We start from the raw sequence: 57671 nt of genomic DNA, 5'->3' as shown, positions 1-57671 counted from the left end.
AATGTGTAATACGCGCTCTGTTTTAATCGTCGTCTGTTGTTTCATCGACGTTTGGAATTCAACTTCTCCTACGAGTGCAGCATCTTTACAAAGTTTTTGCTGTACAGGAGTCAATGAATCAAATGACTGGGTCAGTGACGATTCAAAAATATCGCGCAATGCAGGAGAAAGCTGTTCGAGTGGAACGGTTGCAACGACGAGTCGTTCGTAAGACGTCCGCATCGCTGCAGGAAGCATCGCCTGTAACGCATCAATCTCATAACAAATCGTATGATGCGCTAAGTGTTGAGCTAGTTCCACGAGCTCTTCCGTAAGTGCTGGACGATAATCGACGACTTCGGAAATCAATTTTAATTTTGCTGAATCCACATCGGTGTCTTCTTTCAAACCGACGACGTATCCGATGACGTCCCGACGACCGAACGGTACTTTCACGCGGCTCCCGATTTCGACATAGGGGGCGTCTTCGTTTAATGCATAGTCAAATGGACGATTTACCGCATAAGTGGATACGTCGACGATGACTTGTGCTATTTTCACGAATGGTCAAACTCCTTCTCGCTAATGTACGTCAATAATTGATGGGCTAGCATGCGCTTATCCAGCGCAGGATACGATTTTTCGCCTTCTCGACTGACGAGTGTGACGACATTCGTATCGTTGCCGAAACCGCCATCCGGGTTCGTCACATCATTGACGATAATGTAGTCGGCGTTTTTACTTTCTAATTTGCCACGACCGTATGTGAGCGCATCGTTCGTCTCCGCTGCGAAACCGATCAACAATTGATGCGTCTTTTGCGCGCCGAGTGTTTTTAAAATATCGGTCGTGCGCTCCAGTTCAATCGCTGCGTCGCCTTCTTGTTTTTTCATTTTTTGATCCGCTGCATGTTTCGGTCGATAATCCGCAACGGCTGCCGACTTAATGACGATATCCGCTTCGTCGTAACGAGAGAGTACAGCCTCTAACATATCGGCTGCACTTTCGACATCGATGCGCTGAATACGAGCTGGTGTATCGAGTGATACAGGACCAGCGACGAGTGTCACGTCCGCTCCTAAATCACGCGCAGCTTCTGCCATCGCGAACCCCATTTTGCCGCTTGAAAAATTCGAAATGTAACGAACCGGATCAATTCGTTCTAATGTCGGACCAGCCGTGACGATCACTCGTTTTCCTTTCAGTGGGAGCGGATTTGCTTCTGTAAAGTAACGGACGACGCGTTCTGTAATCGCTTCTGGTTCTTCCATGCGCCCTTTTCCGACATAACCACATGCTAAATATCCTTCACCCGGCTCAATAAATGTCAAACCGTCTTCGCGCAACACTTGCATATTGCGTTCTACTGCCCGGTTCGCGTACATGTGGACATTCATCGCAGGCGCTATCCAAATCGGCGCTTCCGTTGCGAGTAATGTCGTCGTAATCATGTCGTCTGCAATGCCGTTCGCCAATTTTCCAATGACATTCGCTGTCGCAGGCGCTACGATGATTAAATCTGCCCAATCGGCTAAATCGATATGTGCGATTTTCGCGGAATCTTTTTCATCGAACGTATCGACATACACATCATTTCTTGACATCGCTTGAAAAGATAAAGGGGTCACAAATTGTTGGGCGCTTTCCGTCATCATCACTTTTACGTCAAAATTCGCTTGTACGAGCTTGCTCGTTAAGGCGACCGCTTTATAGACGGCGATGCCTCCCGTTACCGCTAACAACACTTTTTTCTGTTCCATTGAAACTCCTCCTTTAACTAGATGCAATATGAAATAAAAAAAGAGACAGTCCCTTCAGAGAGCGAGATCGTTCTAAAGGGAGGTGTCTCCAAAAGTTTTTATACTTCGTCTTCGTAAATGACTGATTCGTCGCGCTCTGCATTCGTCAATACGCCTGCTACGACTTCTTCTAACGCTTTTCCGACATTTTTATGCGCTTTATATTCTTCTTGGTCAAGCAAATATAAATGGCGCTCCTGCATTTCACGCGCGCGCTTCGATGCGAGTGTTACGAGTGTATATTTTGAATCGATTTTCTCTTTTAATTTATCTACTGATGGATATAACAATGGTTTATTCCCCTCTCAACATTTGTTTGTATAATTCTTCGACACGTTCACGCTTGCAATGTTCCGCTGTCACAATCGCATGAATGCGGTCGCAAGCATTTTGCACGTCGTCATTTTCAACGACATAATCGTATAAATGCATCATCTCTAATTCTTCACGTGCGCGTGCAACACGTGTCGCGATGACGTCCGCATCTTCCGTACCGCGTCCGATGAGACGATTTTCTAATTCGGATAAGCTCGGTGGTGCTAAAAAGATGAACAATCCTTCTGGCATCTTTTCACGCACTTGTTTCGCGCCTTCTACTTCAATCTCTAAAAAGACGTCGCGTCCTGCTTCAATCATCTCTTCAACATATTGCATCGGTGTGCCATAATAATTGCCGACATATTCGGCATGTTCAAGCAAACGCCCTGCGTCGATGAGCGACTCAAATTCTTCTTTCGATTTGAAAAAATAATCGATTCCATCTTGTTCACCTTCGCGTGGCGAACGTGTCGTCATGGAAATCGAATATTCATAGTTCGTATTCGGCTCTTCGAAAAGCGCTTTTCGAACCGTCCCTTTCCCGACACCAGACGGTCCTGATAATACAATAAGCAAGCCCTTTTTCTTATACATGGAATCCCTCTTTACATCATGATTTACTACCCGTCCAAACCGCAAAAGAATAGACGATAATCTGTTCGTATTATACCATAGAAGGATAGAAAAATGCTAAGATGTAAAATAAACGATGATAGAAAGAGGAATGATTATGGCTTTTGATGGACTATTTACACGTGCGATCGTCACCGAATTACAACAACTCGTAGGAGGACGCATTAATCGCGTGCACCAACCGAACGAATATGAAGTTGTTCTCACGATGCGTGCCCAGCGAAAAAATGTGAAACTGTTGCTTTCCGCTCACCCTTCTTACGCGCGCGTTCAACTGACGGAAGAGACGATTACGAATCCACCTGAACCGACGATGTTTTGTACCATTTTACGCCGCCATATTGAATCTGGAATCATCACAGCGATCGAACAAGTCGACAACGACCGCATCATCCATTTCACGATTGCGAGTCATAATGAAATCGGAGACCCGATCACACGCACATTAATTATGGAAGTGATGGGACGCCATAGTAACTTGATGGTTGTCGATCCGATGAATGATAAAATTATCGAAGCGCTCAAACATTTACCTCCTTATATGAACAGCTTTCGTACCGTTCTTCCAGGCGCAACGTACGTCTCACCTCCCGAACAAGAAAAAAAGAACCCGTTCACAATAAGCGAAGAAGAACTGTTCGACATATATCATAAGCTTGAAAAAGGACGAGATTTCATCCAATACTTACAAGGGGTCGCCCCAATTCATGCGACCGAATTGTACGCTCTGTTAAAACAAAATTTACAGTTCCAAACGTATCGTCACTTCATCGAATCGTTTGAAACATTGCCATTTCAACCTGTCGTCATGAAAAAAGACGGACGCGACATCTTCTCCGCTCATCCGTTAACGACCGCTGATGAAGTCATTTATGAAGCAAAATCGCTCGGTGATTTACTCGACCGCGTCTATTTCGAAAAAGCAGACCGTGAACGTGTGCGAGCACAAGCGCAAGATTTGGAAAAATGGTTAGCGAACGAGCGAGCGAAATTAGTGAAAAAAGAAAAAGTGCTTCAAAAAGAATATAAAGACGCGGAAAAATTGGATGATTTCCAATTGTACGGTGAACTGCTCATGGCTCATCATTATCAAATTGAAGCGAATGCGAAAGAAGCGACGGTCGAAAATTACTACGACGGTTCAGAAGTGACGATTCCGCTCGACCCTCGCAAGACGGCGATTGAAAATGCGAACCGCTACTATACGAAATATACGAAAGCGAAAAACGCACTCATTCAATTGAAACAACAGATGCGTTTAACGAAAGAGGAACTCGACTATTTCGAAACGTTACTTCAACAAGTCGAAATGGCGACGCCAGACGATATCGATGAAATTCGGGAAGAATTAATCGAAAATGGCTACATGCGAAAACGTCGCTCGAAGAAAAAAGAGAAGAAAAAGAAAATGGTCATCGAGCGTTACGAATCGTCAACAGGTATTCCGATCGCCGTCGGGAAAAATAATAAACAGAACGATCACGTTACCTTTAAATTAGCGAGCCGTCACCATACGTGGTTGCATACGAAAGATATTCCAGGCTCACACGTCGTCATTTTAAGCGATGACCCAGACGAAACGACATTGCAAGAAGCTGCAGTCATTGCCGCTTACTTCAGTAAAGCGCGCACGTCTTCGAATGTTCCGGTCGACTATACGGAAATTCGTCACGTGAAAAAACCGTCAGGCGCAAAACCGGGATTCGTCAATTATTTCGAACAACAAACAGTATTCGTCACACCGGATGAACAACTCGTCCGCCAATTAAAACAATGAGTAAAGCGCATGAAATCAATGATGGATTTCATGCGCTTTTACTTGTCGTTCTCTTTTATAATGTGCCTTCTTTTAATTGAGCGTGCCACGATAAAAGACCACCGATGTCTTCTTTCGCAATCGCCCCATTTTGCTCCGCTACTTCAACGAGTGCAGCGAAGTTCGTTAAGCTCGCATATTCAAGCCCTGCTTCTTTAAACATGTCGTCCGCTTTGTTTAAACCGTATGTGAAAATCGAAACGACTCCTGCTACATCGTACCCTTCACGTTTCACCGCTTCCGCAGCGTTTAAACTGCTTCCGCCTGTTGAAATGAGATCTTCCACGATGATTGCGCGGTCACCTTCTTGCATTTTCCCTTCGATTTGGCGTCCTTGTCCGTGTCCTTTCGGCGTTGAACGGATGTACACCATCGGCAATTCGAGTTCGTCCGCAATCCAAGCAGCGTGCGGGATACCCGCTGTCGCTGTTCCTGCGACGACATTCGCCTCTGGGAATTGTTCGCGAATAATGTTCGCAAGACCTTTCGCAATCACTTTACGACCGACTGGGTCTGCCATCGTTAGACGGTTATCGCAATAAATCGGTGATTGAATACCTGAAGCCCATGTAAAAGGGTCGTTCGGGCTTAATTCGACAGCCCCTACTTGTAATAAAATTTCTGCTACTTGTTTTTCGATTGTCATGTTACTGCCCCTTCCATAATGCATTCACTTCAGCATGTGCTTTCACCGCATCAGCCGCTTGTGTAATCGCACGGCCGACGACGATATGTGTCGAACCGTTTTCGCGTGCGAATTGTGGTGTCGCGACACGCTTTTGGTCGTGCGTTTCACCGCTTGCCATACGGATGCCTGGCGTCACTTTTAAAAAGTCTTTGCCGCACGCTTCTTCGATCATTTTCGCTTCGAGCACTGAACAGACGACGCCGTCCAATCCTGCTTCTTGCGCTTTTTTCGCATAGTGGACGACCGATTGTTCGAGCGACTGTTCAATGAGTTGATCCGCTCGCATGCTCGCTTCATCCGTCGATGTTAGTTGCGTTACTGCGATAATGCGTGGACGCGTCTTCCCCGCGGGTGTTCCTTCTTCTAACCCTTCGAGAGCCGCTTCCATCATGCGCACACCACCTGCAGCGTGAACGTTGACAAGTTCAACTTCATACTGCGCTAAAATTTTCATCGCAGATTTTACAGTGTTCGGAATATCATGCAATTTTAAATCGAGAAAAATGCCGTATCCTCGCGCTTTTAATTCACGTAAAATTGCGGGTCCTTCTTTATAAAAAAGTTCCATCCCTACTTTGACATTCGCTTTTCCTTCGAACGGTTGTAAAAAGCGTAACGCTTCTTCTCCTGTCGGGAAATCGAGGGCGATAAATGGTGAGTCCGTCATAGTCGGTGGCTCCTTCCAATCAATTCTGAAATGTGGTCGACACCAAGTTCGTCGAGTTTTTCTTCTAAACTGTTAATGATGTTCGGGCAGACGAATGGATCGACGAAGTTCGCTGTTCCGACTGCGACTGCGCTCGCACCGACACTTAAAAAGTCGACGACGTCTTGCGCGTTCGTCACTCCGCCCATTCCGATGATCGGTAAGTTCGTCGCTTGACTCACTTCCGCCACCATGCGGATTGCGACAGGCTTCACCGCTGGACCTGAGAGGCCGCCTGTTCGGTTCGCGATGATGGGACGTCCTGTTTTCGCATCGAGACGCATCCCGATTAACGTGTTGATCATCGTAATCCCATCTGCGCCCCCCGCTTCTACCGCTTTCGCCATGTCGACGATGCTCGTCACGTTCGGCGATAATTTCACATACACAGGAACAGATGATACTGCTTTCACTGCCGCTGTCAATTCACGTGCTGTGTCAGGGTCTGTTCCGAATTGAATGCCTCCGCATTTGACGTTTGGGCATGAAATGTTTAATTCTAATGCGTGAACGTTCGGCGCTGTTGAAATAGCTTTCGCTACTGCTACATAATCCGCTGTTTCGCTTCCTGCTACGTTCGCGATAATCGGCACGTCGTAACGCTCTAACCATGGTAATTCTTCCGCCATCACTTTTTCAAGCCCTGGGTTTTGAAGACCGATCGCGTTCAACATACCGGATGCTGTTTCCGCTACGCGTGGGGTCGGGTTGCCGTAACGCGTTTCTTCCGTCGTCGCTTTAATCATGATCGCGCCGAGCTGAGATAAGTCATACAAGCCTCCGAATTCTTTACCGAAACCGAAACATCCCGATGCTGGCATGATTGGGTTTTTTAATTGTAATCCTGGCAATTCCATCGCTAAACGACTCATATCGATACAACCCCCGCTTCAAATACTGGTCCATCTGAACAAATTTTTACATAGCTTCGTTCGGACTGGTCTTTCGTTTCACATACACATGCGAAACAAGCTCCGATTCCGCAACCCATTCTTTCTTCGAATGAAACGTAACCTTTTTTATCCGCATATGCTTGTTGCACCGCTTTTAACATCGGCATCGGGCCACATGTGTAAAATGTCGCAAAGTCCGTCGGGAGATTGTCCATCACATGTGTGACGAAACCTTTCGTCCCTTCCGTTCCATCGACTGTTGCGATATGCGTATCACCGAGTGATTCGAATTGTTCTTGATAGAAGACGACATCTTCTGATTCAAATCCGAGAATGTGGACGCATTTTACGCCTTTCGCTGTCAATTGACGCGATAGCTCATAAAGCGGTGGCACACCGATTCCGCCTCCGATTAAATAAGCGGTCTCTCCTGCTTCTGTCGCTTCGATTGGGAAGCCGTTTCCGAGTGGTCCGAGAACGTCTACCGTATCGCCAGTGATGCGTTTCGATAATACGCCTGTTCCGTGTCCATCCGCACGGTAAAGCAATGTGATTTCTTGCTTGTCGCGATCTACTTTCGCGATTGAAATCGGGCGGCGAAGCAATGGATCGAGTGAATCTGACACACGAACGTGGACGAATTGTCCAGGGGAAGTAATTTCCCCTGTCAATTTGCCGCGCAATGTCAACTCAAAAATCGCACGTGCGATCTGTTTATGTTCGACAATTTCCATACGATCTTGAATAATCATTACGCTTCCTCCTGTTTTGGCATTGGCTCCGTTTCGAATGTCATCGATTCGATGACGCGCAATGTTGCATCTGCTGTATCGATTGACGTTAAGCAAGGTACGCCGTTTTCAACCGATTCACGACGAATGCGGAAGCCGTCGCGCTCTGGCTGTTTTCCTTTCGTCAATGTGTTAATGACGAGTTGCGCTTCACCGTTTTGAATGACGTCGAGCAATGTGCGTCCTTCTTCGCCAATTTTGTTGACGATTTCTACGTCAATTCCTTCTGCTTTCAACACTTCTGCCGTTCCTGCTGTCGCTAAAATGTGGTAACCGATGTTTTTGAAGCGACGTGCAAGTCCTAACATTTCTTGCTTATCTTTATCTGAAACGGTCATTAAGACTGAACCGTATTCTTTAATTTCCATACCGCTTGCGACGAGCCCTTTGTAAAGAGCTTTTTCGACTGTCGTATCTTTCCCCATGACTTCCCCAGTCGATTTCATTTCAGGGCCGAGTGTAATGTCGACACGGCGAAGTTTTGCGAATGAGAACACTGGGACTTTTACGTATACGCCTGCTGGTGGTGTCGCAAGGCCTGTCGGGTATCCTTGTTCTACAATTGATTCACCGAGAATCGCTTTCGTCGCTACGTTCGCCATCGGAATGTTCGTAATTTTACTTAAGAACGGTACGGTACGGCTTGAACGTGGGTTCACTTCGATGACGTATACTTGTTTTTCGCTAATGACGAACTGAATGTTCAACAAGCCGCGAATTTTTAAACCGAGTGCAAGACGTGTCGTATAGTCTGCGATTGTTTCAATCATCGATGCGGACAAGTTTTGTGGAGGATATACGGCGATCGAGTCACCTGAGTGAACACCCGCACGTTCAATATGTTCCATAACTCCTGGGATTAGGACATTCTCTCCGTCACAAATCGCATCAACTTCAATTTCCGTTCCTGTTAAGTAACGGTCGATCAATACTGGGTGTTCTGGGCTCGCTTTTACAGCGTGTTTCATGTAATGCAATAATTCCGGTTCTTCGTAGACGATTTCCATCGCGCGCCCTCCGAGTACGTATGACGGACGAACGAGTACAGGATAGCCGATTTCGCGTGCGATTTCGACAGCTTCCGGTACACTCATCGCCGTTTTACCGAGCGGTTGTGGGATACCGATTTCGCGAAGGGCTGCTTCGAATTTGTCACGATTTTCTGCACGGTCGATATCTTCAAGGGCTGTCCCGATAATTTTCACGCCGCGCGCTTCCAATTCAGCTGCGAGGTTGATCGCTGTTTGACCACCGAATTGCACGACGACTCCTTCTGGTTGTTCGAGTTCGATAATGTGCATCACGTCTTCTACTGTTAACGGTTCGAAGTATAACTTGTCAGAAATCGAGAAGTCTGTCGATACCGTTTCAGGGTTGTTGTTGACGATGATTGCTTCGTAACCTGCTTGTTGAATCGCCCATACTGAGTGAACTGTCGCATAGTCGAATTCAACCCCTTGTCCGATACGGATTGGACCTGAACCGAGTACGACGATGCTCTTCTTGTCGGATTTGAGCGATTCATTATGTTTTTCATACGTTCCGTAGAAGTATGGTGTTTTTGATTCATATTCTCCCGCACATGTGTCGACCTTTTTGTAAACTGGGAACATGTTGCGTTCTTTACGCCAGTTGTATACTGTGCGCTCGTCTGTATTCCAATATTTCGCGAGTGCAACGTCAGAGTATCCCATACGTTTTGCTTCGTATGCAATTTTTTCATCGAATGGATTGGCTTTTGCCACTTCTTCAAATTTCACGATGTTTTCGAATTTGCGTAAAAAGTGTAAGTCGATCATGCTCCACTCATGAAGTGTTTCAATCGATACGCCGCGGCGCAACGCTTCTCCGATGAAGAAGAGACGCTCATCTCCTGCGCGACGAATACGTTTTTCAATCCACTCATCTGTCATTTCGTCTCCACCTTCAAGTGATAAGTCGAATTGACCTGTTTCGAGTGAACGGACCGCTTTTAAAATCGATTCTTCAAATGTGCGACCGATTGCCATTACTTCGCCCGTCGCTTTCATTTGTGTACCTAAGTTACGTTTCGCTGATTCGAATTTATCGAATGGCCAACGTGGAATTTTTGTCACGACATAGTCGAGTGCTGGTTCGAAACATGCATACGTCGTTCCTGTTACCGGGTTCAACATTTCATCCAATGTTAAGCCGACCGCAATTTTCGCTGCGAGTTTCGCAATCGGGTAACCTGTCGCTTTTGAAGCGAGTGCAGATGAACGTGAAACACGTGGGTTCACTTCGATAATGTAGTAGTCGAAGCTGTTCGGGTCAAGCGCCATTTGGACGTTACATCCACCTTCAATACCGAGTGCGCGAATAATTTTTAACGAGACATTGCGAAGCATTTGATATTCACGGTCTGTCATCGTTTGGCTCGGTGCCGCTACGATCGAGTCTCCTGTATGAATACCAACGGCATCTACGTTTTCCATATTACATACGACAATCGCGTTGTCCGCTGAGTCACGCATCACTTCGTATTCAATCTCTTTAAATCCAGCGATTGATTTTTCAAGTAAACATTGCGTCACAGGGCTATATTTTAATCCACTCGTCACGAATTCTTCCAAATCATCATCGTTGTAACAAATTCCGCCACCTGTTCCACCGAGTGTGAAAGCAGGACGAACGATCACGGGGTAACCGATACGGTCAACGAAATTACGCGCTTCTTCCATATTATGAATAATGTCACTTTCAGGAACTGGTTCGCCTAAGTCATTCATTAATGTCCGGAATAAATCGCGGTCTTCCGCTTGGTGAATCGCGTCTAATTTCGTACCTAAAATTTCGACATTTAACTCTTTTAAAATCCCTGATTCTTCAAGTTCAATCGCCATGTTTAATCCCGTCTGTCCACCGAGTGTTGGGAGAAGCGCATCTGGACGCTCTTTACGAATGATACGGCTGACGAATTCGAGCGTGATTGGCTCGATGTATACTTTGTCAGCAATTTCGGTATCCGTCATAATTGTCGCTGGGTTTGAGTTGATTAAAATGACTTTATATCCTTCTTCTTTCAATGAAACACATGCTTGTGTTCCTGCATAGTCAAACTCTGCTGCTTGACCGATGACGATTGGACCTGATCCGATTACTAAAATAGTTTCAATATCTGTACGTTTAGGCATTGTGAGACCCCTTTCTTCTTACCGCTTTAATTGCTTGTATAAAATCGTCGAACAATTCAACTGCATCGATTGGACCTGGTGATCCTTCTGGGTGGAATTGTACTGAAAACGCATGACGTGATTCATCTGCGATCCCTTGGACCGATTCATCGTTTAATGCCACATGCGTCACTTCCATACCTGTACCTTCGAGTGACTCTCGTACGATTTCGTATCCGTGACATTGTGATGTTAATTCTGTACGATTCGTTTTTAAGTTTTTCACTGGGTGGTTGCTGCCGTAGCGACCGTGTTTCATCTTTTGTACTTTTGCTCCTGTTGCGAGCGCGAGTAATTGATGACCGAGACCGATTCCGAAAATCGGATATTTCCCGAGCAATGATTGAATCGTTTCAATTTGTTGTTGTAAATGTTCTGGATTTCCTGGACCGTTCGATAATAAAATACCGTCTGGGAATAATGATGCGATCGTTTCAACATCTGTGTCATACGGCACAACGATGACGTCGCAGTCGCGTTTATTTAATTCACGTAAAATGCCGTGCTTCATACCGTAGTCGATTAAGACGACACGTTCACCTAAGCCTGGGCTCGGGTATGCTTTTTGTGTCGATACGCTTGCGACTAAGTTCGTCGGCGCTTCGTACTCTTTCAATGTTGCGAGAGCTTTCGCTTCATCGAGTGTCGCACCCGCTTCTGTAATCATGCCGCGCAACGTGCCGTTGTCGCGTAAATGGAGTGTTAAATGACGTGTATCAATTTCGTCGATGCCTGGAATGCCTTTTAATTCGAGCAATTTCCCGAGTGACATGCCACTGCGGAAGTTTGAAGGCTCGTCGCAATATTCGCGAGCGATTAAACCGTTTAATGCCGGTTCGATCGACTCGTAGTCGTCGCGGTTAATGCCGTAGTTTCCGATTGCTGGATACGTCATGACGATCATCTGCCCTGCTGATGATGGGTTTGAAATCGTCTCTTGGTAACCTGTCATTCCTGTCGCAAATACGACGTGACCGACTGACGCTTCGTTTGAACCGAATGCGCGACCTTCAAAAATTGTACCGTCTTCTAAAATTAAATAACGTGTTGTCATATTAGTTCTCCTCCCAAACAACTTCACCTTCGAATACAGTCATCACTGGCCATCCTGCACAGTTCCAACCGTTGAACGGTGTATTTTTCCCTTTTGAAACGAATGTTGTTTTATCGATTGCTCGTTCTTGTTCTAAGTCGATTAATGTTAAGTCTGCAACGCCGCCTACTTCTAAACGTCCGTACGGTAAGTTGAATACGTCTGCTGGCTTTTTCGTCAACCAGTCGACGAGTTGTTGTGTCGTCCAACGTCCTGACTGTACGTGTTTCGTATAAAGTAATGGGAATGCTGTTTCAAATCCTGTAATGCCGAACGGGGCTGTTGCGAATCCGACTGCTTTCTCTTCATCTGTATGCGGCGCATGGTCTGTTGCGATAAAGTCGATCGTACCGTCTTCCAATCCTTCGAGTAACGCTTCTAAGTCTTCTTGTCCGCGAAGTGGTGGGTTCATTTTCCAGTTTGCGTCGTCTCCTGGAATGTCTTCATCGATTAACAGTAAATGGTGTGGTGTCACTTCTGCTGTTACGTGAATGCCCGCTGCTTTCGCTTCGCGAATCGCGCGCACCGATTCTTTCGTGCTGACGTGACAAACGTGATAATGTGCACCTGCTGCTTCTGCGAGTAAGACGTCACGCGCAATTTGCACCGCTTCACAAATCGATGGAATTCCTTTAATGCCCATCTCTTTACTCTTATCGCCTTCGTGCATCGCTCCGCCATAGATGAGGGAGTTATCTTCACAGTGTGCGACAACAGCCATGTCGAGTTCAGCCGCTTGTTGCATCGCCTCATACATCATCCCTGCGGATTGTACGCCGACGCCATCGTCTGTAAATGCGAATGCACCGTGTTCTTTTAAGTCTTTAAAGTTCGTTAATTCTTTTCCTGCTTCACGAATCGTAATCGATGCGTAAGGGAGTACACGAATGCGAGCGTTCTTTTCAATTAATTCATTGACGAGTGTTAAATTTTCTTTCGTGTCTGGCACAGGACGTGTATTTGGCATCGCACATACTGTCGTGAAACCGCCTTTTGCTGCTGCATGCGTTCCTGTTTCAATCGTTTCTTTATGCTCGCCACCTGGTTCGCGTAAGTGAACGTGAATGTCGATAAATCCAGGAGATAGTAATTTTCCTCCACCATCTACTGTGCGGTCTGCTTCGACTCGTAAGTCTTTTCCGATCGCCTCAACGACTCCATTTCCCACGAATACATCCGTTTCAATTAATTCATTGTTTCCATTTAATACGTTGACATTTTGAATAAGTAAGCTCATTATTCGTTCCTCCCTTTAAGTAGTAACTTTATAATAGCAGCGCGTACGTACACGCCGTTTTCCACTTGTGTTAAAATTTTCGACTGCGGACTTTCAATGAGTTCATCTGCAATTTCAACTCCGCGATTGACAGGAGCTGGATGCATAATGATCGCATGCTTTTGCAAACGCTCCGCTCGCTCTAGGGTTAAGCCGAACTGGCGATGATATTCCCATTTTGAAAACGCAAGTCCTTCTCCGTCATGGCGCTCGTGTTGAACGCGTAACAACATGAGAACGTCGCAATTTTCAATTTGAGCATCTAAGTCTGTCGTATAGTCGAATTCTCCCGCCCATTCTTCTGGGCAGACGAATGTGACGTTCGCACCTAGTCGCTTGAGCGATTCGGCATTCGATTTTGCGACGCGACTGTGAGAGATGTCTCCTGCAATTGTAACATTTAATCCTTCAAATTGACCGAAATGTTCGTAGATTGTGAAAATATCGAGTAATGATTGTGTCGGATGTTGACCAGATCCATCTCCCCCGTTAATGAGCGGAATGTCCATGTGGTCGACGAGTTGTTCGTAATATTTATCACGCGGGTGGCGAATGACGACAAGGTCGAGTCCGATCGCTTCAAATGTTTTCACCGTATCGTACAACGATTCTCCCTTCAATGTGCTCGAAGATTCAGGAGCAAATGGAATCACTTCCATTCCTAAGCGACGTTCAGCCATTTCGAAACTCGATTTCGTGCGCGTGCTCGGCTCGAAAAATAAATTGCTCACATAATACGTGCGATCTAATTTGCGAATGCCGTCCGCCTTCATTTCACGTGCGAGTTCGATAATTTTCATCATTTCTTCTGTCGTTAAACTTTTCATATTGACGATATGTTCCATCGTAGTCGTCTCCTTTGTTGTACGATATTTTGAACTATTAGTGAACCTAATATTCTCGGGAACAAAGTACTCACACTTTTTTAACCGAGCGATCCCCGCCGTCCATGCGGTTCATATATGAAAAAAGAACCTTTTCGCTATATCAGGAAAAGGTTCTTTTGCATACGAAACTACACCTACTTCAAATAGGCTATCATGCAAATCCCTTTCTCCGTCTCTCTGAACGAAATTAAAAAGGTTATTCTTCTATTAATTCTTTCGGTCGTCCTGGCAAAATTAAGTTGAGCAATACCCCGACGATTGCCGCGAGTGCCATTCCTCCAAGTTCAAACGGAACGTTTAATACCGGGACGATAAATTTCAATGTTGCGCCACCGATTCCGATGACGAGAATGACGGATGCGATAACTAAGTTACGTTGGCTGTCGAAATCGATTTGATGTTCGACGAGCATGCGTAAACCAGACGCTGCAATCATACCGAAAAGTAAGATTGATACTCCACCGAGGACAGCTGTCGGAATCGTTCCGATCAACGCCATCACTTTTCCTAAAAAGGCGAAGATAATCGCGAATGTCGCCGCTCCTAAAATGACGTACACACTGTACACACGCGTCATCGCGAGCACTCCGATGTTTTCACCGTACGTCGTTTTTGGCGGTCCGCCCATCAAACCACTAATAAGTGTTCCAAGACCATCCCCAAGCAATGATCGATGAAGTCCTGGGTTTTCGATATAGTTGCGATTGACGACGCGCCCTAAGACGAGCTGATGTCCGATATGTTCAGACACTGTAACAAGCACGACCGGAATCATGAGCGATAATGCCATGAGTGAAATGTTCACATCGTAATGAATGACCGGGAAAATAAATTCTGGCATAGCGAATACTTTCGCTTGTAATACTGGGTCGAAATCGACGATGCCAATCGCGAGCGAGTAAATGTACCCGACGACGATACCGACGATGACAGGCATTAAACTAATGAGCCCTTTGAAAAACATGAGGACGATGACCGCTGTTAAAAGTGTAACTCCCGCTGCTGTTAAATGTTTCAAACTGTATTCTGAACCGATTTGATTGCCGAGTTCATCGAATACAGGAATCATGCTCGCCATGTCGATCGCTGTCGGCGCAAGCCCGAGTCCGATAACGACGATGACCGGCCCGACGACAATCGGCGGTAACAGACGCATGATCCAACGGTGCCCCGTCTTCCAAATGATGAGCGAAATGATGGAATAGATAAATGATACAGCGATGATGCCGATCATAATGTCCCCGTCCGTACCGCCACCTTCCCGAATCATAATGATCGGTGCGATAAAGGCGAAGCTTGAACCTAAGTAAGCAGGTACTTGGAAGCGCGTCACGATGACGAAAATGAATGTTGCGATACCGCTCGTAAGCAAAGCCATCGCTGGGCTTAATCCGACGAGTGTCGGCACTAAAATCGTCGCACCGAACATTGCAAACATATGTTGTAAACTGAGCACAATCCAACGTAGTGGATCGGGCTTATCTTGAATGTCTAACACTGCTTTTTCCGCCATAGGGCACCTCACTTATGAATGACGACGCTATTTTCGCCATCTTCTTCTTGTAATTTTACGACGACCCGCTCATCGCTCGACGTCGGAATGTTCTTCCCGATAAAGTCTGGTCGAATCGGCAATTCTCGATGACCTCGGTCGACAAGTACAGCAAGTTGAATGGCGCTCGGCCTGCCGATATCCATGATCGCGTCCATCGCTGCGCGCACTGTACGTCCTGTAAATAACACATCATCGACTAAAATGACGATTTTGTCCTCCACATTTTGTTCGATATTCACTTCGTTGACAGACGGTTCGCCGTCGACTGTTTTTTTCTGAAGATCGTCGCGATATAAGGTGATGTCGAGTTCTCCTATCGCCACTTGTTCTTGTTCAATCGTTTCGATGCGTTCGCTCAAGCGCTTCGCGAGAAATGCACCTCTCGTTTTAATGCCGACGAGAATGCAACGGTCGACCCCTTTATTGCGTTCGATAATTTCATGAGCGATGCGCGTCAACGCACGTTCAATCGCTTGTTCGTCCAAAATGACCGCTTTTTCTGTCATGAAGAACCCTCCTTTTTGTTCCAAAATAAAAGCCCTCTCCAAGAAAAACCTCGGAAAGGGCATAAAAATGCGTAGTGAAATAGAGTAGAGTAATCCCTCTACAGTATGACGTTTACCTTCCCAGCCTCTCTGGACTGTTCTTAAAGGTGCTCTTATTTAATTTGCTTACTCTAGTATAGCGAACTTTCGTTATATGTCAATAACAAATTATGATTCGCGTAACTCTGTCAGCAATTGTTCATAATCTGCTGGAAGTGGTGCTGTCCATTCCATATATTCGCCTGTCATCGGATGCGTTAAACCGAGCGTTTGGGCATGTAACACTTGTCCGCCGAAGTCGATTGTTTTTTTCTGTCCGTATTTTGGATCTCCGACGAGCGGATACCCGATGTACTGCATGTGGACACGAATTTGGTGCGTGCGTCCTGTGACAAGCTCACATTGAACGAGAGTATAATGATTGCCAATATGTTCTAACACGGTGAAATGGGTTGTCGCTTCTTTCCCTGTTCCGATAACCGTCATTTTTTGACGATCGCGCGTGTCACGTCCAATCGGTGCTTCAATCGTTCCTTTCGGATGCGGAATATGTCCGTGAACGAGGGCGACGTATTGACGCTTCACCGTACGTTCGACGAGTTGATTGACGAGGTTGACGTGCGCTTCGTCGTGTTTTGCGACGACGAGCAAACCCGACGTATCTTTATCGAGGCGGTGGACGATTCCTGGACGAAGCACGCCGTTAATGCCTGATAAATCATGAATGGCATACATGAGCCCGTTGACGAGCGTTCCTGAATAATGCCCTGCTGACGGATGAACGACCATGCCACGCGGCTTGTTGACGACCGCAATATGCTCATCTTCGTAGACGATCTCTAAGTTTAAATCTTCTGCGACGACATCGAGTGGAACCGCTTCTGGCTCCGTAATGATGACGACATCGTCTTCACTTACTTTATAATTCGTTTTCACAGCGACATCGTTTACGACGATATGCCCTTCTTTTATCCAATCTTGCACTTGAGTGCGTGACCATTCTGGAAAAAGTGCCGGGATAATTTTATCGAGACGTTGTTTCTTTTGGTCTTCTGTAATGATAATGCGTTCTGTTCTCATGATTTCACCTTACTTTTCAGTTTCTCTTCGAATACCATATGAATGATTAATAAAATAACACCGATCGTCAAAGCGGCATCCGCAATATTAAATATCGGGAAATTGTAATCGATGACGGGAATCCACACACTAATAAAATCGACGACATGTTGGTACAAGACGCGGTCGATAAAGTTTCCAATCGCTCCTCCGACTAACAACATAATCGCTACTGATAATAATGTGTCGTGTTTCGCTTCTTTATAGAAATAATACAGTAATCCGCCAACGACAAAAATGGTGACGACGTAAAAAAATGCCATTTTTCCTTCTAACATGCCCCAAGCTGCACCGCTATTTCGATGCGATAAAATCGAAACGTAACCTGGAATAACTTCGATTCGTTCGCCGATTTCCATCTGTTGTACGACGAGTCGTTTCGACCATTGATCGGCAATGATGACGATTAAAGCAATAACATAATATGCAATTGTGCGCATTTCATACCCTCCGAACGTAACAGTATCGTCAGTTAGTGTACCATAGTTTGAATCAAAAAAGACAAGCTGAAGGAGCTATTCTTCAACTTGTCTTTCAAAATAAAATCGATTAAGCGAGAGTTGAGACAACTTCGGCACAACGTCCACAAATTTCTGGATGCTTAGCATCTGTGCCGACATCTTGACGCACGGACCAACAACGTGCACATTTTTCGCCTTCTGCTGCTGTAATTTGAACTTTCGCTACATCATACGCTTGGTCTAGCGCATCCCATGCGACGAGTTCGAAATCAGAGACGATGAAAAATTGAGCGAAGTCGAGATCTGTCGCTTTGAATAACGGTGCGAGTTCTTCCGGTAAAGCAATCGTCGCTTTCGCTTCGAGTGATTTTCCGATCACTTTCGCATTACGCGCTTCTTCTAACGCTTTTAAGACGTCATCACGCACGTCGAGCAATTGGCTAAAACGTTCGAGTAGTGCTTTACCTGCATCGCCAAAATCTTCTGCTTCTGGCATATCTGTCAATTGAACGCTCACCGCTTTTTTGTTTTCATACGTTAAGTGTGCCCACATTTCGTCTGTCGTATGTGGCAAGATTGGCGCTAATAGTTGAACGAGTGTGACGAGTGTGTCATACATCACTGTCTGCATCGCACGACGTGCTGGGTCGTCTTCACGTTCGATGTAGACGATATCTTTCGCTAAATCTAAATAGAACGAGCTTAAGTCACCTGTACAGAAGTTGTTCACTTCGTGATACACTGTCGCAAATTCATAACGCTCATACGCCGTACGAACCGACTGAATGACTTCGTTTAAACGCACAAGCATATATTGGTCAATCGGGCTCAAGTTTTCATATGCAACGCGATCTGTTTCTGGATTGTAATCCGCAACGTTTCCGTGTAAGAAGCGGAATGTGTTACGGATTTTACGGTACACTTCAGACACTTGTTTAAAGTTTGAATCACTGACGCGCACGTCCGCTGTATAGTCGACAGATGATGTCCATAAACGTAAAATGTCCGCACCCATTTGATTCATTACTTTCACAGGATCAATCGTATTACCGAGTGATTTGCTCATTTTGCGGCCTTCGCCATCAAGTGTAAATCCGTGGCTTAAAATGCCTTTATACGGAGCGATGCCGTTAATCGCAACACTTGTCGTAAGCGATGAGTTAAACCATCCACGATATTGGTCAGAGCCTTCTAAGTAAAGGTCTGCAGGGTATTGAAGATCGTCACGTTCGACGAGCACTCCTTGGTGAGAAGAACCTGAGTCGAACCAAACGTCCATAATGTCCGTCTCTTTCGTGAACTCACCGTTCGGGCTACCTGGATGTGTAAAGCCTTCTGGCAATAAATCTTTCGCTTCACGCTCGAACCAAACATTTGAACCGTGTTCGCGGAACAAGTTCGATACGTGGTCGATCGTTTCTGGCGTGATGATCGCTTCCCCGTTTTCTGCATAGAAAATCGGAAGTGGCACACCCCACGCACGTTGACGTGAAATGACCCAATCTCCACGGTCACGAACCATGTTGTAAAGGCGTGTTTCTCCCCATGCCGGTGTGAATTTCGTGTCGCGAATCGCTTGTAACAATTCGTCACGGAATTTGTCGATTGAAGCGAACCATTGTGGTGTCGCACGGTACATGACCGGCTTTTTCGTACGCCAGTCGTGTGGGTACGAGTGCGTGATGAAGTTCATATGCTCTAAAGCGCCAACTTCTGTTAATTTTTCAGTGACGGCTTTGTTCGCATCTTCGTAAAATAATCCTTCAAACATCGGTGCTTCTTCCGTCATCACACCGCGTCCGTCAACTGGTGACAGAACGTCTAAACCGTAGCTTTGACCGATGTAGTAGTCATCTTCCCCGTGTCCAGGTGCAGTATGAACACAACCTGTACCGCCATCTGCTGTTACGTGGTCTCCGTTCATGATGAGTGAGTCACGTTCATACAATGGATGCGTCGCAACGAGACGATCGAGGTCTGCCCCTTTCATCTCTTGAACGATTTCATACGATTCCCAACCGATTTCTGTCGCAACAGTTTCGACTAAATCTTTTGCGATGACGAATTTTTTGTCATTCGCTTGTACGACTACGTAATCGAAATCAGGATGTACTGAAATTCCGAGGTTCGCTGGAATTGTCCAAGGTGTCGTCGTCCAAATGAGGAAGTTCACATCTGTATCGAGCACACCTTTTCCATCTTTTACTGGGAAGCTAACGTAGATCGATGGTGAGCGCTTATCTTGGTATTCAATTTCCGCTTCAGCGAGCGCGGATTCACTTGAAGGTGACCAGTAAACTGGTTTTAATCCTTTGTAAATATAGCCTTTTTCTGCCATTTTACCGAATACTTTAATTTGATGTGATTCGAATTCTGGCTTTAACGTAATGTATGGGTTTTCCCAATCGCCACGAACGCCGAGACGCTTCGATTGCGTACGTTGTTTATCGATTTGCGTGTAAGCATAATCTTCACACATTTGACGATATTCAACGATCGACATTTCTTTACGTTTTACCCCTTTGTTTGAAAGGACTTGCTCGATTGGTAAACCGTGTGTATCCCATCCGGGAACGAATGGCGCGTTATATCCTGTCATTGATTTATGACGCACGATCATATCTTTCAATACACGGTTCAACGCGTGTCCCATATGGAGGTCACCGTTTGCAAATGGTGGTCCGTCGTGTAAAACGAACATCGGACGATCTTTCGTGCGCTCTTGAACGAGCTGATAAATATTTAATTCTTCCCACTTCGCTTGCATTTCTGGTTCACGATTCGGTAAATTACCACGCATCGGAAACGCTGTTTTTGGCATTAATAACGTATCTTTATATTCCACATTAACTCTCTCCTTTTTTGAAAATAAAAAACTCCGCCCCTTATGGAAGGGACGAAGTGTATCGCGTTACCACCCTAATTGCACGTCGATTAAAAAGACGTACCGCTTCAGTCGCTTTAACGCAGCGTCTACGAAGTAGTCTAATCGATTCGAACTACTTAACTCCAGAGTGATTTTCATTGAATTTTAGTCGTTAAGCTTTCACTATCCTTAACTCGCTAGGCACTAAATCATTCAATTACTCGCTCTATCTTCGCTTTTTATTCATCTATTGAATATCGTCGATTATATCATAAACGATTTCATTTACACAATGATTGTTCGAATTTATTCTTCCACTTCTGACTTTTCTTCAAACGCTTCTAAAATTTCTTCATCAGCGATCGGGTCATCGGTTAAAAGCGCATCCCAATCTTCGGTACGAAGCATTTCAAGTTGCGCTTCTACGAGCAAGCGTAAACGGTTGCGAAACACTTTCGATTGCTTTTGTAAATCGCCAATCTCAATCGTAATTGCACGTGATTTTGCAAGTGCATCATTAATGATACGATCTGCATTTTTTTCTGCTTCTTTCACGATGAGTTTTGCTTCTTGTGTCGCGTTATGACGTACATCTTCTGCCGCCTCTTGCGCTACGATAATCGAGCGTTGTAATGTTTCTTCTAGTGTGCTGAAATGCGACACACGTTCACCTTGATCATTCAATTGTTTTTTCAATTGTTTATTCTCTTCAATAACCGCCTCATAGTCGCGCATCACTTGTTCTAAAAACTCGTTCACTTCATCTTCATCATACCCTCTAAACGCTTTGCTAAATGCCTTATTATGTATGTCTAGTGGAGTTAATGCCATGTTCCTTCACCGCCTCTTATTTTTTGTTCAACCGGTAAGCTTGCCAACGACAAGACGTATATTGTCTTTCTTCGTCGTGCCTTCTAAACGTAAAATATAAAATCTTCCATGCTGCCGAATCGAAATCATATCTTCTAACTGTACCGTTTGAGCATTGCTCGTCGTCACAGTCCAATTCAATTTCACTTTTTCACCCTGAATCAATTTCGAAGCGCGTTGCCTTGAGATATTTGCCACTTCAGAAACAATCGCATCCAATCGCAAAGAAGAAACGAAAATTAATCGTTCTTCCAACGTGCGTTGACTCACGAAATACGGTTTTTCTACCTGTTCCAATAATACTTTAGTGCGACCAACTTCCGTAAAGTTCAATTTGAAAAATGTCTGTAAATCTGATGCGACAGCTAGTTGAACACGCTCTCCTTGAAAGACGATATCGCCGAATCGCGTCGGATCAATCCCGCTATTCATGAGTGCCCCATACACTTCCCGATGAGTTAATTGGACGAATTTCGTAGGATAACGAAGCTCGAAGACGACAATGTCAAAATCTTCGACTGTCGGTTCATGATAGCTCGGATAAATGAGTACTCGTTTATTTTCCGCCCCTTCAAAACCACCTTCACTTGCATAAAGCAAACCGTGTTGCGCAACAATGGTCTTCAAAATATAGCGCTCTCGTGGATTTAAAAAAGACGTTAACTTCGGGATGTACTGCTCATCTACTTCATTCGCCCAATGATGACACTCTTCTACAAATGCCTTTTCACTCTCTCTAAAGTGTTGCAACAACTGTTCCATCGTTTTTCTCCTTTATGCGCTAGAGCATTCCGTTAATCCAATTGAGGACTATATAAATCCCGGATTCAATAAATCTCAGCGCAAATAATGCGATAATCGGCGAAAAATCAATCATTCCGAGTGGAGGGATAATCGAGCGAAACACGCCTAAATACGGCTCGACTAATTTTTCGACTAATTCTCCAAATGATGATTCTCTAAGTCCTGGAATCCAACTCATTAACACGTAAATGATAATGAGGAAAAAATAAATTTGAAAAGCCAAACCTACGATATTGGCTATTGTTTGCATGTTGCCACCTCAATTTACCATTCTAGATAATCTGTAATTTCTCCGCCGACTTCCACATTTTCAGGTGTACATAAGAAAATGTCTGTGCCGACGCGTTGAATGTCTCCGTTCAACGAATATACGGTACCACTTAAAAAATCTACAATGCGTAACGCTTGGTCACGATCGATTTTTTGCAAGTTTACAATGACTGCTTTTTTCTGAAGTAATTGGTCGGCAATCTCTTGCGCTTCCGCATACACACGTGGCTCTGTTAAATACACTTCCGCTGTCTTCTTCGCACTTTCAATGCTGACAAGATTCGGCTTTTGCTGTTTTGACTGTTGATTTTTTTGTGTTGGCTTCGTCACTTTTTGCCTCGCTTGCTCGACTGGACGCTCTTGTACCGCTTGAATATGTTCACGCGCTGTCGGTTGTTTCACTTCTTCATACTCTTCTTCATCTTCTAAATAGAACCATTTCTCAATCTTTTGCTTTAAACTCATAATGATCCCTCGCTTTCTGAACCGACTAATGCTGTACCGATTCGTATGTGAGTTGCTCCTTCTTCTATCGCAATCTCGAAATCATTTGACATTCCCATCGACAAAAAGTGGCAAGGTGCATGTTCAAGTTGTAAAGCTTCAATCTCTCGCTGTAATGTCGCTAATGTACGAAAAGTTTGGCGAATGATCGCTTCATCTTCTGTAAGTGGAGCCATCGTCATTAAACCTACGACACGTAAATGTTCAAAGCTTTGAAGTTGTTCAATAAATGGTCGTACTTCATCCACCGCAAGACCAGATTTTGAATCTTCTTCAGATGCATTCACTTGCACGAAGCAATCGATTACTTGCTCTGCGCGACTTTCGATTTGCTTTGCGACAGATAAGGTTTGCAAAGAGTGAATGACTTGAGCATGTGGAATAATATCTTTCACTCTGCGACTTTGCACATTCCCTATGAAGTGCCAATCGACAGCTCCCTTTAAGAAATGCGCTCCTTTTTCCATCAATCCTTCAGGACGGTTTTCACCGAGTTGAGTATACCCTGCTCGGACGACGTCTTCCGTTCGCTCTGTTGAAATCGACTTCGTTACAGCGATTACTTGAACGGATGAACGTTCACGTCCAGCTCGCTCACAAGCTGTTGCAATACGCTCTTCAATCTCACGTTTTCGTTTGTCAATTTGATTCATGCTACATCACTACTTTTCTCCATTTTTCGTACACATGTTAAACATTATCGACGGCGATTGCGGTTGCGTAAAAATGGTGGAATGTCTAACATGTCTTCCGTTTTTTCTGTTTCTTGTTTTTTCGGTTCTTCATGGTGCACCGGTGCAGATTGTTGTGGTTGTGAAGGCGCGCTAGGTTCTGACATTTTTTTAGGCTGTGCATATGTCGATTGTGACGTTTGTGGCATCTTCACTTCACGATCTTTATTGAAATCTGTCGCAATGACTGTCACAATGATTTCTTCTTTTAACTCTTCATTAATGACCGAACCGAAAATTAAGTTCACTTCTTGATCGCTCGCTGCTGCTACGATATCCGCTGCTTCTTGTACTTCATAAAGCCCTAAGTTCGAGCCACCTGTAATGTTCATTAACACACCGCGTGCTCCGTCGATTGACGTTTCTAAAAGTGGGCTTGAGATCGCTTTTTTCGCCGCTTCTGTCGCACGGTTCTCACCTGTTGCCATACCGATTCCCATCAGTGCTGACCCTTTGTCGCTCATGATCGTTTTCACGTCAGCGAAGTCTAAGTTGATAAGTCCTGGGACTGCGATTAAGTCTGAAATCCCTTGAACCCCTTGACGAAGTACGTTATCTGCTTCTTTAAATGCTTCAAGCATCGGCGTATTGCGATCGACAATTTCAAGCAATTTATCGTTCGGAATGACGATGAGTGTATCGACAGCATCTTTCATCGCTGCGATTCCGCCCGCCGCTTGTGTCGCACGTTTTTTTCCTTCAAACATGAACGGACGCGTCACGACGCCAACTGTTAAAGCTCCGAGGTCTTTCGCGATTTGAGCGATGACTGGTGCTGCACCTGTTCCAGTTCCTCCACCCATTCCTGCTGTGACGAAGACCATATCCGCCCCTTGCAATGCTTCTTCAATTTGCTCTTTACTTTCTTCCGCTGCCTTTTTTCCGACTTCTGGATTTGCCCCTGCTCCTAATCCTCTCGTCAACTTCCCGCCTATTTGAAGTTTAATATCTGCAGATGATAAATTTAATGCCTGAGCATCCGTGTTTACTGCGATAAAGTCTACTCCTCGTACTCCATGTTCAATCATACGATTGACGGCATTGTTACCTCCACCGCCAACTCCAATTACTTTAATGACTGCTAACGCTTCGTCATTCATATCAAATTCAAGCATCGTCTCTCCTCCTAAATATTACCTACGTAATCAATCAAAGAAATTGTTAAATAGCTTCTTTGTCTTGCTAAACAAACCTTCCTTTTTTTCTTTCTTGTCTTGCTCATATTCATAATCATCATCGTAATCGTAAAACTCTTCGTCTTCATAAAAATCAGACGGTGCTTCTTGCTTTTGTTGTGGTTGTTTCATTTCTTGTGCCGGCACATAAGAACGGTTATAAAACTGGTCGTCTTTCGCCGCGTATTGAATGAGTCCTACCGCTGTCGTATATTTCGGATCGCGTACTCCAATATATGGTGGAGCATGTAGACGGACACGCAATTGGAAGACGTCGCGTGCTAAGTGTAAAATACCTTCCACTTTTGTAGCACCGCCCGTTAAAATAATACCCCCTGGTAAGTCTGTTACATTCATATTATACAATTCATCGATAATTAAATCGAATAGCTCCTCCATACGAGCGCTTAAAATTTCAGCAATATATTTCTGACTAATATTTTCATGTTTATCTTGATCGATTACAGGTACTTCAATCCAGTCATCCAAAGCATCTTCCACATACGCGTGACCGTAGTGGTATTTAATTTTCTTCGCTTCTTCTGTCGACGTTTTTAAAATGATGGATAAATCTTTCGTCATATTGTCTCCACCGACTGGAATGACTGAACTACCGACGATATGGTTATCTTTAAAGACGGTAACTGTCGTAATCCCTCCGCCAATATCAACATAGGCGACTCCATGATTTTTTTCATCTTCAGTTAAGGCGAACGTACCGGCTGCTAATGATTGTAAATAAATTTCACGCACTTGTACGCCCGCTTTATCGACACAACGTAAAATGTTATGAAGTAAAGTTTTAGACGTTGTAATTAAAGTTCCTTCTAACTCTAAACGAATGCCGAGCATACCGCGCGGGTCTTTAATTTCATCGTAGTCATCTACGATAAATTGTTTCGGAACGATATTCAACACTTCGCGTTCTGGAGAAACAGACATGAGTTGTGCTGAATCTAATACGCGATGCAATTCATCGTCGGTAATTTCGCGATTTTCATTATTGATCGCGACGACGCCTTTCGCTTTTTGGAACTGTACGTCATTTGCAGGTATTCCGAGAACGACTTCAGATACTTTCACATTCATCATTCGTTCGGCCTCTTCAATTACTTGCTTAATAGATTTTACTGTCGCTTCTATATCGATAATCGTCCCTTTGCGAATGCCTTTCGAAGCAACTTCCGTCACACCGATGACATGCACCGTGTCGTCCGCCACTTTTCCGACGAGTAACTTCACTGTCGAGGACCCGATATCAAGCGCTACATAATATTCTGATTCATCCATTGTTCACACCTCCTGCAAATGATTGCATACTATATTCTATTGCATTTTTCTTACATTGTCTAAAGTTTTTCAACATCCTGACTCTCCTCTATCTCTCCTCGTTTCTTTTCCTCAGCTCGCTCGGACCATTTCGTCAATAAAATCCGACGGATAATCGCGATATTTTGGAACAGACGTACTCCGAATGCGAACACGGCTGCCAAGTATAAATCGACTCCAAGATGCACGCCGAGAAAGGCTAAGCTCGCTGCGAGTATAATATTGAAGAAGAAACCAGATATAAATATTTTATCATCGTACACTTGTTGCAAATGTGCACGTATTCCTCCAAATAAAGTATCTAATGCTGCCAATACGGCAATCGATAAATAGTTGCTGTACACAGATGGGATTTGAAGGTCAGACAACAATCCGAGAGAAATACCAATGAGTAAACCGAGCAATGGTAGCCACATTTAATTGTCCCCCTTCGGCAGTTGTTGTAAGTACATCATGTCGACCCGCTCCGTCCAACCATTCAATTCGATTTGCTCACTCGGTTCATGAATATCAATTATGAGATTATCAATGTAAAAATCATCGTGTAATGGAGAAGCAAGTAAGTAATTATAAACTTTCTCACTATCCTCAAATGTTTCCGTTACAATCTTTATTGTAAAGGGTGGGTTCTTTACATTCAAACCATTCACTGTCGTCACACCATTAATATCTCGAATTGCACTTAAAATCGTATAGCGTTTTGAATCGATTTCGATAATTAAGCCACTCATACGATTCACATCATTGATGAAGCGAGTCAACAAATCGGCTGGTATTGTTTCAATTGGCAAACCTAGCGCGATACTTTCTGGCGATGGTTGAATTTCAATTTCAATTCCAGGGCCTGTCAGTGATGTAAAACCAGCCCGTTTTTTTAAATCATCTACCGTTTCAATTAAAGCCATTTCCGGATCTTCCGACTTCGCACGTTCATACGTGTAAAGTGTGTGATCCATATCTCTTATTTCTTTCAATAATTCTGATTGCGCTTGTTTTTGCTCTGCGATTTCATTGCGAATCGCCCAAATATCTCGTGTATCTCGCTCAGCTGGTTGGTGATTTAATGAATTGTATTGAACAGCTAACATAAAACCAACGAGCGACACGACGAGCATGAGGGCGATGCTCACTTTTGATTTTATTTTCATCACTATCCTTCCCTCAATGCTGGTAATATAACCTCTTTTTCTTCAACTAATACGACGATATGGTCTTGTTCGAGTGAATCGAGCACACCTCCGCGCAATTGCAGTGAAGATTGTAGTACTTCTTGCGAACCGACCGCTTCAATGACAAAAGGTTCTGGGAACGTTTTGCCATCCACTGTAATGACAGGACCTGTACATTTAATGGAAGAATTTGACGTCAGCCGCTGACCGTTAATTGCAATGCCTTCTGCTCCTGCAATCTTCAATTCATTCACGACGCGGAGTACATGGCTTTCATGCACGATGTAATCGTTCGGATTTTGAGTGAGCGGATCGTAGTCGGCATCTTTTAATGTCACCTTCACACCCTCTCCGTGAGCAGGTACTAACCCTAAGAGCAAACGTAATTGTTCCGCTTCTTCAATCAGTTTCGTATGACGATCTTCCTCATGCATAAACGAATGTTCAATATCCATCACTTCACGCATTTTTTCATCTAACTCTTCATATAATTCTTTATTGCGTTCTTGCAAACGCAACAGTTCTTCACGGTACTGTTCTTCTCGCAAATACGCGAGCGGTTGATAATTATCTTGCTGATTGTTAATGCCTAGCGTTTTATAAGAAAATGCAAAAATGAATCCGAGAACTAAAAAGACGACAGAAAACCAAATTTGTCTCACACTATTCTTCTTCGACTTCCTCTTGTTCTGGCTGTTCATTTTGTTCACTTCCTCCATATAACTTGTCGTACGATGTGAAATAGGCACCGACTTCCAAATCAAACACCCCTTTATCTTGAGGCCCGAGCTGAGTGACGAGTTGAGGATAGTAAGTTAAACGCTCTGCCAAATTGTTCATTAGCGTATGCACCTCATTGCCGTCATCCATATATAAATGGACTTTCAGCTCGTGATCTGCTGGCACGATAATAATTTCTGAGATGAGCTCAAAAACCGTGTCATCAATTTGCAAAAGTTGCTGAGCGATTTGTTGTTTTTGGTCCAGTGTTTCAAATTTAGATAAAATCGGGATTTTTCGCGTCATCTGATTGTGTACGTAAGGAAGTTCTGTTCCGTCTTCCACCATCAATTGAAACAAGCCCTCTGTTTCAATGTATGCGACTGGCATTTTCTCTTGTACTTTTAAAGAGACGATCCGATTCCAACTGCGACTCACTTCGACTGCTTTCACAGTCGGCATTTTCTGCAATTTGCTTTCTATTTCTTTCAAATCTAGGCCCCAAATAGAATCCCCCATTCGGATGCCACTTTCTTCTACATATTCAATCGGCTCTGCTAAAGATGCCCCGTACACATCAACTTCTTTAACATCACTTAATCCTGTTTGGAAGTAAATGAGGGTGAGCAATAATAAAATGACGATGAGAATGAATGTATAAAAACGACGATTAAGTCGTCGTCTTTTCTTTTTGACGAGCTCTGGTATTTTATCTTGGATATCGACAACCGTCGTCATGATCAACACCTCACTTCGTCAATTTCATTACGGCATCGATAAAGGCTTCTCCTCGCAATTCAAAACTGCCGTACTGGTCCCAGCTCGCACAAGATGGGGAAAGTAAAACGACGTCGCCTGTCTGTGCATGCGTGATTGCTCGCGCTACGCCTTCTTCCATCGTTTCCATCGTTTCGACGATGGGCACTTGACAATCTTGAGCAAATTGAGCAAAACGTCTACGCGTCTCTCCGAATGTAATGACCGCCTTTACATTGTTCATGTAAGGACGTAATTCCTCAAAGGAATGACCGCGTTCCAAACCGCCTGCAATGAGCAAGATCGGCGAACGTTCAAATGATTGTAATGCACTTTTCGTCGCCAGCGTATTCGTCGCTTTCGAATCATTGTAAAATTTGATACCATTCTGTTCGAGAACGAACTGCATGCGATGCTTTACCCCTGTAAAGGAACTTAACACATTTTCCACCGTTCCTTTAGAACATTCCAGCAACAAGGCTGCTGCGGTTGCCGCGAGAACATTTTCTAAATTATGTTCTCCAGGGATTTTAATGAGCGCTCTTTTTAAATATGGCTCACCGTTCCAATAAATCATCTCTTCATCCGCACTCATTCCCCGAGCTAAAATTCTCTTTCGGGAAAACGGATAAAGTTGAGCTTTTGTGCGCTCTGCTACTCGAACGACTTCCTCTTGATCGGCATTGTAAATTAAAAAATCAGCAGCTGTTTGATTTTTAAACAAATTCGCTTTCGCTTCGATGTAATGATCTTTCGTACCATGATAATCGAGGTGCGCATCGTACAAATTTGTCAAAATCGCGATGTGTGGGCGGAACGATTCAATCCCCATCAATTGGAATGAAGACAACTCTGTAATCATCGTTTGTTCAGCTGTTGCTTGCTGTGCAACGTCCGTAGCTACTGTACCGATGTTACCTGCAATGAGTGGCTGTTTACCATCGATATTAAGCAGATGATAAAGCAACGTCGTCGTTGTCGTTTTTCCATTGGATCCTGTAATGCCGACAATGGGAGCTTCGCTAATTAAATAGGCGAGCTCCACTTCCGTCCAAATCGGAATATTTCGAGCGACCATCTTTTCGATGACGATATTTGTATAAGGGATGCCTGGATTTTTGACGACTAAATCAAAGTCACCATTTTGGACGTCTTCGGGATGACCTCCGTCAATTACTTCGATTCCTAAATTGCGAAGCGTCGTCGCATGTTCATCCCCTTGAAGTTTTGCGAAATCATTCACCGTCACAATCGCGCCAAGTTCATGAAGCATTTTCGCTGCAGAAAATCCACTTTTCGCCAAACCGAGTACAAGTACTTTTTTATTTTTTAATGTTGTAATGTGCTTCATACATATACCTCCAGTAGAACGGCAATTAATGCGCTGATGAATGACACGAACCAAAATGTCAAGACGACACGCCATTCTGACCAACCTGACAATTCAAAGTGATGATGAATCGGACTCATTTTAAAGACGCGCTTTCCTGTCGTTTTAAAGCTAATCACTTGAATGATGACTGATAATGTTTCGATGACATAAACAAGACCAATTAACAATAATAATAATTCAATTTTTAACAGGATTGAAATCGTTGCGATTAATCCTCCTAAAGCGAGCGAACCTGTGTCGCCCATAAATACTTTTGCAGGTTTGCGATTGAAGTATAAAAATCCGAGCATCGCTGTCGCCGTAATGACTGAAACAAGGGTTGCGCTGACGACATCTGCCGCATAAGCAATCCAAGCAAAAGCGACAAAAGTGAAAAATGTTGTGCCACCCACTAACCCGTCCAAACCGTCTGTTAAATTAATCGCATTTGAAAAACCGACGAGCCAGAAGACGAGAAATACGACGTAAAATATACCGAGATCAATCGTCCAAGAAGTAAATGGAATCGCGATGGCTGTATCAAAATATTCGGATTGGCGAAGCAGGAAGTAAGCGATAATTCCTACGACAATTTGTGCTACTAATTTTTGTAAAGAGGTTAAACCTAAATTTCGCTTCATGACGACGATGATAAAATCATCAAGGAAACCGATGAGGCCATACCCGATAAATACGATGAGCATGATCCATACTTCAGTTGACCATACGTCATACAATAGGCTAAATACTAATGTGCTAATTGTGATGGATGCAAAAAAGATTAAACCGCCCATCGTCGGTGTTCCTGCTTTTTGTTGGTGCGCTTTCGGACCTTCTTCTCGAATCGTTTGTCCAAATTTCATTTTGTGTAATATCGGAATAATCGCGTATCCGATTACGATCGTCAATGCGAATGTCGCAATGATCATCGTCATGTTTTGTACAGTTGACATCGTCTTCCTTACTCCTTCTTACTCATCTTCTTGTTGTGCATCTTCTTCTATTTCTTCTAGTTGTTCGAATACTTCATAATGTTGTTCAGGACGCTTTAATTGAATGATGATCGGTTCTTCTTTGGTTACGAGCGTTCCTTCACCTAAATTTTGTTCGGTGACATACCCTTCTCCCGCCATGCGAATATCTAGATTCGAAAGGGCTTTATAAGAGAGCACCATTTTTTTAGACCAACCTTCGAAATTCGGAAGCATACTATCTCCCTCTGTCTTTAATATAACGAATGTGTTGGGCGGTAATTTTGTTCCTTCAGATGGATACTGTTCTGTTATTTTTCCACCTTCCCCGATGAGTATGGGAGTGAAGCCAGATTCTCGAATTTGTTCCATTGCACGATCCGATGTTTTTCCAACGTAATTCCCATTTGCTTTCACTTCGATCGGTGCCACTTCATTCGGTGCAACATTCAACGATTTCAAAGCACTTTCCATCACGTTCGTAAATACTTTCGCTACGGGAACAGAACCATATTCCCCTGGTTTCGTTACAGGTTGTTGTACGCTGACAAACATGACAAGTTCAGGGTCATCAATCGGCGCCATTCCTAAGAAGGAGAATAAATAATTGCTTCCTCCACTCATATAACCAGGACGATCAGGATGTGGAATTTCAGCCGTTCCTGTCTTTCCACCGACATCATATGTCGGCAAAGCATAACTTTGGCCTGTTCCGTGAGGTGCCGTTACTGTAGAAGCTAACACATCGCGCACTTCTTTCGCTGTTTCAGCAGAAATAGGGGTGCCGACTTGATGTGGCTCATTTTGAGTAATAACTTCTCCCGTGCTCGGGTCCGTAATCGTATCAATGATATACGGCTGCATCATTTTTCCATCGTTAGCAATTGCTGTCGCTGCTTGAATCATTTGGAGTGGGGTTACCGTAGAACCTTGTCCATATGCAGTCGTCACACGTTCTGCTGGATAACGATCTAGCAATATGCCTGGCGCTTCATTCGGTAAAGAAATTCCAACAGGCTTACCAAATCCAAAATCCTCCAAATATTCAATGAAACGGCGATCTCCGATACGTTCTAACAAGTAAGCCATCGAAACGTTACTTGAACGTTGGAAGCCTTCAAGAAATGATATCGTTCCCCACCCGTGCTTATTCACATCCCGAATCGTTTTGTCATACACTTTATATGATCCGGATTTGAAGTAATCGTTCGGACGCCATTTCCCTTCCTCGATTGCAGCTGCTAATGTGAACATTTTCATCGTAGAACCTGGTTCAATCGTATTCTCAATCGCTTCGTTCAACCAACTGTCTGTCAATCCTTCTCGTGTTTCTGGATCGAATGTTGGACGCTGTGACATCGCTAAAATTTCTCCGGTTTTAGCATTGGCAATTACTGCGAGCGCTTTTTTCGGTTTGTACTGTAGCATCATCTCGTTCATTGCATCTTCGGTGAAGTTTTGCAATGTATTGTCGAGCGTCAATTTAATTTGAGCACCCTTTTTCGCTGGTTCAATAATGCGATTTGTCCCTGCTAAAACGAATCCCCACCGGTCGGATTGATAATTAATCGAGCCTGGCTGTCCACGTAAAACATCATTGTAGACTTTTTCGATGCCCATTTTCCCCATCGTTTCGTATTTATTTTCTTCTTCATTTAATTCCTTTGTTGCATAGCCAATTAGATGAGAAGCAAAAATACCATTTGGATAAAAGCGCTTCTTTTCCTCTATGAGTGATACGCCGGTCAATCCTTCTTTCTCTACTGCTTCAGCTAATTTTTCAGCGTCCTCTATTCCGATTTCTCGACCCGCTTTTCCAAATTCTACTTGATAACGCGATTTACCTGCCGCGACTTCATCGATTCCTTTTTGAATAATGTCTCGAATTTTCTCTTCAGGCAAGTCAATGAACTCTGCTAAAACACGTGCGGTTTTTGAAGCATCTACGACATGATAGTTAATGCCGGACTTTTCCGATGACTTATCTGGTTTGACGACAGCTACGAGACGATAGCTCAAAGTATCGGTCGCAATCAGCTGTTCATTACGATCGACGATTTCACCGCGTTCGCCTTGTAATATGAACTCTCGCGCATATTTTTCTTTCGCCATCTCCGTCAACTCTTGCCCTTTTGCATAGCCTGTCATCTGAATGAATGTCACTCTGAAAAACAATATAAAAAAGAAGCCTACAAAAAATACTACTAGTAGAAAGGCTCCCCATTGGAATCGAAACTTTTTTTTCATCGTCCTGGCACGACCTTTACGTTACTCTCATTTAAATTTAAGCCACGTTCTTTCGCCTTTTGCCAAATGCGTTCATAAGATGATTTTTCGTTAATTTGAATCAATAGCTGTCCATTTTCTTTTTGGACATCATTAATTGCGATCGACATCGAGTGCACTTCTCTATTTATCTCGTTCAATTGTGCTTGATTGTGCAACAAAATAGTCCCGCAAAAAACAGTAAAGACAGAGTATAAGATAAATAAAATCTTCTCACCCTTTGATACAGCCTTTCTTTTTTTGTGAGACTTTTTCGAAGGGCCGGGGGAAGGTTTTGTATGTGGTTGTTCAATAATCTCTTCAATTTGAGATTGTTCGATATATTGTTCATATTGACGTAAACCCATTTATCTTCACTCCTTTACTATTTTTTCAATCACTCGCAATTTTGCAGAGCGGGAACGATTGTTATTCTCAATCTCTTCGTCGCTCGGGATTATTGGCTTACGATTCACAAGTCGATATGATAATTTCATATCGTCCGGAATAACCGGTAAGTTCGGTGGTAAATCTGGTAATGTCGTCACTTCTTTAAACATCGCTTTCGTCAAGCGGTCCTCTAACGAATGGAATGTAATGACAGCGATTCTTCCACCCTCATTTAACATTGTTAAGGCTTTCGCGATGGAACGTTCCGCAACTCCTAACTCATCATTTACCGCAATTCGCACAGCTTGAAACACTTTTTTGGCAGGATGTCCCCCTGTGCGTCGTGCGCGTGCTGGAATTCCGAGTTTAATTAGTTCGACGAGTTCGAATGTCGTTTCGATAGCTGCTTGTTCTCGTGCTTGTTCAATTTTACGCGCGATTTGCTTTGCAAACTTCTCTTCTCCGTAGCGGAAAAAGATTCGGACGAGGTCTTCATACGTCCAATCGTTAATCACTTCTCTAGCTGTCAATGCTTGCGTTTGATCCATCCGCATATCGAGCGGCGCATCGTAGCGATAACTAAAACCGCGCTCTGGAACGTCAAATTGTGGACTTGAGACACCTAAGTCATAGAGCACACCGTCCACTTTTGTAATACCGCGCTTCGCAAGTTCTTCTTCTATCCATTCAAAGTTTGAGTGGATGAATGTGACGTGCTCCGCATACGGTTGCAATTTCACTTTCGCATGCGCTATCGCCGTTTCGTCTTGGTCGAAACAATATAAATGTCCTGTACCTGAAAGTTGGGCCGCAATTTTTTCGCTATGGCCTGCTCCACCTAATGTACAATCGACATAAATACCGTTTTCTTTAACATTTAGTTGTTCGACGGCCTCATTTAATAAAACCGTTACGTGTTCAAACAGGGAAACCGCCTCCTCTATTATTCAAAATCAAATAAATTTTCTGCAATATCGTTGAATGCATCTTCACTCATCGTGAAGTATTCGTTCCAGCGATCTTGTGACCATATTTCAATCCGATTGGAAACGCCGATGATGACACAATCCTTCTCTAAGGAAGCATGCTGCCTCAACGTCGTCGGTATATTGATTCGTCCTTGTTTATCAACATTCACTTCCGTTGCCCCAGAAAAGAAAAAACGAGTGAATGCTCGCGCATCTTTTTTAGCGATGGATAGTTTTTTTAATTTTTCTTCGAAGTGAACCCATTCTTCTGGTGGATACCCAAATAAACAACCATCCATTCCTCTCGTCAATATAAAGCCGTCATTCAAATGTTCGCGAAATTTTGCAGGGATAATAATTCTACCTTTTAAATCAATCGTATGAACGTATTCCCCCATGAACATATGAATCACCCCAATATACATATAATGTACCACATTCCCCCACTTTCCACCACAAATTATATAATATTATTCGAAAATAAATCGTTAGTAACTCGTTTCATTGAAATACATTATTTCAGCGTTTTTCAACGTTGTTTTTTGCCTTTACCTATGGTGAATTCTTATATTTCTCTTCAAAAAAACTCCTCATTCGATGAAAGAAGAGGAGTTTTTACATATTTATACATTTTGTTTTCTATAAAATAATCATTTTATGGCAATCATTCCAATTATACTCGTTTTTCAACAATTGAGAAATGAGATCAAGCCCATATTCATTGACATAACGATAAGGAGTGAACATTCTTTCTTGGGGGACTCCTTCTGGTAGCAATTGTCGTTCAATCGTTCGGAGGCGACGAACAGAAGTTTCTTCCTGCATTGTTATTTCACGATTATAAAATTGTTCCACATACCGGAATTGTTTTTCATGATAGTGTGTATTTTTTTCTAATATACGTTTCATCCCAGGAGTTGGTGCCATTTGCTGAAGCTGGTTTAATGCTCGGTGCAAATTTTGTTCCGCTTCACGCAAAGCGTCTAGAAATACTTCATCTTTCATTTCTCCAATATGTTGAGCGACCAATGCTTCATAGTTTTGATCGAGCGCTTTTTCAAAAGGGATATTCACTTGCTGCAATGCATACTGCACATCGCGCGGAACAAGGGTAATCGAATGACGCGGGATGAGTAAAGGCATTGTAACATCAACTGCTCGAAAAGCATCCTTCAATGTAGCCCAATACGCCAATTCCCCTGGTCCTGCGATAAAAGCAAAAGTCGGGAGCATCATCTGTTGCATCATCGGTCGCGTGACGACATCATTGCTAAAGCGTTCTGGATATTGTTTGATTTCAGCGATGAGTTCTTCTTCAGTCCAGCGTAGTTGTAGAGGTTCATAGATGAAGTTTTCCCCTTCGCGCTGAAGTAAAAGGCGCCCTGTTTCATGAACATAAAATAAATGAGCATTGTCCAATGTTGCTTGCAATGGCATATGGCCCATCACTTCGGCATATTGACGTTCTTTCGTAACGACCGCTTCTGCCACCGCTTCATTGCGTTCGACCATTTGAGTTAAAGCGTCGACTTGCATTTTTTTAAACGGCTCATACGCTGCATCAATATATAATAATCCTGCTTCCGCAAAAAAATCATTCATTAAATAAACGAAAAACGACGTGTAGTTATCCGTCGCATCGACCGCTTCATGCAACTGCTGTAAAATATGATTCGTATGCTCCGTTTCACGATACGTACGAATCATGTCATCGACATAGCGATGCATCGTATCACGATTGAATGTCGTATCGCTCGCCATCTTTTTAAGCGGTGAACGCTCAGGATAAACGACTTTTTGCAAGCGATCATTCTTTTCAACGTATACGTGATTAATTTCATCGATGTCATGATCTTCTCCCGCAACCCAAAATAAAGGAATGAACGGACGCTTATGACGAGCCGATTGCTCACGCGCGTATAAAATTACAGAAATCGCTTTATGAACAGAGTAAAGAGGGCCGGTTAATAGACCCGCTTGTTGGCCGCCGACGACGAATACAGACTGAGGGTCGCTTATTTGCTCAAGATGCTGTTCGATTTGGTCACTCGTATGATAATTTTTCATAAATTGTGTCATCACTTGGCGCAATGTTTCACGTTCAAATGACGTGTGATCAAGGTCTATTAAACGTTGGCGCTCTCCTTGTTCTGTTCGTTCATATTGAAAATAGTCCCGTTGGAAATCGGCAGTTTCATACGCTTGTATGACTGCTTGCTTCGGTCTATTCATTAATTCTATCACTTTCATCCATTCATTCTCCTCACATCATTACTTATCGAAAGTATATCAAAGGTCCGTTTCAGATGGTAGCGAGCGAACTTATAAAGCATATTGTATGGCGCGGATAAGCAATGTGCCGACGACGAGTATGAAATAGAGTGCAATCCCATAGAGAAAATAAATACGCCACAACTTACGGAATAATGGTCGCCATAAAAAATCGGACTCTTTCCGATATTCGTTGATCGCGTAAAGGAGAGCAATTATTAAATAACTCGTACCGAGAATGAGTAAACTATAGTCTGTCGTCCAAAGGGCGAGTACTAAATAATTCGAAATAAATAAAACGACGGTCGTCAAATCTGCACTCCAATGAAGCGCTCGTTTTCCTTTTCTAAAAATAAGTGCAAACAAAATAAAAAGCAATAGAAACGGAATGAGCGGAAACATTAAACTGACCGCTAAAATTGTCTGAATAATCAAGGATGACCGTCACCTTTCATGCAAGCTTGTTAATAACTGATAAAGCATATGAAGTCGCGGTGTCGGAATTTGATTCAAACGCCCACGCTCAATGATGGGCCGGACGATTGTATCCAGTTCCGTCTTGCGCCCTTGTTGCACATCAACAAACATTGATGAATCGTTCGTTGCGGTTTGTTGACAAACTGCGCGTACACGTTCAAAAGGAACGTGTTTTTTCATAGAGGGTAAGACGTTCATCAACTCATCATATACTTCGCGCATTGCTCGTTCTGCTGAAATGCTTTCGACAAGATGCCCATTCGGCACTCGAAGGAGAGCAGTGAGCGGATTAATACAACTATTGATGATCACTTTTCCCAACAACAACTGTTCAGGCTCAATTGTTTCTATTATGAATAACTCTTCTAAACTTTGCAATATGTCTCCTTGCTTAGGCTCATCCTTCGCTCTCGCTAAGCGGATACGGCCTTCTCCTGTATGGAGCACTTGTACATCTCCTAGACGCTTCGCTCCGTGTTCCACCGTCGCAAAAAAGCAGTTCGGTTCATTTTGTAGCGCATCGTAATGCGCGATACCATTTTGAATAAATAGTTTCGGTCCTTGCGGTAAATTATTGAACAATGGAACGAGGTCGTCATATTTCATCGCATATAAAAAAAGCCCTTCTCGATTTTTCGGTAAAGCAGTTGTAACCGAAACAGCATTCGTTTGCACTTCTCCTCCACGATGATAGGTCAAGCCCTCTTTTATAAGGCTCTCTCTCTGCTCTTCTCGGCGCACGACGAGATGCACATCCCATCCTCGTTCGGTAAAAAAATGCGTAAATAATAAACCGAGGGAGCCCCCTCCAATAATCGTCACTTGTCGCATCTTTTACACTCCTTTCATTTTCTACAATCAAAACGATTTTTGAACGTAGAAAAGAAAAAGAGTATACAAAAAAATTGCTAAGAGCCATGGTCTCTTAGCAATTTTAGAGATACTATATCTCAAGTTTTAGCGACTAATTATTCGCCAACAACTTCTTTTCCTTTGTAGTGACCACATGATTTACATACGCGGTGTGATAATTTCATCTCACCACAGTTATCACATTCAGTCATACCTGGAACGCTCAATTTAATGTGCGTACGACGTTGGTTTTTAACTTTTTTAGAAGTTCTACGCTTTGGTACTGCCATGTTCGGGCACCTCCTTTAAATTAATCAAACTACAATCTATTCTTCGTCAGATTGCAACAATTTCGCAAGGGCAGCAAGTCTTGGATCGACCGCCTGCTCTTCTTCAATCGCTTCTTCTGGCTCTTCCGCCAACATATACGTCCAGCCTTTGCCTTCTTTATACGTCAAGTCTTCCGCGCCTTCCGCATACACTTGAAGCGGAATTGAAACGATGATTAAATCTTCTAATATCGATCGTACATCGACTGTATTTTGTTCTACAGGATGTATCGTCTCATCGCGTTGGAGAAGTTCTTCTTCCCAACTAAATCGTTCAAACGTGTCGAGTGCGAACGACCATATCGCATCTTCCCAAGTGCGTGCACAAGGGACAGTCACTTCTCCTTCAATATGAAGTTGAAGATCGATGCAATCTTTCTCAATCTCAGCATAACCTGTTAGTCGAATCGGGCCGATTGCGCGAATCGAGTCATCTCGTTGGATGATTGATTTTAAATCAATCACTTGATCGAGCGGGATACGATCGCCTCGATGTTTTCGCAATTGATGAATGGACCATTTCATGCCTATCACCTCAAGACAACAATGTTGATTATATACCGCCAAAAGCATCATGTCAAGATAATTTCTTGTCACTCTTCTATTCTCATTCTATAATGAAGAGAAACTATTTTAACGTGAAAGGAGCACTTATGCAAACCGTTGGAATTATCGCAGAATATAATCCATTTCATAATGGACATTACCATCAAATTCAAGAAATTAAACGCTCTCTTCAACCCGATGCAATCGTCGCGGTAATGAGTGGTTCGTTTTTGCAAAGAGGGGAACCAGCCCTACTGGACAAATGGACGAGAACAAAATTGGCACTTGCAAGCGGCGTCGATGTCGTCATCGAACTTCCGTTTCGCTTTGCCGTAAGTGCCGCACACGAATTCGCCTACGGTGGCGTACAAACATTAATTCACGCAGGGGTCGATACGATTAGCTTCGGTAGTGAAAATGGAGACGCAACCTCTTTTGAGCGAACTGCTGAGCAATACGTCCATCATGAAACATTGATTCAAGCAGCGACGCGCGAACAGTTACAAGGAGGCTCTTCTTACCCGAAAGCATTCAATATCGCTTTCGCACAATATGTCACGAGCGATCTAGCAATCGAGCAGCCAAACAATAGTTTAGGTTTTCATTACGCTGTGCAAAACGCAAAAAGTAAACGACCAATGCGCGTACACACTGTAGCGCGCAAACAAGCGCATTATCACGATCCCGCTTTATACGACTCAATCGCGAGCGCCACAGCAATTCGACGCGCATTATTTTCAAATGACATCCATAATCTTCACAACGTCGTCCCCCATGCGACATTCGAAACGCTCGCCGATTATGAAGCGGACCGTTCATCGTTCGGGCGCTGGGAACTTTTTTACCCGATGCTTCGCTTTTTACTATTGCGTCAACAGTCTACTTCATTTGACCGCACATTTCTCATGCGAGAAGGGATTGAAAACCGCTTCTTACAAGCTGCTAATTCCTATGATACGTTTGAACAGTTTATGCGCTATGTCAAAACGAAACGTTTCACTTGGACAGCGATTCAACGAATGCTCGTTCATTTTTTGATCCATACACCGAGCGACCCGTCTAATGCAATCCATTATGCGCGAGTACTCGGCTTCACCGAACAAGGACGCGCTTGGATAAAAGAAAAAAACGAACACCGTTCCATCCCGCTTATCACAAATCCGAAACAGTTCGACGATCCGCTCCTTACGCTCGATTGTAAAGCGACGACACTGTATACACAAGTGACAAATAGCTTATCTCATTGTCGTTCAATCCAAGTCGATTATGCGATGCCACCGGTGCGCCTTTAAGACGCTTTCGGTGGCAATTCTTCTAAATAATGTAGCGCGTCATCAATCGTTCGAACAGGAACGATTTGCATCGGTGTTTTCAACCGCTCAGCAGTTTCTACCGCTACTTCATAATTGGAACGAATGTCGGGATATTGTGCTTTCATCTCTTTAGAGACAACATCATCTGGGGCGAAAAAAATATCGATTTTTTGCTTATGAGCTGCAATCACTTTAAAATCGATACCGCCGATTCTTCCGACCGAACCGTCTTCTAATATTTCTCCCGTCCCAGCGACTGAATAACCTTTCGTCAAATCATCATCTTGCAAATGGTTCATAATTTCTAACGTGAACATTAACCCAGCTGAAGGACCCCCGATGCTCGAACTTTCAAAGACGACATTTGGACTCGTCTCTACAATTTCATTATCTTCATAACGAATGCCAAGCCCTACTTTCCCTGGTCGGTTTGGCAAATCGGCTAATGTCACTTCTTTCTCAAATTGTTGACCATCACGCTCAATCACTAATGTTAATTGATCTCCTTTTAACATTTTTTCGATGTACGGATGAAAGGTTTGTTTTTCTGTCAATGGATAATCATTTACTTGAACGATCGTATCTCCTGGACGAATGATTCCTTCCGCAGCGCTTCCTTTCACGACCCCGATAACGTAAATGCCGTTATATTTTACTTCGTAATGTCGCTTCGCTCGATTAAATGCTACGATTTTCGCTTTATTTTGCGAATTGTACATTAATCTTTTTTGACGGATGGAATATTCTTCGTCATCTTCTTCTTCTTGTTTCACTGAAGTGACAGGGAGGACGTCCATCTCTTTCGACAGCTGTGCATAAACATAAGTTAAAGGTGTCGCTTTCGCGATCGAAATCGTCATTAAATGAAAAAGCCCTTTCGGCTGTGGATGCACTTCTTCAATCGTGACAAGTGGCTGCAATTCATAAGCTCCCCCTGGTTTCGAAATGTAATAGTTCAGAGGATAAAAAGCTAATACGATTAAAATCGCAAACATGGCGATAAAACGGATGATGTGCTTTCTCACAGGAAGGCTCCTTTCTAAAAAATCATCGAAAGAGCGAGCCTCTCTCTTGTATTCAAAACGTTAACAAGAATGCTCGCTCACTTCCGATGATTGTCTATTAATGTGTAGCTTTATATTTTTCACGCAAAGCGAGTTCGACATTGCGCGGTACGAGAGCGGAAATATCTCCGCCATATTGGGATACTTCTTTTACGATACTTGAACTTAAAAACGAATACTGACTTTTCGTCATGACGAAAAATGTTTCAATCTCATCATCGAGCACACGGTTTACTGACGTGATTTGCATTTCGTATTCAAAGTCACTCACTGCACGCAAGCCACGAACGATGACAGTTGCACCGATGCGATTGACGTAATCGATCAATAAACCAGCGGATGTTTCCACTTTGACGTTCGGAAGATGACTCGTCGCTTCACGAATGAGTTCGATTCTTTCTTCAGCTGTAAACATTCCTTTTTTCGCCGAATTGTGCATGACGACAACGCGGACGTTTTCAAAAATTTTAGACGCTCGAGCGATAATATCGAGATGACCATTCGTAATAGGATCGAAACTTCCTGGAACTACTGCTATATTTGACATGTTTTTCACTCCGTGTAAATAGAAATTGTACTCGCACCATATTTTTTCTCACTCGAACGTTGAAACGTTCCATAATGTTCAGGCAATGTGTACGAGCTCATATGTTCACATACGATAATTGCATTATGACACATAATTTCCATTTCGACAAACTGAGCAATAAGCGCATAGTATTCCGTCTTTTCATAAGGGGGATCGAGAAATAAATAATCGATGCATACTTCACGTTGTTGCAAATATGCGATGCTTTTTTCAGCGCGACTCGGTACGATGGTAACGCGACTAGACATTTTCGTTTTTTCGACGTTTTGACGAATTGTCGTTAACGCACGACGATCACTCTCGAAAATGTAAGCGTGCTCCGCTCCACGAGACAATGCTTCTAATGCGAGCGCGCCGCTGCCACCGAATAAATCGACGACGATACCGCCATCGAAATATGGACCGATTCGATTAAATAAAGACTCTTTCACTTTATCAGAAGTCGGACGCGTCGTCTCACCTTGCAAGGTTTGCAATTTCATTCCTCTGCACGTTCCTGCGATAATTCTCAACTTTTTGCACTTCCTTCTTCAGCATCTTCTACAACTTCTTCGATGACTGCGCGTAAAGAACTCACTTGAATTTCTTCTTCGTGATGTTCAAAAATTAACTTAAAAATTCGAAGTAATGATTGCTCTTCGAAATAATATTGGCCATTAATGAATATATATGGCGACTGCCTTAAATTAACACGCTTTTCTTGATACACATAAAATGAATCAATTAAAGAAAAACGATACGTTTCATCAGCACTCTTCACATGAATCGACTGTTCATCCGATGTCACTTCATAATCGAATGCTGCGAGTAAAGGACGGATTGGATAATACAATTGCCCTTTCATTTTAATCGGTTTCACATCTTGTAGTATTTCTTCACCGAGCACAACTTCTTTTGGTTCGTACAGCAATAATTGCTCTGGCGCTTCTCCTGCTAACATTTCACTAAAGTAATTCACTTCTGAACGTGACGCGGCTCCGACTAATCGATCGAAACGCTCTGCTGTCAGCGGCTCTTCTTGCGGTTCACGTAAAGTATTTTCCAAACGTACTAAATCATCCGCTGCTAACGTTTCATTTAATTTTGCAAACGCTACATTTGCCGGCGGTGTACCGATTGGCTCTCCTAATAAAATCGAACCGACGAGCTCAGCGATTTTGCGTTCTTCTAAAGGTATGCCGTAAGCGGTTTGAACACTTTTTGTAAAGAGTACGTTGGCGATGTTTTCTTTTTCGGATTCTGGAAGCGCTACGAAGCGATCTGTTTCGATATTATGCTTTCCTTGATGCAACACGATCGTCATATGTTTCGACTTGAACTGAGCGAGCAATTCATCGATATGCTCTCCAAATTTTTCATCCGTTACTGCGCGATCAAATAATGTGAAGCGCTCGCCACGATGTGCAAGCGGTGTCGCTTCTTGTTGCCAAAATAAATCGGTCACTTCGCCGACGCCTGCAAATAAAAAGTAGTGGAAATCTTCCAGTTCATGCGTACCGATTTGTTCTAAACCAGTCACCCACATACCACCATTTGCCGTTTCATCGACGATATGTACTGTCGTTAATTGCGGTGTAGCATTTGCAATCATTGCAAATGGCTTTTCGACTTCCAGAATGCCTTCAATCGATTGTGGCTTCGCCAATGTATAACGATATGTCTGTTCCGTCGCTTCTCCAGCTACAATTTGAGATAATTGTTCATCAGAGCGTGCGCATGAACTCATTTCACTTTCCACACATTGAATATTTGTACTCCCTTTAGGCCATTCAATATCATAGTCGAGCGGCGCTAAGTTTTTAAAATGATGTGTGATGATGAAGTGCGTACCATCATATTCTACTTCAATTTCTTGCGAATACGTCAACGCATCTTTATCGTAACCATCTGCCACTGCCGAATCGCTATAATGAATGTACAATAATGCTGCGTTAATCATGAGCAAAACTAAAAGGATTCGACCCATCAATTTCAACGAACAAGCACCCCTTTCGATGTCGTTATTTTTCATGTTATGATAGTATTTAATACGAAGTTTTTTAAGAAAGGAAACGACTTACGATGTTAATTAACGAACAATTTATTAAGCTCGGTCATGGATATGGTGATATTTATGAGTTGTTTGAATTGATGAAAACGAATCAAACACGTATACACAATGCCTTTCTCCTTATAACGGAGCACCAAGGTAAAGCGGTATGTTCTTTCGCCGTAGCATTGAAACCCGCAGGTAGCAGTCAATTTATGCCGATATATATTTGCTTAGAAGGCATTCCGTACAATCCAGAAAGCCCTTCTAAGCGCCTCACTTTATTCGAACAAAATTGTGAAGCCTGTCACGTTACACCGATTCAAGTTGCGATTAAACATTCTTCTTATTTTGAAGAATATGAACTGTATTACCAGTACGTAACGGGCATTTTAAGATTGAATCACTTATTACCACCACTCCAATAGACCTAATTACAGTCCGATTTTATAATCGTATTCTTTCGCTTTATCGGGTCGGACTGTTTCATATTCAGTGTCTACGAAAGGTCGATACGACACTTCGACCTTTTTCACAAATGGTAATTTTTCAATTCGTTCTTTCACTCGCATGTTATCATCGAGATCTGTATATAAATGTACATATTTCATCTTGCGAGAGATGTAGTGAACATGACCAAATTTCCGTAATGATTTCGCATGTTTTAGTTGTTTAATATAAACGATTAAACCTTGACGTTCAACCAATTGAATCCCCTCTCTTCTTACTCTTTACAATACCATAAAAATGAATTTTGTCGCAACTGCATTCGGCTGACAATTGATAATGATTCATTTACAATGGTACGGTAAGTGCAAAAAGTATGGGGAATATGAGGAGGGCCTTCCATGAAAAACAAAACGAAAGTGGCCATTACTTTAGGCGCAGTAAGTGCGGGTGTTGCTGCTTGGGCAGCTTCAAAGGCGATTGTAAAACGCACGCCGCGTGAAACGAAAGCATTGTTACAAAATAAGGAAACACCATTCATTATGCGCTCGCAATTAAATGAGCTTCAACGAGAAGAACATTTTGCGACAACGGTGTACGTAACGCAGGATGAGCAACTCGTCGCTACGACAATTCCAGCGACAGAGCCACTCCCACTCGGTGAGATTAAATACCGTACAGCTGAACAATTAACAGCGGACTATCCACAATTTATCCTTCTTGAGGAGCTTCATGAACGATTGAACGACCGCATTTTATTCATCATGATCGGCGATGAACCGAGCAGTTTTGAAGGCAGTCTCATCCCATCGAAATTATGGGAGTTTATTCAAAAGACGAATCGTTGTGAGTCGGTCATGATTGCTAGTGAATATGAAGAACAGCTTGACCGCTTCAATCTATATGCACAAAACGAAGTCGTGATTGTTGCGACAGAGGATGAAGTAAAAAAAGCTTATGCCGCTTATTCGAGCGCGCTCGGTCATCTATATCAACCGAACGCCGATGTTGCCATCATCCGTTTGAAAGACAATGTATTGCGTTCTCATCAAAGACGCTTCATCTCTTTTTTAAATCAATTGAATGTACAAGTGATGAATGAAGTCGAACATTCCGATACTTCTACAGAAAATCCTGTCATCGGCATCATTTCATTTGATCGTTAAAAAAACGACTGGATCGTGAAATTTCACGATTCAGTCGTTTTTTATTATGAAGCAGAGCAGTTACATGCGCCTCCAGAAGCACAGCCTGTTCCACAAGAACTTGTTTCGAAAAATGGATTGCTACTATCCACCGCGACATTCGTTGACACCGCTTGAGCGAGCGTATATCCGACGAGATCTAACATCCCTTGCAGTTCTGTTTCAGCAAGGCGATACGTTGCAATCTTTTCATTTAAGTCGAGCGCACGCTTCTGTTTGCGTACAGTTGTCATCACTTCCCGGTAATCCGGATGGTACTTTCCAAAGCGTTGCACTTCTTCGTAACGCTCTTTCATTTGTAAAAATTGCTCTATATGTTGAACGAGCTGTTCGTCCCCGTACACTGCTCGCTTCGCTTCAAAATATTGTTGCACAAGGTCCGATTGTACAATTTGGGCTGCGAGCATGTCGCTAGCTTCCAAAATATCGAGCCATTCTTCCGTCATATATACTCCCCCTACCTCATCTCTTCATATTCCGCTGGATCGGGCGCTTTATAAATATATTCAAGCACATAATAATTCCCATAAACGCTCGCTCCGATATGCGTATACTGATCCGAGAGCATCACTTTGCGATGTTCTGGAGAATTTAAAAATCCGTGCATCACTTCAATCGCATCTCCAGACGAGAGTGCTGTATTTTCTCCAGCCTTCTCATGTTTAATGTTAAATTGTTTTAAACGATTTGGCAAATTGTCCGACTTTTCTTCCGTAAGTGCACTGAGCGCAAACTGCTCGCTCATCCTTCTCGCAAACACCGTCAAGCTATAATCCGACTCTAGTTTTTTGCGCGCATGCGACAGACGAAGCCAGTTGGATAAATCGACCAATTGCCTTTCTGCTGCTCGGTATACATCGCTCGATTGTTCACTCGAAACAGGGGGACGTGGTGATACCGTTCCTTCATAATATAAATCATATGGCTGATGTAAAAGCAAAGTGGCATCATCGATAAACCGTATCGCTTCGATTCTCTTTTCTTCCACATCGAAATAAATTTGCATATTCAATTGCTGAAACGCAAGCAATAAGCGTTCCTGTATATCTTCTTGCGTCAATGTAAAAATATATTGATTATCTTCATGTTGAAAAGCAACTTCTGTATTTAAAATCGCTGTGCTTAACACATGTTCCACCGATTCATCAATGCGATATGGCTCTGTATTTAATTCTTCATTCATCGTATAAATTTGATTGATTGTACCATCTGTGTTAACACCGACCATCGTGCGCATTTTCGGATAGATGTACCAATGATACGCATATAAAGACGGTTCGATTCGTGACGGCTCTCCGTACTTCTCTATCCACTCTTCAATCGGATGAGAAACATATGTCGATAAACCGATTTTCGGACGTTCCAATAGCTCCTCATACTGTTCAAACTGATGAGAGATTGACGGGCTTATTGGAGTCGGCTGTGCAGCTTCTTTATTTAATATTTGGCTTTCTTTCATTTGACTGTTGATCGTCTCCATAACAACGATAATGATTATGATAAATAAAAAAGGAAACACAAACTTTCTCCACATATCGGTACCTCCTCTCATTCTATCTCTAGTATAATCGACTTTATTGCCAATTTGTGAACAGTCTCTTAAAAAATTTAGAAATGCGTTGCAACTATTGATGTTTTGTTCTATGATTAATAAGTATAAGCGAACGATTGCGCCATTTATAAAGGAGGACTTATTAATGTATATTGAAAATACAGGGCTTGAGTCACTCGTAGTAGATTTACGTCTATTAAAAGAAATTATGCACAAGCATGACCTTTTCGTTGATGGACAGTGGGACTACGAGCGTATTACATTTGACAAAAAGTATGTCATCAAAGAAGGTACATACTACTTACGTGTATTCGGATACACTGAAGATGGAGATATCGGATCTGGTCAAGCAGAAATCACGCTAAAAAAACCAGTACTCGGCAAACACTACTACCCATTCGGCGTAGAGTATGGCGAAGATGAAGTGTTCCCTGAAAACCTCGTAAAAGATTGCGAAAAAACATTACAACAAGTATTAGAAGAATTAAAACCTTACGTGCAAGCGTAATTCGTTGAAAGAGACTTCACTTCAAGTGAGTCTCTTTTTCTTTTGTTAACAGTATTCAAATGAAATAGACTCCGTTATAATAATAGGAGATTACCATTCACGGAGGGGTTCACGTTGTCGAAAATTTTAACAAAACGAAATGTGCTCATCACACTTTCGATTATTGCGATCGCCATTAGTTTATATTTTATCGTGCCTGTTTCAATTCCAATCATTTTAGCTTTACTCATGGCGATGCTCATTGAACCACTCGTACGATTTGTTGAAACACGCATTCAAATTTCTCGCAAAGTTTCTGTTATTTCTGTTTATATTTTCGTCATTTCAATCATTATTTTAGCGATTTATTTCACTGTGACGAGTTTAATTGCACGGATTATCAATTTTGTGAAAGATGCGCCCGCTCATATTAACTCACTCATCCTCGCCTGGAACGAGACACAAGACCGTTTCTTTAAATTTTCAGCAGGGATGCCTGATGAATTTGTCAAAGCGATTCAAGTCGAGCTGAACAACTTTATTATTTCATTGCGCGACTCGTTAATCAACTTATTAAGCTATGATAAATTAACAGCAATTGCCGCAGAAATTCCAAATTTTCTCGTCAGCTTCATCGTCTTTATGATCGCCCTCTTTTTATTCATGTTGGAACTCCCACAGTTAAAAGAAATGGTATTCCGTCATTTAAAAGATGAAACGTCACAAAAAGTGCGCTATATGACGGCACGATTAAATAAAGTCGTCATCGGTTTTATGAAAGCACAATTGCTCGTCAGTTTAATTATTTTAGCCGTTACATTCGTCGGCTTGCTTCTGATTATTCCGAAATACGCTGTCGTCATGTCGCTCGTGATTTGGATCATCGACGTCATTCCAATTCTCGGGTCAATCATCGTGTTAGCACCGTGGTCCATTTACGCATTCATTACAGGAGATGCAGCGCTCGGCACGCAACTTGCGATTTTAGCAATTATTTTACTCGTCATCCGTCGTACAGTCGAACCGAAAGTGATGGGATCTCAAATCGGTCTCTCGCCACTTCCGACATTGATTGCGATGTTTATCGGACTGAAACTATTCGGCTTTCTCGGCTTCTTCATCGGACCATTCGTCGTCATTTTATTTACGACAGCACGAGAAGCTGGCATCATTCGAACGAACTTTAAAATTTAAAGTCTCCGCCTTCGTGCCGAGGCTTTTTTTATACAAAAAAATCCCTCTCAGTTCGTCGTATCATCCTGAGAGGAATTTTATTTAAAAGCCTAAAATCGCTTTAATGACAGATGTCGTTTCTCCGCCTTTATAGAAAACGTAGAGAAGTAAGTATACAGCGACACCTGTAATGGCAGTAAAGAACCAAATGATGCTTGTGAAAGGCCCTAGCTTACGGTGACGCGTTAAATTATTTGTCCACCCCGAGTACAGTGTGATGATTCCAAATACTGCACTCGTCGTCGCTAAAATAATGTGGAATACTAAGAAAACGGTATAGTAAATTTTCAAATGATCGGGTCCACCAAATGCAGTGTTCCCTACAAAAACAGTACGGGAAATATAAATCGTAAAGAATAAGATTGCCGCAACGGCTGCAGCCATCATCGTTTTTTTATGCGCTTCGATATTGCGCTTCGCAATGAGCACCCAACCGATCGCAACGAGTATTGCGGAAAGTACGATGAAAAATGTACTGATCGTAGGCAATAATGGTACATCTTGCATGTCACATGCTCCTTTATTTAATTAATATGATACAATTCCTCACGCTTTTTCCGTTCGTCAATTTCACGCTGTGTAATCACATCTGCGTTTTTCTGTTCGTCACGATACCATGTGATAAAGATTTTTCCGATGACGACGACGTAAATGAGTTCTTGCATAATTTTCATAATGATTCCACCGAGCTGTTGATCATACAAGGCTGGCATACTTGTGAACAGTTGTGGCCCTGTAATCGAAGGTGGAAGTGATGCCAATGTTCCAGCGGGTACACAAAGCGCCATCGCTTGTAACCATGCTTCTCCTGTCATATACGTTTCATAGACAGGTACGTCTACGAAAATGATCAATGTACATGCTGGTGTAATAAGCAAGGCACTTAAAATGACATAACCGATTTTTTTCAATCCGTGCAATTGTGGTTGACCTTCTAATGTGTTAATTAATGGCCACCATAAAAATAGTGCGGAAATGAAAATTGTAAGCGTAAATCCAGCGTGTAAAAAGACATTTAGTTTCACTGTATCTAACACGATTGGATAGTGGTATAACGAGAACATCAAACTGAAAACGAGCAAAGCCACAATCGGCTTCGTCATTACATTAATGAATTTCGCAAGTGGTGTAATCGCAAAAACTTTGCGCCACATCCAGTTCGGAATCCCAATCATCATAAATGGTGCTACAATTAATAACAATAATGCCATTTGCGCCATATGAACGGAAAATAAAATATGTCCTAGCAAATCCATCGGAGAACCTTTTACGATATAAAGTAAAATCATCGATGCGATGAAGTAGTTACGTTCTCTCGCTTTTAAAGGTTCCGAACCTTCAAAACGATCCCGCCATTTTACGGTGAGTAAAAAATAAAAAACAGTTAAAATGACGAGCGATAATGCAAAATATGGACTCCAAAGTGCTGTCGCTCCAAAAATACTTAACGGTAGCATGTAGTTCGCCCCTTTTTTATCAATCTCTTTTCATTATACGGCTAAAAAAAATCGAACTCAAGCGTACGTTTCACTTTCATTTCATTTTTTTATGAAGTTCCTTCTTTTGTTCTTATTTTGTTCACGTTTCACATTTACATCGATTCGTAAAATAAAAAACAGTCACTTCACGAGGAAGTGACTGTTTTCATTCGATTACCACCAAACGATTGTAAGCATTGCAAGTGGTACGAGTCCACCTAAAATCATGCCTGTATACATGAAGAACTGTGGAATCCCGTGTTCTTCTTCCGCCATATGCATGAAGTAGTAAAATTGTAATCCTACTAAAACTGCTGCGATTAAAAGAACCATTGGTAATACGAAGTATCCTGACATGCCGAGTACATCATTTTGGTACGCAACGACCATACCGAATGAGCAGAGCGTCAAGAAAATCATTAAAGAGAACATCATAATTTGATTGCGCATACCTTCTTTACCGCGTTTGCGATTGAGTTGTTGTTGCGCTGGAGTACGTTTCGTAACTTGAATTTCAGCCATTTTAACCAATCACTCCCATCAAGTATACTACCGTGAAGATGAACACCCACACGACGTCGATGAAGTGCCAGTACAATGAGAATGTATAGTACTTCGTAGCGTTGTAAAGGTTCAATCCACGTTTCGCGTTACGCCAGATTAACAATGTGATCCATACGAGACCTACAGCAACGTGAAGTCCGTGTGTACCGACTAATGTGAAGAATGCTGACGCGAACGCTGAACTACCAAATGTGAAGCCTAAGCCAACGTAGTGCACGAACTCGTAAACTTCTACCATTAAGAAGCCTGTACCGAGAAGTGCTGTAATTGACATCCAAATTTGCATCTTCTTGAAGTTGAAGTTACGCATATGGTAAACCGCGTAAACACTCGTTAATGAAGATGTTAAAAGTAAAAGTGTCATGACGAGAACTAATTTCAAGTCATATAAGCTTTGCGTCGTATGTTCGAATCCGTCTGGACCGCTGTTACGAAGCGCTAAATACGTTGCGAATAATGTTGCGAATAAAATTGTCTCTCCGCCTAAGAATAACCAGAAACCAACAAACTTGTTTTTCGCCTCAAGTGTAGCACGTTCTGGGTGCTCCGGCCAAGTTTCAGGGGTGAACTTGTGATTTAAAACATCCATTTAATTATGCCCCCTCTGCGCAATTTCTTTTTCCGTCTGAAGTACTTCTTCTTTCGTTACGTAGAAGCCTAAGTCATCGCGTACAGAACGAGCTGCCATCGCGAAGAATGTTACGACTAAACCACCTACGAGAACTGGTAAGCCCCAAGCATGTTCTAAACGGAACATCGCACCGAAACCTGCGATGAATAAACCTAATGTCATAATGAACGGAAGAATTGATCCGTAAGGCATGTGGATATCTTTCACTGGCTCTGCAGGTAAGAATCCTGATTCGTTCCCATCCATTTTTTCTAACCAAACTGAATCCAATCCACGCACGAGTGGCGTTTGTGGGAAGTTGTAGAATGGTGGTGGTGAAGGAATCGCCCACTCAAGCGTACGTCCGTCTCCCCATGGGTCGTTACCGACACGCTCATTTTTAATTGTTGCCATAATCGCGTTAAACACGAGAATGATGACACCGATACCCATTGAAATAGCACCGATTGTTGAGATCATGTTTGCTAAGTCCCAACCTTGGTTCGGCATATATGTCCAAACACGACGTGGCATTCCCCAGAATCCTAACCAGTGTTGAATTAAGAATGTCATGTGGAAACCGATGAAGAAGAACACGAATGTGATCTTTCCAAGTGTTTCGTTTAACATTGTACCGAACATTTTTGGCCACCAGTAATGTGTACCAGCTAAGATTGCGAGCACTACCCCACCGACGATTACGTAGTGGAAGTGAGCTACGATAAAGTAAGAGTCATGTAATTGGTAGTCAAGTGGTGCAGAACCCTGCATAACACCTGTTACCCCACCCATAACGAATGATGGAATGAAACCTAATGCGTAAAGCATTGGTGTCGTTACTTTAATGCTACCGCCCCACATCGTTAAGAGCCAGTTGAAGATCTTAACTCCCGTAGGAACTGCAATTGCCATTGTCGCTACCGCGAAGATCGCGTTCGCTGTTGGTCCAAGGCCTACCGTGAACATATGGTGAGCCCAAACCATGAATCCTAAGAAACCGATTAATACTGTTGCGAATACCATTGATGGGTATCCGAAAAGACGTTTACGAGCAAACGTTGAGAAGATCTCAGAGAAAATACCGAATGCTGGTAAAATTAAAATGTAAACTTCAGGGTGACCGAAGATCCAGAAGATATGCTCCCAAATGATCGTGTTACCACCCATTAAGTGGTTGAAGAATTGTCCACCGAACATACGGTCAAATGTTAAGAAGAAAAGACCTACTGTTAATGGTGGGAAAGCGAATAAAATCATCGCTGATGCGATAAACGTAGTCCATGTGAATAATGGCATACGCATGTAAGTCATACCTGGTGCACGCATGTTAATGATCGTAACTAAGAAGTTAATACCTGCCATTAACGTACCAGCACCTGCAATTTGTAACCCTAATGCATAGAAGTCAATACCGTGTCCTGGTGATACGAGTGAAAGTGATGCGTATGAAGTCCATCCAGCATCAGGAACCTCACCGAATAACCAAGATAAGTTAAGGAAAATACCTCCGAGCATGAACATCCAAAAACCTAATGAGTTAATAAATGGGAATGCAACGTCACGCGCTCCAATTTGAAGCGGAACAATCGCGTTCATAAATCCGAATAATATCGGCATAGCAGCTAAGAAAATCATCGTCGTACCGTGCATCGTAATTAAGTCGTTGAACATACCCGCTGTTACGAAATCGTTTTGCGGAGTAAGTAATTGCCAACGAATGAAGAGCGCTTCAATACCACCGAGTACGAAGAAGAACGCTCCCCCGAGGAGATAAAGAATACCGATTTTCTTATGGTCGACTGTCGTCATCCAGTCCCATACTGCTGCGCCAAAGCCTTTCTTTTGAGCAACTGAACTCACGTTGTTACCTCCTATCCAAAATTCTAGTCATTATTTTTCTTCTACTTTAAGACCCATCAAGTACTCGACTAAAGCGTCCATTTCGTCATTCGAAATTTGGTCTTCGCCGTATGATGGCATTTTGTTACCTGGTTTGTTCTTTTGTGTATCGCGGATCCAGTCTTCTAAGTTCTCTGCATCATGTGGCATGAACCCTGCAACACGGTTACGATCACCGAATGTCGCTAAGTTTGGACCTTGTGTACCTGATTGTTTTACGCCACCTTGAACTGCTGTTGCGTCCGTCGCGTGACATCCGATACATCCGCTCTGTACGAATACTTCTTCACCTTTTTGGTTCGCTACTGGTTTTTCGTCTGCTGTGTTTTGCATCGCTACAACCCACTCGTCGAATTCAGCACGTGGAAGTGATTTTACTTTGAAGTCCATCAATGCGTGTGACGGTCCGCAAAGCTCAGCACATTTACCGTAGAATACACCGTCGCGTAAATCTTTTGATTCTTTTTCGAATACTAAGTAGAACTTGTTCACGTTTTCGACGTTCGTATCTAATTTACCACCGACTGCTGGAATCCAGAATGAGTGTTTTACGTCAGCTGCAATTAAATTGAAGTATACTTTCTCATCTGTTGGTACTACTAATTCTTGTGCAGTGATAATACCGAGGTCTTTGTATTCAAATTCCCACCAGTATAATTTTGCTGTAACGTCTACGACTAAGTTCTCTGGATTACCTTCCTCATCCGTTGCACCCATCGCTGAAACGTCACCTAACTTATACGTGTAATAAACTGTAACAACCGCGAAGATCAATACGAGAATAATTGGGATAACCGTCCAGACCATCTCGAGGAAATGACTTCCTTCTGTCTGTTCTGGGATATGATCTTCCCCTAATTTTGAACGTCTAAATTTCACGAGTGCAATTGTATAAATTGTGACGACTACGAAAATAACCGATAACATAATTGCTGCTGCAATCATTAATAAGTTAAATTGGTCACGTCCGACTTGTCCTGCTGGCATGAGTGTAGAAATCTCTTCTTGACCACATCCTGCTAAGAAAATCGCGAGCACCGTTAAAAGTGAAAAGAGACGCCACTTTTTAAGTCCTTTTTTCATCGCTTATGAATACCTCTCTTTCCAAATAAAATAATAAGTTATGAGGACTACTAACCTCTTTTATGATGAATTCTACATATCAGAAAGAATTCCGTAGTTAAATGAAGATCGAGAAGATGATCATCGAAACGAATAAAATCGTCATGTAGTTAATGGAATAGACGAACATCCCTGTCGCCCATTTCATATCATCTTTCGCTTTGAAGCCTCTCACCGACAATATGAGCCAACCGATATTGAGTAATGTCGCGAGCAGGATAAATCCGATCCCGAGCTCTTTTAATAAGAACGGTAATGGGAACAACAACAAAATCCATCCGAGAATGGAAATTTTCGTTCGTTTAAATCCTTTCACGACTGGTAACATTGGAATGCTCGCTGCTCTGTACTCTTCCGTTCTACGCATTGCTAGCGCATAGAAATGCGGTGGTTGCCATGCGAACATGATGAGAAACAGTGCCCAAGCACCAAATCCTAGCGTCGGTTCAACTGCTACCCAACCGATGAGCGGTGGGATAGCCCCTGAGAAGCTTCCGACTACTGTGTTGCTCACGTGCTTGCGCTTCGACCACATCGAATAAATGACCACATAACTGACAACTCCTGCAACCCCAAGCCATCCTGCGACGTTATTAATAGAGAAGAGAAATAACTCTCCCGCTATAATAAGCACCATCGCGATGGTGAAGACTGCTTTTCCGTCAAAACGTCCTGTTACCGTCGGACGCTCTTTCGTACGTGTCATCAACGGATCGATATCACGGTCAATCCAGTTATTCATCGCAGCCGATCCCGCTATGATTAGCGCCGTACCTAACAACGTTAATACGAGTAAGTCTAAACTGTGAAGAAAACTTTTGTTGGTGAATTGAAATGCCAGAAATAGGCCTGTGAACGTCGTAATTAAATTGGAGTTCACAATTCCGATTTTAATGAGTGCTAAAAATTCTTTCACAAATGACTTCGTTTCAACTTCTCTTTTGACATTTTGTGAAATCGCACGCCCATTTGACATAGTAACCCTCCTTTCAAAGTTATCTTAAAAGCTTACTACTATACTTCACTATAACGAAAATTCGAGAAAATTTCTAGAGTAATTCACAATTCTCTCGTTTTTCCATGATAATACGGCGAAATACGCCTCACTTACTTATAGTAAATCATTTCTCCTCCCCTTTTGTGAAGTTAAAACGTCTTTTTTATGAACAAATTGTGAAAAACGAACTGAAAATTCGTTTGTGAATTGAATAACATTGTTTTTTACCTGTTTTTTCGCTATCATCATGACAGTGCGGAAGTGTTGAAATGCACAATTTTTTATAAAAGTAGGTGTATCTCATTTGCGATACAGTAAAAATTTAAAATGGTTCGGTCTCATTTCGACAATCGGAATGTTGTTTATTTTACTCGGTGGCGCACTCGTCACGAAAACAGACAGCGGAATGGGTTGCGGACGTCATTGGCCAGGTTGTAACGGCAAGCTCATCCCTGACGTCATTACGACAGAAGTGTTGATTGAATTCTCACATCGCCTCGTGACAGGGATCGTCGGAATAGCGATCGTTCTTCTCGCTGTTTGGTCATGGAAGGCGCTCGGTCATATTCGCGAAACGAAGTTTTTAGCGATTACGGCGGTATTTTTCCTCATCTTACAAGCGCTCATCGGAGCAGCACAAGTATTGTGGGGACAAGGGGACTTCATCTTAGCTTTGCATTTTGGAATTTCTTTAATTTCATTCGCAGCTGTCCTACTTCTGACACTCATCGTCTTTGAAGTCGACAAAAAGTTTGACGCAGACGGAGTACGTTTCGGATCGACATTGCGATTCCATACGATTGGAATTACCGTATATGCCTATTTAGTCATTTATACAGGGGCGCTCGTTCGCCATACAAATTCTGAACTCGTCTGCTCTTCATGGCCGTTTTGTCATGATGGTTCTGGCGGAACGTCGTTCATGCCCACTTCTTTCGAAGAATGGGTACAAATGGGGCATCGTCTCGCAGCAGGATTACTTTTCCTATGGATTATCTATGCAGCGATTCATGCAGTGAAACATTACAAAGATCAACGTGTACTATATTGGGGTTGGATTATCGCTGCTACACTTGTCACTTTACAAGTCATCGCAGGAGCGATTGTCATTTTCACGAAAGCGAACTTAATTATCGCGATGTTCCACTCTCTATTCGTCACATTGCTATTTGGTTTACTCACCTATTTCATTTTATTACTTTATCGTTCAAAACAATAAAATGTATCCCTTTTCGACAGGTCAACTTCGAAAAGGGATTTTTTTATAAAAAAACAAGGAGAAACGATCACTCGTCTCCCCTTGCTCATTTTTAATGTTCCATTTCAATCAATAAGTCACCTGGTGCGATGGAATCGCCTGCTGTGACGTGAATTTTCTGAATGACCCCATCGAATGGCGCTTGGATGGTCGTCTCCATCTTCATCGCTTCTGTGATGAGTAAATGCTCGCCTCGACGAACGCGAGTACCTTCCGCTGTCGCCACTTGCAACACCGTTCCTGGCATCGTCGCGCCGATATGTGCATCATTTGTCGGGTCTGCTTTTTGTTTATTCACTGTATCCGACTCTGCGTGTACGTCTTGGATGATCACTTCACGAGGCTGACCGTTCAATTCGAAGAAGATGACACGTGTACCATCGGATTGTGGTTCGCCGACTGATACAAGCTTGACAATCAATGTCTTTCCTTTTTG

At 42.9% G+C, this 57671-nt stretch carries 61 protein-coding genes and 1 other annotated feature (2 of these 62 running past the window's edge); of the genes, 7 read left to right on the top strand and 54 right to left on the bottom strand.

From position 1 onward, the window contains the following. The 4 genes from priA to gmk form a co-directional block, all read right to left on the bottom strand. Positions 1–540 carry the 5' end (the start) of a primosomal protein N' gene (gene priA / locus IRY55_RS00850; protein ID WP_194561366.1) on the bottom strand. The gene continues 1866 nt to the left of window position 1, outside the view, so 540 of the gene's 2406 nt are visible here — the first part of the coding sequence; its start codon is at positions 538–540; its stop codon lies beyond the left edge, outside the window. Beyond that, positions 537–1739: a bifunctional phosphopantothenoylcysteine decarboxylase/phosphopantothenate--cysteine ligase CoaBC gene (coaBC, locus tag IRY55_RS00845; protein WP_194561365.1), complete on the bottom strand. Its 1203-nt coding sequence runs from the start codon at positions 1737–1739 to the stop codon at positions 537–539. Before coaBC ends, priA begins: the two co-directional genes overlap by 4 nt. A 98-nt stretch (positions 1740–1837) precedes the next feature. Then, positions 1838–2068: a DNA-directed RNA polymerase subunit omega gene (gene rpoZ / locus IRY55_RS00840; RefSeq protein WP_194561364.1), complete on the bottom strand. Its 231-nt coding sequence runs from the start codon at positions 2066–2068 to the stop codon at positions 1838–1840. Between the two features lie 4 nt (positions 2069–2072). Beyond that, complete coding sequence (gmk, locus tag IRY55_RS00835; RefSeq protein WP_194561363.1) at positions 2073–2690, bottom strand: guanylate kinase; 618 nt, start codon at positions 2688–2690, stop codon at positions 2073–2075. 136 nt (positions 2691–2826) lie between these two features. Here gmk and IRY55_RS00830 point away from each other — a divergent pair, with 136 nt between their 5' ends. Further along, positions 2827–4506, top strand: a complete 1680-nt coding sequence (locus IRY55_RS00830; RefSeq protein ID WP_194561362.1) for an Rqc2 family fibronectin-binding protein — start codon at positions 2827–2829, stop codon at positions 4504–4506. 55 nt (positions 4507–4561) lie between these two features. On the opposite strand, the gene pyrE is transcribed toward IRY55_RS00830, so the two are convergent. From pyrE to IRY55_RS00655, 35 genes are all read right to left on the bottom strand, one after another. Further along, the gene (gene pyrE / locus IRY55_RS00825; RefSeq protein ID WP_213086629.1) at positions 4562–5191 is read right to left on the bottom strand and encodes an orotate phosphoribosyltransferase; all 630 of its coding nucleotides are present in this window, start codon (positions 5189–5191) and stop codon (positions 4562–4564) included. Position 5192: 1 nt separating this feature from the next. Beyond that, positions 5193–5900, bottom strand: coding sequence for an orotidine-5'-phosphate decarboxylase (pyrF, locus tag IRY55_RS00820; protein WP_194561361.1), 708 nt, complete (start codon positions 5898–5900; stop codon positions 5193–5195). Beyond that, a complete protein-coding gene (locus tag IRY55_RS00815) occupies positions 5897–6811 on the bottom strand; it encodes a dihydroorotate dehydrogenase (protein ID WP_194561360.1) in 915 nt (304 codons plus the stop codon). Before IRY55_RS00815 ends, pyrF begins: the two co-directional genes overlap by 4 nt. Next, positions 6808–7584, bottom strand: a complete 777-nt coding sequence (locus tag IRY55_RS00810; RefSeq protein WP_194561359.1) for a dihydroorotate dehydrogenase electron transfer subunit — start codon at positions 7582–7584, stop codon at positions 6808–6810. Before IRY55_RS00810 ends, IRY55_RS00815 begins: the two co-directional genes overlap by 4 nt. Next, positions 7584–10778 (bottom strand): carbamoyl-phosphate synthase large subunit, encoded by a 3195-nt coding sequence (carB, locus tag IRY55_RS00805; RefSeq protein WP_194561358.1) that lies wholly within the window; start codon positions 10776–10778, stop codon positions 7584–7586. Before carB ends, IRY55_RS00810 begins: the two co-directional genes overlap by 1 nt. Continuing rightward, positions 10771–11871 carry a carbamoyl phosphate synthase small subunit gene (locus IRY55_RS00800; protein WP_194561357.1) on the bottom strand — a complete coding sequence of 367 codons (1101 nt, stop codon included), beginning with the start codon at positions 11869–11871 and terminating at the stop codon, positions 10771–10773. Before IRY55_RS00800 ends, carB begins: the two co-directional genes overlap by 8 nt. A gap of 1 nt (position 11872) precedes the next feature. Then, a complete protein-coding gene (locus IRY55_RS00795; RefSeq protein WP_194561356.1) occupies positions 11873–13147 on the bottom strand; it encodes a dihydroorotase in 1275 nt (424 codons plus the stop codon). Then, positions 13147–14031: an aspartate carbamoyltransferase catalytic subunit gene (locus IRY55_RS00790; RefSeq protein ID WP_194561355.1), complete on the bottom strand. Its 885-nt coding sequence runs from the start codon at positions 14029–14031 to the stop codon at positions 13147–13149. The genes IRY55_RS00795 and IRY55_RS00790 overlap by 1 nt, the downstream gene beginning before the upstream one ends. A gap of 238 nt (positions 14032–14269) precedes the next feature. Continuing rightward, positions 14270–15586 (bottom strand): uracil-xanthine permease family protein, encoded by a 1317-nt coding sequence (locus tag IRY55_RS00785; RefSeq protein WP_194561354.1) that lies wholly within the window; start codon positions 15584–15586, stop codon positions 14270–14272. An 8-nt stretch (positions 15587–15594) separates the two neighbouring features. Continuing rightward, the gene (gene pyrR, locus IRY55_RS00780) at positions 15595–16134 is read right to left on the bottom strand and encodes a bifunctional pyr operon transcriptional regulator/uracil phosphoribosyltransferase PyrR (protein ID WP_194561353.1); all 540 of its coding nucleotides are present in this window, start codon (positions 16132–16134) and stop codon (positions 15595–15597) included. 207 nt (positions 16135–16341) lie between these two features. Then, complete coding sequence (locus IRY55_RS00775; protein WP_194561352.1) at positions 16342–17253, bottom strand: RluA family pseudouridine synthase; 912 nt, start codon at positions 17251–17253, stop codon at positions 16342–16344. After that, positions 17250–17732 (bottom strand): signal peptidase II, encoded by a 483-nt coding sequence (lspA, locus tag IRY55_RS00770; RefSeq protein WP_194561351.1) that lies wholly within the window; start codon positions 17730–17732, stop codon positions 17250–17252. The genes IRY55_RS00775 and lspA overlap by 4 nt, the downstream gene beginning before the upstream one ends. Before the next feature lie 109 nt (positions 17733–17841). Next, a complete protein-coding gene (gene ileS / locus IRY55_RS00765; RefSeq protein WP_194561350.1) occupies positions 17842–20598 on the bottom strand; it encodes an isoleucine--tRNA ligase in 2757 nt (918 codons plus the stop codon). 44 nt (positions 20599–20642) lie between these two features. Then, positions 20643–20861: a binding site (T-box leader), on the bottom strand. 64 nt (positions 20862–20925) lie between these two features. Then, positions 20926–21450 (bottom strand): DivIVA domain-containing protein, encoded by a 525-nt coding sequence (locus tag IRY55_RS00760; RefSeq protein WP_194561349.1) that lies wholly within the window; start codon positions 21448–21450, stop codon positions 20926–20928. Positions 21451–21477: 27 nt separating this feature from the next. Further along, positions 21478–22251, bottom strand: coding sequence for a YlmH family RNA-binding protein (locus tag IRY55_RS00755; protein WP_194561348.1), 774 nt, complete (start codon positions 22249–22251; stop codon positions 21478–21480). A gap of 19 nt (positions 22252–22270) precedes the next feature. Next, complete coding sequence (locus IRY55_RS00750; protein ID WP_194561347.1) at positions 22271–22543, bottom strand: YggT family protein; 273 nt, start codon at positions 22541–22543, stop codon at positions 22271–22273. 14 nt (positions 22544–22557) lie between these two features. After that, positions 22558–23028, bottom strand: a complete 471-nt coding sequence (locus IRY55_RS00745; RefSeq protein WP_194561346.1) for a cell division protein SepF — start codon at positions 23026–23028, stop codon at positions 22558–22560. Beyond that, the gene (locus IRY55_RS00740) at positions 23025–23720 is read right to left on the bottom strand and encodes a YggS family pyridoxal phosphate-dependent enzyme (protein ID WP_194561345.1); all 696 of its coding nucleotides are present in this window, start codon (positions 23718–23720) and stop codon (positions 23025–23027) included. The genes IRY55_RS00745 and IRY55_RS00740 overlap by 4 nt, the downstream gene beginning before the upstream one ends. A 44-nt stretch (positions 23721–23764) precedes the next feature. After that, complete coding sequence (gene ftsZ, locus IRY55_RS00735; protein WP_194561344.1) at positions 23765–24913, bottom strand: cell division protein FtsZ; 1149 nt, start codon at positions 24911–24913, stop codon at positions 23765–23767. A 30-nt stretch (positions 24914–24943) separates the two neighbouring features. After that, a complete protein-coding gene (ftsA, locus tag IRY55_RS00730; protein ID WP_194561343.1) occupies positions 24944–26263 on the bottom strand; it encodes a cell division protein FtsA in 1320 nt (439 codons plus the stop codon). Between the two features lie 59 nt (positions 26264–26322). Next, on the bottom strand, positions 26323–26718 hold the full coding sequence (locus IRY55_RS00725; RefSeq protein WP_194561342.1) for a small basic family protein: 396 nt from the start codon (positions 26716–26718) through the stop codon (positions 26323–26325). After that, the gene (locus IRY55_RS00720) at positions 26719–27450 is read right to left on the bottom strand and encodes a DUF881 domain-containing protein (protein WP_235960995.1); all 732 of its coding nucleotides are present in this window, start codon (positions 27448–27450) and stop codon (positions 26719–26721) included. A 2-nt stretch (positions 27451–27452) separates the two neighbouring features. Beyond that, the gene (locus IRY55_RS00715) at positions 27453–28133 is read right to left on the bottom strand and encodes a DUF881 domain-containing protein (RefSeq protein ID WP_328799590.1); all 681 of its coding nucleotides are present in this window, start codon (positions 28131–28133) and stop codon (positions 27453–27455) included. A 1-nt stretch (position 28134) separates the two neighbouring features. After that, positions 28135–28929 carry a cell division protein FtsQ/DivIB gene (locus IRY55_RS00710; RefSeq protein ID WP_194561340.1) on the bottom strand — a complete coding sequence of 265 codons (795 nt, stop codon included), beginning with the start codon at positions 28927–28929 and terminating at the stop codon, positions 28135–28137. Between the two features lie 10 nt (positions 28930–28939). Then, positions 28940–30298 carry a UDP-N-acetylmuramoyl-L-alanine--D-glutamate ligase gene (murD, locus tag IRY55_RS00705; RefSeq protein WP_194561339.1) on the bottom strand — a complete coding sequence of 453 codons (1359 nt, stop codon included), beginning with the start codon at positions 30296–30298 and terminating at the stop codon, positions 28940–28942. Then, positions 30295–31272, bottom strand: a complete 978-nt coding sequence (gene mraY, locus IRY55_RS00700; RefSeq protein WP_194561338.1) for a phospho-N-acetylmuramoyl-pentapeptide-transferase — start codon at positions 31270–31272, stop codon at positions 30295–30297. Before mraY ends, murD begins: the two co-directional genes overlap by 4 nt. A gap of 18 nt (positions 31273–31290) precedes the next feature. Then, entirely contained in the window at positions 31291–33537 is a 2247-nt protein-coding gene (locus IRY55_RS00695) for a penicillin-binding protein (protein WP_194561337.1), read from the bottom strand. After that, positions 33534–33923, bottom strand: coding sequence for a cell division protein FtsL (ftsL, locus tag IRY55_RS00690; protein ID WP_194561336.1), 390 nt, complete (start codon positions 33921–33923; stop codon positions 33534–33536). Before ftsL ends, IRY55_RS00695 begins: the two co-directional genes overlap by 4 nt. Positions 33924–33929: 6 nt before the next feature. Next, the gene (gene rsmH, locus IRY55_RS00685) at positions 33930–34871 is read right to left on the bottom strand and encodes a 16S rRNA (cytosine(1402)-N(4))-methyltransferase RsmH (protein WP_194562344.1); all 942 of its coding nucleotides are present in this window, start codon (positions 34869–34871) and stop codon (positions 33930–33932) included. 17 nt (positions 34872–34888) lie between these two features. Next, positions 34889–35317: a division/cell wall cluster transcriptional repressor MraZ gene (gene mraZ / locus IRY55_RS00680; protein WP_194561335.1), complete on the bottom strand. Its 429-nt coding sequence runs from the start codon at positions 35315–35317 to the stop codon at positions 34889–34891. A gap of 235 nt (positions 35318–35552) precedes the next feature. Beyond that, positions 35553–37163: a bacillithiol biosynthesis cysteine-adding enzyme BshC gene (gene bshC, locus IRY55_RS00675; protein ID WP_194561334.1), complete on the bottom strand. Its 1611-nt coding sequence runs from the start codon at positions 37161–37163 to the stop codon at positions 35553–35555. Between the two features lie 72 nt (positions 37164–37235). Further along, a complete protein-coding gene (locus IRY55_RS00670; protein WP_194561333.1) occupies positions 37236–37619 on the bottom strand; it encodes a DUF3397 family protein in 384 nt (127 codons plus the stop codon). 9 nt (positions 37620–37628) lie between these two features. Then, the gene (locus IRY55_RS00665) at positions 37629–38492 is read right to left on the bottom strand and encodes a ketopantoate reductase family protein (protein WP_194561332.1); all 864 of its coding nucleotides are present in this window, start codon (positions 38490–38492) and stop codon (positions 37629–37631) included. A gap of 137 nt (positions 38493–38629) precedes the next feature. Further along, a complete protein-coding gene (rpmF, locus tag IRY55_RS00660; protein WP_194561331.1) occupies positions 38630–38803 on the bottom strand; it encodes a 50S ribosomal protein L32 in 174 nt (57 codons plus the stop codon). Positions 38804–38839: 36 nt separating this feature from the next. Further along, positions 38840–39367 (bottom strand): YceD family protein, encoded by a 528-nt coding sequence (locus tag IRY55_RS00655; RefSeq protein WP_235960994.1) that lies wholly within the window; start codon positions 39365–39367, stop codon positions 38840–38842. A gap of 128 nt (positions 39368–39495) precedes the next feature. Between IRY55_RS00655 and IRY55_RS00650 the strand changes: the two genes are divergently transcribed. Beyond that, complete coding sequence (locus IRY55_RS00650; protein WP_194561330.1) at positions 39496–40680, top strand: nucleotidyltransferase; 1185 nt, start codon at positions 39496–39498, stop codon at positions 40678–40680. Here the strand turns inward: IRY55_RS00650 and IRY55_RS00645 are convergent. From IRY55_RS00645 to IRY55_RS00630, 4 genes are all read right to left on the bottom strand, one after another. Continuing rightward, positions 40677–41726 carry a SepM family pheromone-processing serine protease gene (locus tag IRY55_RS00645; RefSeq protein WP_194561329.1) on the bottom strand — a complete coding sequence of 350 codons (1050 nt, stop codon included), beginning with the start codon at positions 41724–41726 and terminating at the stop codon, positions 40677–40679. The genes IRY55_RS00650 and IRY55_RS00645 overlap by 4 nt on opposite strands. 97 nt (positions 41727–41823) lie before the next feature. Next, a complete protein-coding gene (coaD, locus tag IRY55_RS00640; protein WP_194561328.1) occupies positions 41824–42312 on the bottom strand; it encodes a pantetheine-phosphate adenylyltransferase in 489 nt (162 codons plus the stop codon). 5 nt (positions 42313–42317) lie between these two features. After that, complete coding sequence (gene rsmD / locus IRY55_RS00635; RefSeq protein ID WP_194561327.1) at positions 42318–42866, bottom strand: 16S rRNA (guanine(966)-N(2))-methyltransferase RsmD; 549 nt, start codon at positions 42864–42866, stop codon at positions 42318–42320. Further along, the gene (locus tag IRY55_RS00630) at positions 42863–44320 is read right to left on the bottom strand and encodes a stalk domain-containing protein (protein ID WP_408015129.1); all 1458 of its coding nucleotides are present in this window, start codon (positions 44318–44320) and stop codon (positions 42863–42865) included. Before IRY55_RS00630 ends, rsmD begins: the two co-directional genes overlap by 4 nt. A 95-nt stretch (positions 44321–44415) precedes the next feature. On the opposite strand from IRY55_RS00630, the gene IRY55_RS00625 reads away from it, so the two are divergent. After that, positions 44416–44811, top strand: coding sequence for a DUF7147 family protein (locus IRY55_RS00625; protein WP_213086628.1), 396 nt, complete (start codon positions 44416–44418; stop codon positions 44809–44811). Between the two features lie 6 nt (positions 44812–44817). On the opposite strand, the gene IRY55_RS00620 is transcribed toward IRY55_RS00625, so the two are convergent. Continuing rightward, entirely contained in the window at positions 44818–45090 is a 273-nt protein-coding gene (locus tag IRY55_RS00620) for a YlbG family protein (protein WP_194561325.1), read from the bottom strand. A gap of 141 nt (positions 45091–45231) precedes the next feature. On the opposite strand from IRY55_RS00620, the gene IRY55_RS00615 reads away from it, so the two are divergent. Then, positions 45232–45996: a hypothetical protein gene (locus tag IRY55_RS00615; RefSeq protein ID WP_194561324.1), complete on the top strand. Its 765-nt coding sequence runs from the start codon at positions 45232–45234 to the stop codon at positions 45994–45996. 44 nt (positions 45997–46040) lie between these two features. Here the strand turns inward: IRY55_RS00615 and IRY55_RS00610 are convergent, their stop codons facing one another. Further along, positions 46041–46481, bottom strand: coding sequence for a YlbF family regulator (locus IRY55_RS00610; protein WP_194561323.1), 441 nt, complete (start codon positions 46479–46481; stop codon positions 46041–46043). Positions 46482–46492: 11 nt separating this feature from the next. Further along, the gene (locus IRY55_RS00605) at positions 46493–47569 is read right to left on the bottom strand and encodes a CAP domain-containing protein (RefSeq protein WP_194561322.1); all 1077 of its coding nucleotides are present in this window, start codon (positions 47567–47569) and stop codon (positions 46493–46495) included. A 163-nt stretch (positions 47570–47732) separates the two neighbouring features. Here IRY55_RS00605 and IRY55_RS00600 point away from each other — a divergent pair, with 163 nt between their 5' ends. Next, a complete protein-coding gene (locus IRY55_RS00600; RefSeq protein ID WP_194561321.1) occupies positions 47733–48095 on the top strand; it encodes a YugN family protein in 363 nt (120 codons plus the stop codon). Between the two features lie 114 nt (positions 48096–48209). Beyond that, on the top strand, positions 48210–49268 hold the full coding sequence (gene ytvI, locus IRY55_RS00595; RefSeq protein ID WP_194561320.1) for a sporulation integral membrane protein YtvI: 1059 nt from the start codon (positions 48210–48212) through the stop codon (positions 49266–49268). Positions 49269–49349: 81 nt separating this feature from the next. Here the strand turns inward: ytvI and IRY55_RS00590 are convergent, their stop codons facing one another. From IRY55_RS00590 to cyoE, 7 genes are all read right to left on the bottom strand, one after another. After that, positions 49350–49814, bottom strand: coding sequence for a DUF420 domain-containing protein (locus IRY55_RS00590; protein WP_194561319.1), 465 nt, complete (start codon positions 49812–49814; stop codon positions 49350–49352). 17 nt (positions 49815–49831) lie between these two features. Further along, on the bottom strand, positions 49832–50764 hold the full coding sequence (gene ctaG / locus IRY55_RS00585) for a cytochrome c oxidase assembly factor CtaG (RefSeq protein WP_194561318.1): 933 nt from the start codon (positions 50762–50764) through the stop codon (positions 49832–49834). Between the two features lie 195 nt (positions 50765–50959). Then, positions 50960–51307 carry a cytochrome C oxidase subunit IV family protein gene (locus IRY55_RS00580; protein WP_194561317.1) on the bottom strand — a complete coding sequence of 116 codons (348 nt, stop codon included), beginning with the start codon at positions 51305–51307 and terminating at the stop codon, positions 50960–50962. 1 nt (position 51308) lies between these two features. Continuing rightward, a complete protein-coding gene (locus IRY55_RS00575; RefSeq protein WP_194561316.1) occupies positions 51309–51938 on the bottom strand; it encodes a cytochrome c oxidase subunit 3 in 630 nt (209 codons plus the stop codon). Beyond that, positions 51939–53819, bottom strand: coding sequence for a cytochrome c oxidase subunit I (gene ctaD / locus IRY55_RS00570; protein WP_194561315.1), 1881 nt, complete (start codon positions 53817–53819; stop codon positions 51939–51941). Positions 53820–53849: 30 nt separating this feature from the next. Next, positions 53850–54941: a cytochrome c oxidase subunit II gene (gene coxB / locus IRY55_RS00565; RefSeq protein WP_194561314.1), complete on the bottom strand. Its 1092-nt coding sequence runs from the start codon at positions 54939–54941 to the stop codon at positions 53850–53852. 97 nt (positions 54942–55038) lie between these two features. Next, positions 55039–55956, bottom strand: coding sequence for a heme o synthase (gene cyoE, locus IRY55_RS00560; protein ID WP_194561313.1), 918 nt, complete (start codon positions 55954–55956; stop codon positions 55039–55041). 325 nt (positions 55957–56281) lie between these two features. Between cyoE and IRY55_RS00555 the strand changes: the two genes are divergently transcribed. Beyond that, positions 56282–57196: a COX15/CtaA family protein gene (locus IRY55_RS00555; protein WP_194561312.1), complete on the top strand. Its 915-nt coding sequence runs from the start codon at positions 56282–56284 to the stop codon at positions 57194–57196. A gap of 91 nt (positions 57197–57287) precedes the next feature. Here the strand turns inward: IRY55_RS00555 and pyc are convergent, their stop codons facing one another. Further along, positions 57288–57671: the end of a pyruvate carboxylase gene (gene pyc, locus IRY55_RS00550; protein WP_194561311.1), read on the bottom strand. Its footprint extends 3060 nt past the window's final position; only the last 384 of its 3444 coding nucleotides appear in the window; its start codon lies beyond the right edge, outside the window; its stop codon occupies positions 57288–57290.

It is taken from the genome of Savagea serpentis, from assembly GCF_015351395.1.
Classification (GTDB): Bacteria; Bacillota; Bacilli; order Bacillales_A; family Planococcaceae; genus Savagea; species Savagea serpentis.
This window is presented reverse-complemented; position numbering and strand designations above follow the sequence as displayed.

What these genes read in the sequence shown, in the direction of transcription:
- IRY55_RS00710 (WP_194561340.1), bottom strand. Translation starts at nt 28,929, where the DNA reads ATGACGACGGTTGTCGATATCCAAGATAAAATACCAGAGCTCGTCAAA.
- IRY55_RS00785 (WP_194561354.1), bottom strand. Translation starts at nt 15,586, where the DNA reads ATGGCGGAAAAAGCAGTGTTAGACATTCAAGATAAGCCCGATCCACTA.
- ctaG (WP_194561318.1), bottom strand. Translation starts at nt 50,764, where the DNA reads ATGCTACCGTTAAGTATTTTTGGAGCGACAGCACTTTGGAGTCCATAT.
- IRY55_RS00830 (WP_194561362.1), top strand. Translation starts at nt 2,827, where the DNA reads ATGGCTTTTGATGGACTATTTACACGTGCGATCGTCACCGAATTACAA.
- pyrE (WP_213086629.1), bottom strand. Translation starts at nt 5,191, where the DNA reads ATGACAATCGAAAAACAAGTAGCAGAAATTTTATTACAAGTAGGGGCT.
- IRY55_RS00600 (WP_194561321.1), top strand. Translation starts at nt 47,733, where the DNA reads ATGTATATTGAAAATACAGGGCTTGAGTCACTCGTAGTAGATTTACGT.
- IRY55_RS00755 (WP_194561348.1), bottom strand. Translation starts at nt 22,251, where the DNA reads ATGGAACAGTTGTTGCAACACTTTAGAGAGAGTGAAAAGGCATTTGTA.
- coaBC (WP_194561365.1), bottom strand. Translation starts at nt 1,739, where the DNA reads ATGGAACAGAAAAAAGTGTTGTTAGCGGTAACGGGAGGCATCGCCGTC.
- lspA (WP_194561351.1), bottom strand. Translation starts at nt 17,732, where the DNA reads ATGCGCACAATTGCATATTATGTTATTGCTTTAATCGTCATCATTGCC.
- IRY55_RS00725 (WP_194561342.1), bottom strand. Translation starts at nt 26,718, where the DNA reads ATGTGGCTACCATTGCTCGGTTTACTCATTGGTATTTCTCTCGGATTG.
- IRY55_RS00630 (WP_408015129.1), bottom strand. Translation starts at nt 44,320, where the DNA reads ATGGGTCGAATCCTTTTAGTTTTGCTCATGATTAACGCAGCATTATTG.
- IRY55_RS00615 (WP_194561324.1), top strand. Translation starts at nt 45,232, where the DNA reads ATGAAAAACAAAACGAAAGTGGCCATTACTTTAGGCGCAGTAAGTGCG.
- IRY55_RS00795 (WP_194561356.1), bottom strand. Translation starts at nt 13,147, where the DNA reads ATGAGCTTACTTATTCAAAATGTCAACGTATTAAATGGAAACAATGAA.
- IRY55_RS00720 (WP_235960995.1), bottom strand. Translation starts at nt 27,450, where the DNA reads ATGAAAATAAAATCAAAAGTGAGCATCGCCCTCATGCTCGTCGTGTCG.
- IRY55_RS00650 (WP_194561330.1), top strand. Translation starts at nt 39,496, where the DNA reads ATGCAAACCGTTGGAATTATCGCAGAATATAATCCATTTCATAATGGA.
- IRY55_RS00760 (WP_194561349.1), bottom strand. Translation starts at nt 21,450, where the DNA reads ATGGCATTAACTCCACTAGACATACATAATAAGGCATTTAGCAAAGCG.
- IRY55_RS00655 (WP_235960994.1), bottom strand. Translation starts at nt 39,367, where the DNA reads ATGAAATGGTCCATTCATCAATTGCGAAAACATCGAGGCGATCGTATC.
- IRY55_RS00790 (WP_194561355.1), bottom strand. Translation starts at nt 14,031, where the DNA reads ATGGAACATATCGTCAATATGAAAAGTTTAACGACAGAAGAAATGATG.
- IRY55_RS00580 (WP_194561317.1), bottom strand. Translation starts at nt 51,307, where the DNA reads ATGGCTGAAATTCAAGTTACGAAACGTACTCCAGCGCAACAACAACTC.
- rpmF (WP_194561331.1), bottom strand. Translation starts at nt 38,803, where the DNA reads ATGGCAGTACCAAAGCGTAGAACTTCTAAAAAAGTTAAAAACCAACGT.
- IRY55_RS00740 (WP_194561345.1), bottom strand. Translation starts at nt 23,720, where the DNA reads ATGAATCAAATTGACAAACGAAAACGTGAGATTGAAGAGCGTATTGCA.
- pyrR (WP_194561353.1), bottom strand. Translation starts at nt 16,134, where the DNA reads ATGACAGAAAAAGCGGTCATTTTGGACGAACAAGCGATTGAACGTGCG.
- IRY55_RS00610 (WP_194561323.1), bottom strand. Translation starts at nt 46,481, where the DNA reads ATGACGGAAGAATGGCTCGATATTTTGGAAGCTAGCGACATGCTCGCA.
- ftsZ (WP_194561344.1), bottom strand. Translation starts at nt 24,913, where the DNA reads ATGCTTGAATTTGATATGAATGACGAAGCGTTAGCAGTCATTAAAGTA.
- IRY55_RS00665 (WP_194561332.1), bottom strand. Translation starts at nt 38,492, where the DNA reads ATGCGACAAGTGACGATTATTGGAGGGGGCTCCCTCGGTTTATTATTT.
- pyrF (WP_194561361.1), bottom strand. Translation starts at nt 5,900, where the DNA reads ATGACGGACTCACCATTTATCGCCCTCGATTTCCCGACAGGAGAAGAA.
- IRY55_RS00695 (WP_194561337.1), bottom strand. Translation starts at nt 33,537, where the DNA reads ATGAAAAAAAAGTTTCGATTCCAATGGGGAGCCTTTCTACTAGTAGTA.
- bshC (WP_194561334.1), bottom strand. Translation starts at nt 37,163, where the DNA reads ATGAAAGTGATAGAATTAATGAATAGACCGAAGCAAGCAGTCATACAA.
- IRY55_RS00775 (WP_194561352.1), bottom strand. Translation starts at nt 17,253, where the DNA reads ATGAGAACAGAACGCATTATCATTACAGAAGACCAAAAGAAACAACGT.
- IRY55_RS00590 (WP_194561319.1), bottom strand. Translation starts at nt 49,814, where the DNA reads ATGCAAGATGTACCATTATTGCCTACGATCAGTACATTTTTCATCGTA.
- coaD (WP_194561328.1), bottom strand. Translation starts at nt 42,312, where the DNA reads ATGTCAAATATAGCAGTAGTTCCAGGAAGTTTCGATCCTATTACGAAT.
- carB (WP_194561358.1), bottom strand. Translation starts at nt 10,778, where the DNA reads ATGCCTAAACGTACAGATATTGAAACTATTTTAGTAATCGGATCAGGT.
- cyoE (WP_194561313.1), bottom strand. Translation starts at nt 55,956, where the DNA reads ATGTCAAATGGGCGTGCGATTTCACAAAATGTCAAAAGAGAAGTTGAA.
- IRY55_RS00800 (WP_194561357.1), bottom strand. Translation starts at nt 11,871, where the DNA reads ATGACAACACGTTATTTAATTTTAGAAGACGGTACAATTTTTGAAGGT.
- IRY55_RS00810 (WP_194561359.1), bottom strand. Translation starts at nt 7,584, where the DNA reads ATGATTATTCAAGATCGTATGGAAATTGTCGAACATAAACAGATCGCA.
- coxB (WP_194561314.1), bottom strand. Translation starts at nt 54,941, where the DNA reads ATGAAAAAAGGACTTAAAAAGTGGCGTCTCTTTTCACTTTTAACGGTG.
- ftsA (WP_194561343.1), bottom strand. Translation starts at nt 26,263, where the DNA reads ATGGATGAATCAGAATATTATGTAGCGCTTGATATCGGGTCCTCGACA.
- murD (WP_194561339.1), bottom strand. Translation starts at nt 30,298, where the DNA reads ATGAAGCACATTACAACATTAAAAAATAAAAAAGTACTTGTACTCGGT.
- IRY55_RS00750 (WP_194561347.1), bottom strand. Translation starts at nt 22,543, where the DNA reads ATGCAAACAATAGCCAATATCGTAGGTTTGGCTTTTCAAATTTATTTT.
- mraY (WP_194561338.1), bottom strand. Translation starts at nt 31,272, where the DNA reads ATGTCAACTGTACAAAACATGACGATGATCATTGCGACATTCGCATTG.
- IRY55_RS00575 (WP_194561316.1), bottom strand. Translation starts at nt 51,938, where the DNA reads ATGGATGTTTTAAATCACAAGTTCACCCCTGAAACTTGGCCGGAGCAC.
- IRY55_RS00815 (WP_194561360.1), bottom strand. Translation starts at nt 6,811, where the DNA reads ATGAGTCGTTTAGCGATGGAATTGCCAGGATTACAATTAAAAAACCCA.
- ftsL (WP_194561336.1), bottom strand. Translation starts at nt 33,923, where the DNA reads ATGGGTTTACGTCAATATGAACAATATATCGAACAATCTCAAATTGAA.
- mraZ (WP_194561335.1), bottom strand. Translation starts at nt 35,317, where the DNA reads ATGTTCATGGGGGAATACGTTCATACGATTGATTTAAAAGGTAGAATT.
- IRY55_RS00605 (WP_194561322.1), bottom strand. Translation starts at nt 47,569, where the DNA reads ATGTGGAGAAAGTTTGTGTTTCCTTTTTTATTTATCATAATCATTATC.
- IRY55_RS00625 (WP_213086628.1), top strand. Translation starts at nt 44,416, where the DNA reads ATGTTAATTAACGAACAATTTATTAAGCTCGGTCATGGATATGGTGAT.
- IRY55_RS00745 (WP_194561346.1), bottom strand. Translation starts at nt 23,028, where the DNA reads ATGAGTTTAAAGCAAAAGATTGAGAAATGGTTCTATTTAGAAGATGAA.
- gmk (WP_194561363.1), bottom strand. Translation starts at nt 2,690, where the DNA reads ATGTATAAGAAAAAGGGCTTGCTTATTGTATTATCAGGACCGTCTGGT.